Origin of the sequence: Paraburkholderia fungorum (genome assembly GCF_046026025.1) — a bacterium.
GTDB lineage: Bacteria > Pseudomonadota > Gammaproteobacteria > Burkholderiales > Burkholderiaceae > Paraburkholderia > Paraburkholderia fungorum_E.
On sequence record NZ_JAQQFL010000005.1, the window covers coordinates 1 to 57,671 of the forward strand.

Here is a 57,671-nt window from a genome sequence, read left to right on the forward strand (position 1 = left end):
GCTTTTTCCGGAACCCGACGCGCCGCTCAGATAGAGCAGCGGCGCAGGGTTGCCGACGAGCCACGCGTAGACCTTTTCATGAGCGTGGTCGGCGCGGCGGAAGTCCGACGCCGCGTCGTAGGGCGTAAGGCGGAAATACTCCGGGTCTCTGACCTGGCCGTGGATACCGAGGTCGATCGTACGGCGCCTGTTCAGTTGCTCACGCCACTTTGGAACGAGCCATCCCAAAATCAGCAGAGCCGGCACCAGACAGACGGCGTAGGAAATCCGGAGATCATGAATGTTCAGTCTCTCATCAAGTAGCCGGGCCGCGATAGGGACCGCAGCGAGCAACCCGAGGAGGGAGACGTAGAGCTTGGTAGCCTCGTGAGACGCTTTCAGGAGCGACAGGAACGACCAGCCCCCGGCGCCCCTAGATTCGTCGTCAGTAGAGGGTTTGGCGGGAGGAGCAGGTGATTCAGCCATGGTTGCCTCCAGTTGTCTCTTTATAGACGAGGCGCAGCGGGAATTCCGAAAAAACTGGGGTCATGGCCCGACCGCAGCGAGGCAAAGCCATGCGGGAGCTTCTGACCGAGATTTCAGACGCCGATGTGCTGCTCGCGCTCGAGCCGGAGGAGCTGGCGGCCAAGGTGCTGTTTCTGCTGCGCAGGCGTCAGGAGCACCAGTTTCATTTTGGCAATCTCCGGATGGAATTGGAGATTGCCGCCCGCGAATCCACCTATCCCCGCCACCGGCTGGGGGAGGTCGATCTCGCTGTAGCCGAGGCGTTCGCGTGGCTCGAGGCGCAGGGGCTGGTCGTGCCTGCCGAGGGCATGAACGGGAACAATGGTTTCCGGCATCTGAGCCGGCGCGCGCAGCGCTTCGAGAACGAAGCGGCGTTCACCGACTACCAGACCGCACGCCTGCTGCCAAAATCACTGCTGCATCCAGCGATTGCGAACGATGTATGCCTCTCGTTCATGCGCGGCGCCTATCCAACAGCGGTGTTTGAGGCGATGCGGGCTGTCGAGATCGCGGTGCGGGATGCCGCAGGTTATCCGCCCGCCGAGCATGGCGTGCCGATGATGCGGCAGGCCTTCAGGCCGAACACCGGGCCTCTGGCTGACCATACCAAGGATGCGGGCGAACAGGAGGCACTTGCCGCCCTTTTTGCGGGGGCGATCGGCTCGTACAAGAATCCGCATTCACATCGCAACGTGCCGATCGACACGCCGCGTGAAGCGGTCGAAATGATCGTGTTGGCCAGTCATTTGCTGGGCATCGTTGACGCGCGGGCTGCAGCGAGGCGGGCGACGCAATGAACCAGCTTGTCACGCTCGATGGCATCACGACGCCCGCACTGGTCATCGCAGCCGGCGAGCGCGCCGATGTGCGCTTCCTCGAGTTTTTTGCGTCGGCGATCCGCAACCCGCACACGCGCCGCGCGTATGCGCGCGCGGCCAGCGACTTCCTGACCTGGTGCGCCGGCGCCGATGTGCTGTCGATCACGGAAGTGCAGCCGCTGCATGTGGCTGCCTGGATCGAGCTGCAGACGCAGACCCACGCCGCGCCGACCGTCAAGCAGCGGCTCGCGGCGATCCGCCACCTGTTCGATTGGCTCGTGACCGGCCAGATCGTGCCGCACAACCCCGCCGCGTCGGTGCGCGGTCCCAGCCACACCACGAAAAAGGGCAAGACGCCGGTGCTCGATGCGACCGAGGCGCGGCAGCTGCTCGACCGCATCGATGTGACGACCACCATCGGCCTGCGCGACCGCGCGCTGATTGCGCTGATGGTGTTTTCGTTCGCGCGGGTGGGCGCGGCGCTCGCGATGCGGGTCGACGATGTCTATATGCAGCAGCGGCGCCTGTGGGTGCGCCTGCGCGAGAAAGGCGGCAAGGCGCATGCGATGCCGTGTCACCACACGCTGGAAGCGTACCTGCACGAGTATCTGGAGCAGACCGGCCTGCGTGATGAGCCGAAGGGCCCGCTGTTTCGCACGATTGCGCGTGGCACGGGCCAGCTGAGCGCGCGAGCGCTGCCGCAGGCAAACGCGTATGCGATGGTGCGGCGCCGGGCGCTCGCGGCGGGCATCGCCACGGCGATCGGAAATCACACGTTCCGCGCGACGGGCATCTCCGCGTATCTGAAAAACGGCGGCACGCTCGAGAACGCCGCGGCGATGGCAAACCACGCTTCGACGCGCACCACGCAGCTGTACGACCGGCGTCGCGACGAAATCAGCCTGGGCGAGGTGGAGCGGATCCGCGTCTAATGTTTAAAGACGAAAAATCAGGAAAGGAAAACTAAGGTTTCCTAGGCGCCTGATAGGCGCGCGGCTCGAATGTCGCTGATCTACTCCATAGCGGTCCTTCGAGGGAATCAAAGCGATGACGGTTAAGCAGCGACTGCTGTCCTTCGGCCGTCGTGGCCGAACTTGCTCTGTCCGCCACCTACCGGCACTGTGCAGCGGCTTCTCTCCCACTCCCCACAGACAGGTGAATCCGTCAGTCGCAGCCACACATAACGGCCCATCGGGCGCAAGTCAAGGGATTTCGATATGCTGTAGCCCCTGTCGCCCGAGGGCTGGCGTTCACGCTATGACGCAACAGGGCCTTCTCAGAGTCAAGAATTGAGCAAATCGCCCGTGGAAACTTCAGATGATTTAGGCGGAAACCCGTCGTTGGACGGCTGGCACTACCAATGTGACGTATCCGTGCTCGCGGCGCTGGATCTGCTGGTGGTCAATCGTGTCGCCAAGGTGCTCCAGCTCGAGCCTGCGACACAGGAAGACTTGGAGGCGGAACTTCAAGCGCCCCAGGTTTCGTCGTCGACTGTCGTGGACGGCGAACGCCTCATCGTCCAGGCCAAGTTGCGTCGTACCGGCCAATGGACGCCCGCCTCGCTGCGCGACTTGGTGGAGCACGGGGAGAAACGCCCGTCCGCGCTGAAGTTGTTGGAGGACGCGAAGGTCCGATACGTCCTGTTCACCAGTGCCGACGTGTCGGGAACGCTCGGTGCGCTGCAGGTCGACGCACTGCTCGAGCGCCCTGGGGACGACGATCTGCCGGCCGCTGTGTTCCCGGCCACGCACGTCAAATCCGCGGCAGGCCGGTTCGCCGTGCTGGCGCAGTACAACGAGGCACGCGTAGTCGAGAAGATCGACGCCTATCTACTCAGCCCCCTAGGCATCCCAAGAGAGCGTCACGAAGCCTGTCGCGAAGAGCTCCGCAAGGTCGCGATGTCCGGGATGCGAACAGGCTACGCCTGGCCCAGGATCGATGTGGAAGCCATTATCAAGAACCATGGCGGCTCCATTCCGTCTGAGCGCGACCGCAAGTTTGTCCCACCCACGAACTGGGACGACATTGTTGCCCAGATGGACAAGCGCAACGCCATCGTCATCACAGGGCCTTCGGGCACGGGCAAGACGACCGTGGCCAAGGCCCTCTACCAGCACTACCGTAGCGTCGTGCCCGGCATCAACTACGTGGAGCCTCAAGGTCCTGGCGAACTGAAGGCTCGGCCAGACGCCGGCCCTACCTTGTTCTATGTGGAGGATCCGTGGGGCAAGTACGAGATCGGCACCAACACGGCAGCATGGACAACTGAGTTGCAGGAGCGGCTGCTGAAGGCCAGTGCCCAGCAGAAGATCGTGGTCACCAGCCGCACCGATATCCTGGCCGCGACCGTCGGGAGCCAGAGCGACTTCCTCAAGCGGTGGGAAGTGCGGCTAGAGGCCAAGCACTACGGTGGCAAGGAGCTGGGCAGGATGTTCGAAGGGCTGGTCCGTCTCCTCGCCTCGCGCATCTTGCAGATGGCAGCCATCCGTGCCAAAGAACGCGTCCTGCAAACGTTGCGGACCCCCTTCGAGATTGACCGCTTCGTGGCACTGCTGCAAGCCGGGGCGATCCCTGCCGACGAGGACGAAGACCAGTTCGTGTCGCGGATCCTGCACGAAACTCAAACGTGCGCCATCGAAAACGAGGTCGAGTGGATGGTGAAGGCCCGCCACTACGAGAAGGCCGCAGTGGTGTTGTGGGGCCTGATGGCCGCCCGGCGTGGCGTGCGTCGCCAGGACTTGCCCACTATCCGCCGAGCCATCAGCAAGCTGGACCCCGCGTTCGGCCTTGGGCTGGAGAGGCTCGTGAACGATCTGGTGGCCAGCGGCAGTCTGCGTCAGCCCAACAGCGACGTCACGTATACCCACCCCCGTGTGGAGCAAGGTCTCGTCCGTGTGATGCGGGCCAACCCAGAAGTGACCGAGGTCGCCCTGGAACACCTGATGACGGCTCTCGTCCGCACGGGCAACACTGGCAACAACCAGGCCATCGAGACCGCGGTGCGACTGCACGCCTTCATCAAGGATTCCAACGAGTCCCTGTACGAAGCGCCTAATGAAGTCCAACTCGCCATCGACACTTGGTTGGAGGACGCGCTCAGCAAGGACCATGACGACTACGTCGGCCTGTTGCGTCTGGCCTGCATCGCCGGATCCAGCATCTGCATTCCCGCTGAAGTCGCCCGGTGGCTCCGCCCTGTGGCGACCGGCAAGCATTTCTTCATGCGCAGCTGGAAGCTCAGCAACCGCAGCGGCGACTGGTATGAAAAGGTCCGCAACCATCCCTTGACGCAAGATCTTTGCGAGCGCTTCATTCGACTCGTCCTCACCGTGGAGACCCGCAAATATCCCCACCTCATGGCCGAATACCTCGATGACATTGCGTCCGGGCTGGATACCGCGTGGGCAGACGCGGCGAAGGTGATCGTTCACCACGGCGAAGACACCAACGCGATCGCTGTCGGGTTCGGTGCCATGCGCGCCATTGTGAATCGCGAACCGCTGCTGCAACTCGCGCTTGCCAGACTCAACAAGGAGGCTGAGGCACAAGAGACGTATTCAAATCCCGAGTACTGGCCGTCCATTGACGGACACTTCAACGACGACTCGGAACCTTACGACGGCCACACCGACGACTACTACGGCGCACGCAAACTGGTCTCTGCATTCGCGGAGGCGACGCGTAACAACTCGGGGTGGCAAGCGCTCGCCGTACACAAGGATGTGCGGGCACTTGCCTGTGAGTGGTTTGATGCCATAGATGCGGCCGCGGGCGCAGATGCAGGCGATGATGAGTTGCGGTATCTGCTGGAACTGCGTGCCGGGGAGCACCTTGAGCAGCGAATCTGGCGACTTTTGACGCGGAGGTGGTGTCCGTCCTTCGTGATCGACCTCCGCGAGCGACTTCGTGCTGGCGACGAATCCGCGCATCTGCGCGAAGTCACCGCGGGATGTGCCTTGGACCACGTGCCAGACTTGCTGACCGAAGTGGCCAAAGATCTCTTTAATGAGGGCCAGACGGTGCGATTGCTGGAACTGGCGCACGACGCCAAGACCTACACCACGCGCTTTGGCGACACGGACAGCCAGCACGTGGCGTACGAGGCGTTCCAGCAGGCCCTGCCGGCGCCCTTCGACGAGCTTGCCGAGGCGCTTGCGCCCCTGGACGATGTCCAGGAGGTGCAACTCACTGACGCCTCACTGGATGCGCTGATTCCTCTGCTCGGAAAGCACCAGGGGCCTCTCCGTCCCCTGCTGATCTGGCTCGCCGCGACGAATGGGTGTGCCGCGGAAGCCGTGCTGGAAGACGCATTGGGTGAATCCGTGCAAGCTGAAGAGGCAGACTTGGCTGTTCGCGCCGCCGCTGCGGCCGGTTGCTGGCCGCTGGTGAGATCGGCCTTGACCCACCCGCGTGCGAAAGCTCGCCAGCGTGCACTGGAGCTCCTCACGGCGGCTCCTGAACCGGGGATCACAGACGACATCGTTGCCCTGACGAATGACCCCAGCGCGTTCGTCCGCCGTTCGCTACTCGATTTGTTGGCGAAGCAGCCCGAACGCCACGCCGCTGCTCTGGTGCAGTTGTGCGAGGACACGTGGTCTCGTCACTCAGTTCCACCGGGTGAAGATCAGAACTTCCCTCTCGCTCGAGTCGCAGCTCGGGCGCTAGCCACGCTGACGACCGTGCCACCTGAGCTGACCGGCGCCATCGTCGAAGCTGCGCTGGAGACGGATGACTTGACCGTCACCGAAGTGCTGCTGTATTTCCTGGCTGAACGCGGTGACGAAGATGCGTTGCGCGAAGTGATCAACCTCGTCTTCACATTCAACCCGACTTGGGCCAGTGTGCAGGCGGCCTCAGCCATCGCTCGGACCAAGCGCAAGGTACCCACTGACGCCCTGAAGCGGGCCGACCCGCGCTGGCTGGGCAAATCGCATTACTATCTGGCAGCCCAGACGGTCGAGGCTGTGGGCAGCGTCGCTGACAGCTCGCAGATCCTTGCTACGGCCGAGGCACTGGCGGTCAGCGAAGGTCGGCGGGTGCTCTTGATCCCCCTGGCCATCGGGGCTGAACGCCAGTCGGTTGATCTCGCCAACGAGGTGCTCAGCAAACTGCCGCCTGACCACCCGGCCATCCAGGTCCTCGACGCGTCGAAGCACCCGCTTCCTCATGACGCGCTGGATCAGTTCGGCAATGCGCGCACCGTGGAGGCCGTCCACTGGCTGCTCGGTGCGCGGATCGCCGAGCGTCCGTCAGTCTTGGTGCAGTAAAAGCAACGCCGGCATCGCAGCCGGCGCGCAGCTCAACGATGGAACTTGCTCAGGTGCTGCAGCCAAACCTGAGGCTTCTCCTCGGCCACCCAGTGGCCACAGCGAGGGATGGCACCGCCGATCAGGTCGTCGGCCATCAATACAGGCCATCGAATGTCAGGAATTGATCACAGCTGTCGGTCGATGCGGATGGCGCGAATGACTCAGTTCAGTCTCAAACAGCCGCTCAAGTTCTATCTTTCAACGACTCTTCCTGGCCGACCTCTGCCCAACGCGGTCGGCTCAGTACGGACCCAAAGCGTTCATTCCGGTACGTGCGCCGTTGATGGCTGCTTCCAATGGATACTGTTGAAAAAGTCGTAGCGCGTCGCCCGAACACCACGAGCGAAAAATTCGACCTCTCAGATCGCCCCACAAACCGCTCGCGAGCATCGGTTAAGGGTAAAGCGACCCATGAAAATCGGGTTAGAACGACCGTCACCGACTTTTTCAACAGTATCAATGTACAACAGTCGTTCGGACGGCAATATGATCAGCGCGTTATCCGCCAAAGCAATTGTTGGGTGACGACTTCACGAGCGTCCGCTTATGCGCCAGCAGCGTACAAGCGGAAGCGCGACGCACAAGCGTCCTGTGATTTTCATCCTCAACTTATCCGACGGCGACCTTTGGAATCACTGTACGTGGCGGGCGAAGCGTCCATTCGACCCCTTCTCGGCCAGTGCCGAGAAGGTTGAGCAGGGAGCAGGGGATCCGGCGTGAGTCGAACTTGCGCCTGAGGAACTCTGCCTGCGCGACATCATGCGTTGAGAGCAGCAGCTGATAGCGGCGATCCCGGACGATATTGCCCATCAAGTCAGCAAAGGCCGAGGCGTGAATGGCATCATTGTGTTGCAGGGGATCGTCGAGGATCAGCGCGCGCCAGCGTGACCAGGGATACGTGAGGCCCGCCGCTGCGAGCATGCTCACCCCAAGCGCAGCCATCTGCCCCTCGCTGTGGACGAGGGCGGGATCGATATCGCCCATCCCCGCAGGGACTTCGCCAGTTTTGTAGGCGACCTGCTCGATCTTCTTGTTCTTTACCTGCAGGTCGATGCCGATCCGTGGGTCGCACAAGATCGCGAGGTTGATCTGCTTCATCAGATCGTCGAGCGGCTCGATATAGGCCGCGTTGAAGTCCGCTACCTGATCCAGGATATCGAAACTGGCCGCGCGCGCGATGGCCTTGGTTTCCGTCGTCGCCTCCTTCAGCCGGCGCTGCGTGCCGGCGACAGTCTCAGCCGCCGTGCGGATCTGGTCGCGATTGCTATTGGGGGCACCGTCGATTGCTTCGCGCAAGCGTTCAAGGGCAGAGCGATGGCTTTCCTGCCGCGCCCACGCCGCCGCGCTATCGGCGAGCCGTCGCATCATATCCTGCGCGTGGTCCAGACGCTCGATCGCACGGACAAGAGCCGCCTTGCCGCCGTCCGCCTCGACCTGATTGGGCTGCGCGCCCGTAAAGCCGAGTTCGACCCACGCGCGCCGATCGTCGTCAAAAGCTCGGCGGTGGTCCGCTACGCGAAGGGTCAGGTCTGCGATACGGGCCGTGAGACTTGCATCCTGTGTCCTTGCTTCCGACAATGCAGCGTCGGTCTCAGCCAGCGCCTTCGTAGCCTGATCCGCACCCGCTTTGGCCTGCGCGAGCGCTGTCTCTCCGCCAATATAAGCGCCCTGATGACCGTGATCAGCCGCCCCGGCGTCCAGCCCCAGCATCCCTTCGTGCGCGATGACGTTGGCGAGTGCCGCCTCGGCGGCCTGACGCGCGAGGCCCTCACGGCGGCCGGAAGACTCCTTGACACGGGCAAGGTCATCCCGTCGTTTGACCGCCCCTGCTAATGCCTGGGCAAGCGGAGTGCCCGAAACATCGGTCAGGCGTTGCCGCCAATATTCCAGGCGTCGGAGGCGCCATGACAGACGATCGGCACCCTGCAAGGCATCGTCGCGCAGCCGCGTCACCATGGCGACGTCAAGCGTGCCGACTACTCCAAAGACGGCTCCAAGGTCAGCATTGGCAGCAGCCTCGGCGGCGATCTTCTCCTCGGCGCCGCAAATCCGGGCCAGTACCGCTCGCCGGTCGGCTAGTTTCGCCGTCAGTGCTTCGCGTTCTTCGATGGCACGGGCCACATGCTGCTCCTGCGCCACGAGGAGCGGCGCCAGGCGTTCCGCCGCACCCGACGCGCGTTCGCGCAGGCGCGATGGCTCATCGAAATGAGTCGCGCAGACCGGGCAATCGCACGCATCGTCCGGCAGCGTGGTCGCGATTGTCGTTACTGCCTGCGAGATCGCACCCGTAACCTCTTGCAGCTGACGAAGTGCCTCTCTCTGGCTGGCTTCGCGTGACCGTGCGCCTTTTTCGGAAATCTCCAGTTCGCGGACAGTCCGCTCGAGGTCGGGAGAGGCGGCACGATCGTCACTGAGAGCGCGGCGCAGCTGGTCCAGTCTTTCAGCGCGATCAAGCCACTGGTTGCATCGATCCCGCTGCCGATGCGCCTCGGCGAGCTCCTCGATGACGCGATCGGTATCCACTCGAAGCCTCGCGACGATCGCGCCGCGCCGGTCGAGGATCGACGCCTCCCGTTCCGCTGCCAGATGGGACGCCTCGGCCGCCTCCACGTTCGCGACAGCTTCCGCCACCGTATTGCGTTGCTCGCGATAGTGGTCGACAGCGGCGCGCAGCGTGTTGAGCAGATTGAAGCGAGCAACAGCGGCGGCCTGAACCTCAAGCGCCTGGGTCGAGGCCCACTGCTGCGGGATGCGGGCCGCCGCCAACTGCTGCGATCGGGCGGCCAATCGCATCTGCTCAGTTTGAGTTTCCGCGAGCGCTGCACCGGTCTCAGCCAGTAACGTCGTACGGCGTCCCCACCCCTCGATAAGCTGCTCGGCGCGGCGCAATTGTGCTTCCCGATCGCGAACCTGCGCCCGGGCATCATTCCATATTGCAGTAAGCTCGCTGAGATCGTTCGCGCCAGCTGCCTGTCGCGCGATCGGCCCCACCGCAAGTTCTGCGCGCGCAACTTCGATCTCGATGAGGATCGTCCGACCGAGGGTCGCCGCGCCTGCGGGATCGAGCGCACCTTCCGCCTGGGCACCCTCCCAAAGCTCAGCCTCCTGCGCGAGAAGCTCATCGAGCCGGCCAACCTCCTTTTCGAGCTGGTCGATGCGTCGGGTGAATGCCTTGGAAGCCGTCGTGTTGCCTTTACCGTGAAGGGCGATGGCAAGCTCCTCGATCTCCCGGCTTTGCGCGGCTTCCTTCAGCATTTCGAAGCGCTCGGCCGCGGTCCTATGGGTGAGCCGCGACAGGGTCGATTGGCCTAGGAAATGCGTGAGCAGAAGATAATGCTGCAGCGACTGGATCGTATGGGCCCAGGTCGGCGCCTTGAGGAACGCGCCGATATCCTCGATATTTCCGCCCCGCGTAGACTGCGCCGCATCGGCAGAAGACAGCATCCGCTCGATCGAGCTGCCATCGCAGAATGTCATGGCCGCGCTCGTCGGCCCATCATCCCCATCACGCCAGCGGCAGAGATATTTGCCGACCTTCTTCACGCCGTTGACGTCGCGAAAATGGTCGATCTTGTCGGTCAGCGTCCATTCGAGCGCGTCGAAGAGAGACGATTTCCCGAGGCCATTGCTGCCATGAACGATGAGAACGGACGGCTCGGCCGGCAAGTCAACGTCGAGCTTAGCAAAGCTTCGAAATTGCGTAAGACGGATGTTGGTGAGGTAGAGGCTGTCGTCCATTATGAGGGTTCCCGCGCGGTCGTCAGGGCTGCGACCAAATTATCGGGATCGTCGTGGATCTGGTTTGCGAGGCCGATCCACTGCACCGCCGCTTCCTGAGACAGGCCATGCCTCTCGAGCGTGCGCACGACCAGCCCCTGATTGCGGTCGAGAGGAGCACTCTGGACGCTCGGCGCGCTCTTCCAGGGCGTGGCAAGAAAAGTCCGGGCGGCGAATAACGCATAGCTCTGGTCGAGGTCGTCGGGGTTCGGGGTCCAGATCAGCTTTCGGCAAACTGTCTCATCGCGCTCGGCCAGGTCGAGCGCGCGGCGCCAATCCTGTATCGGATCGGGGGCCAGCGCAATTAGCATGATATGCGCGTTGATGACCTCCTCGGCCGCCATGTAGGAACGGGCGATCACCATTTGGGTGTGGAGGCTGCGCAGCGATGCCTGCATGTCGGCGAGGTCGCCGAGCTCGATCGAGGCGACCAAGACTGGATAATCGCCTAGGCGCAATCCGATGGCATCCTTGGGCAAACTTTTCTCGGTCACCTCGGCGCGCCCTCGAAACTGTCGCGTAGTGAAAGCGTCCACCACTGACGCCTCCCAGTCCAACGCGACTGCGGACGCACGGAGCCTCTCGCTGAACATTTCCGGGGTCATTTCGACACCTCGTCTTCCAGATCCTGGACGCGTTGACGCCATCCCTCGAATTCCTGCTGCACGGCCTGCTTCCAGGTTGCGAGCGGTCCATTGAGCTTCTGGCGCCAGGCGAGGTCGTTGCGGATGATCGCAGGCCGAACGCGCCGCGCATTGCGCATCCCTACTCCGATGGACCCTGCATTGAGCACGGTGTCATCGGGCGAATAGACTTCAACCTCGGCACTTCCCGAAAGGATAAGGGCATCGACATCCCATTGGTCCGGCCGGTCCCAGATCGTGAGCGGCCCGCCTTCAATCGTATCGCAGCCCGAGCCCAGTGCCTCGGCATTTCCCGAGAAGGTCAGATTGCCGCGCTTGATCGATGCCGGCGTGAGCGGCTCCTCCAGATGGGTGGCAAGCACCAGCAGCAGGGCGGCCGCCATGCGCGGCAGTTGCGCGTGATCGCCGCTCCAGGGCGTTCTGGTCCCTTGCTCGATATTGGACAGCCACCGCAGGAAGTCGAAGCGAAGCGCGGCCGTCCCCTGAAGAGTGGCCGTCCAGTTTCCCCAGGTGCCTGCCACCGCGTTGCGGATGGATCCGTCGATCTTATGCAACGGGGCGCAGGTGCCACTTGCGATGATCTCCATGAGTGAGCCGTCGAGGAGACGCAGAAAGCAGGCGTCAAGCTTGTCCTGAAGGAAGCTCAGATCGAGCATTCTTCCGCGATAGTGCGGGTCGCCGGTCGGTGCCACGGCGATCCCCGGTGCGATCGCCTTCCATGCGGAGGCATGGTCAGCCACCGTCGTAAGGTGAATGCAACCATTGCTGGCCCGGCTCAAGCGCAGGATTGCAGACGCATCGGGCACGGCGCTTGGTGGTAGGGCGAGATGGATCGTCACGGGAGCCGTCAATCGCTCGCACTGATCGGCAACATGAAGCAGGGAGACATGCCCTCGCTCCACCAGAAGATGGGCGGCCGCATCGATCTCAAGGACGACGCGCGCGCGGGCCTGGGTCTGCTGCTGGCGCAAGCCTTCCTGCGAGGCGACATCGACGAGTTGCCCGATCTTGAGATCCTCGAACCGGTCGTAAAGCTGAGGATCGAGCGTCGGCGGGCCGGCGAGCGACGGTGTGCATTCGAGCAGCGGCTTGACGTGAGCCTCGTATAGATCGAAGGAGGCCTCCGCAGAGGCGTAACGCGTCGCGCGATCAGGGCCATGCCGCAAAATCACATGATCGAAATCCGCCGGAAGAGGATGGCCTGCCATCAGAGGGCCGGTGACCAAGAAGCCTGCCACCGTCTTTTCGACATTGGTGACGCGGCCACTGCTATGGTTCACGACGACCGCCTCGAGTTTCGCCGCTTCGAGCGTCGCGAAGACCATGCACTGGTTGAGAAGCGACGCCTTGCCCGGGGCGAAGAGTGGCCCGTCGCTGTTGATGGTGAGCGTGCGGTCTTTGCGGAGCCGTCGCCTCAGCGCGTCGATCACGCCATATTCGTTGATGACGGGGCACAGGATGGTCTGGAACACGGGCTCGAGGTCGCCACTGGACGATGCGGCGTCCAGTGCGTCGAGCGCCGCCTCGCGCAGCTCCTTCGAAGAAATGTGCGACAGAAAATCGTGGGTGAACGACACATGCTCGAAATTCTGGATCAGGAGTGAGAGTATGTCAGTGAGACCACCATCGCCGTTCCCGCTGACAAGGTAGCTCACACCGCTTTGCGGCTCGATCGCGGCCGTCCCTATCCCACTCGGTTTCCAGTAAGCGACAGGCTCAGCGTCACCGCACGGGAACTCCTCGCCGAAACCCATCGCAAGGATCACCTTCTGGAACCGCCGCTTGCCCTGCGTGCCCTTGTGATCGATCGTAAGGCGCCAGTCTACGTCAACTTTCTCCATTGCAACGAGCTTGCACTCGTCCTGGAATTGAAGGTGCGTGAGCTTTGTCATCGCTGCCGCGAAATCGCTCTGGAGCTTGCCGCAGACCGATCCGCCCGTGTCGGACTTCCAGTCTAGCAATGGGAGGCCAGCCCTGTCGTCCAGCGACCCGATGTCTGGCCATTCATAGATATGCGGATGCAGCAAACGTGGAGATGCGCTCTGAAGCTGCAGCGCCGCGTTCGCCGGGTCGTACAATGTTACGTTGTACCCCAGCAGGGCCGCGCACAGCGCGAAGCTCAAGCCAGCCGCTCCGGCGCCGACGACGGCGATCTTGTCCGTCGTTCCTATAAGACCCTGCGCATCAAGCGCATGCGCGAGACGAAGCCCACGCACCTGTTGGGAGTAAAAGGTGATCCGCCGATCGAAAGCACCCAAGAAATACACACCATCGCCGCCGGGCGCAGTGGCAGCGTCGATCCAGTCCGAGAGGGGCAAAGAATTTATCACGTTATTGAAAGCACGGTCATCTCCTCGGTGTCGCACTAGTGCGGCGACATGCCGGTCCTGTTAGCGTCCATCCCCTTGACCCCTGCGAGGTTCCGGCTAACAGCCGCTAGGCATGAATTCATCGCTTCGCGCCGGTCGACATGGTTAGCCGGTACGCCGATTCATTGACACAAGCAGGACGTTGAAAACTGGCGGGAATATTAACCCCAGAAATGGGGTTCGGATAGTCCGCGAAAGGCATTTTCGACGTGTCTAGAAAAATACCAATAGCCGTCTTTCGATTGCCGGAAAGAGCACTCATGCCAGAAGCGTCGCAGATAACCGAACGCCCGCTTCCGGTCGCAATGCTGCAGCTTCAGTGACATGTTTCCGTGCTGGTTGAACGGCAGGTTGTGGCCGCTTGGTGCCTCGTGCGATCTCGTAAGCTGGATGGGTTCTTAAGGTGACGGCGATGTCTTCAGGCGTGCTGATCACAGGATGCGCAGGGTAGCGACGCGACTTTAGCGCGCTGCAGCGTTCGGTGATGTCGTATCTTGGGATATTCGTGCTATCTGGTTCGTCAAGTCCGCGAGGGGTGTTATGAACAAAGCGAAGCATCGAAACCCCCGGCGTGAGTTGCTGAGCCGCTATGGGCGCGTCACCAGTTGGCACTCGAGCCTGTCAATTCACGCGGACCGGCCTCGAGGTTATCCTCCGGAGCGAGAGAGTCGCGCATCGATTCAGTTAGAGGGGGAGTTCACTGAAGCGGTGGGCGGCGTAGTCAGGTTCTTGATCCAGGTTTCTCCGAAGGACAAGCCGGATTTGGGCAATGCCGCCGTGCCGAACATTGGCGCGTTCATTTCGGTCAAGCCGGAGTTACATGGAGTGGTAGATATGACGGAGGGCGAATTTCAACGGTTGTTAACGTTGGCCGCGTCAGACCACCTGGCGTGGTGCTTCGTCGCATTCACGGTGCCATTTCGCCGGTCCGCTCTGATCGTTAGCATCGACTTCAGCACCCGCGCCCCCGACGACGAGACGTAATACGTCGAGGTCGAATCTGATGTTGAGGTCGGTGTCGGCCTGTTCCCGGCCCCCCCGGTGTTGCCACGATGGGCCAGACACGCGGTTTCAGGTCGGGCAGAAAATTTTTGTTGGCGAGCGGCCGAGATAAGCGGTGGCGCTAATCCAGCTTTTTCGCAAGATCCTCCGCCCTCGGATGGTAGTACCGCATAAGCATCTTCGTGTCGCGATGGCCTGTAATCTTCGCCAGCTCATGGAGTGGAAATTTTTCGGCAAGGCGTGATGTTGCCTCGTGTCGCAAGTCGTGAAAGCATAGGTCGACTAGGAGATTAGGGTCTGCGTTCACGCCCTTGTTCGTACAATCCTCCTCGTAGGTTTTCCTGGCGCGTGCGACCGCTCTCTCGAACGCTCGAGTTACCGCGTCAGGACGGAGCGGGAAAAACAACTCGCGCCCATCTTTGATGAGTTCTTCAAAGATGGCGATCGCTTTGCTCGAAAGGGGAACGTCGCGCGAACTCCCATTCTTCGTCATGGCAAGACGCGCAACGCGTTTTGTAAGATCAACCTGGCCTGGGCCGAGCGAGATCAACTCACCTCTACGCATTGCGGTTTCGACTGCAATGTCGATGAGGGCTGGCAAGAAAGCAGACGCGGACGCTGCTTTGACGTATGCGAGTTCGTCGGTCGAGGCGCCTTTTACGGTATCTGGTTCGATGTTGGCAATGCGGCGGGTGCGCTCGTTTTTGACCGTAGGCTTGCGAACCAACTCGACAGGATTGGAGAGGCTTTCCAGCCCCCACTCTTTTCGCGCAATTGTGAAAAGGTGAGAGATGATAGCTAGGCGGCGAACAACCGTCGCCGGGCTATGAGTGACACACCATTCGTCGCGCAGCCTCGCAATGTCAGCCCGCCGGATTCCTGCGAGTGGCCGCTTTGCGAGCCATGAGTCGCGCAGTTGGCGAATGATCGACTTCTCCTGCGCTGCGCCTCGTTTGTTCGATGCGATCTCGCGCTCGTAGCGATCCAACGCTTCGGTGAAGGTTGTGTTCTCAGCTTCCGCGCTGCTAACGAAGCTTCCCCGGTCCATCTCGCGTTCGATGGACCTCGCCCATCTCTCAGCATCCGCCTTGCTATCGAAGGTCTTCGACTCTTGGGGGTAGCCCTTTCTGCGAATCTTGGCTTGCCACTGAAGGTCGCCACGTTTGGTAAAGGTCGCCATAGGCAAATTAGCCGCTAGATGTCGTTTTCAGGACAGGTGTGTCTCAAAATTGTCCCAAAAATGCCAAAATTGGTCAATAAGCCTTTATATTTAGGCATAGGCCTTCTGATTCGCAATGCGAAGGTCGGGAGTTCGATCCTCCTCCTCCCACCAAGATCACATCCAGAGTCGTCCGAGACTGTCCAAAAACCCCGCAGCCGAAAGGCTCGCGGGGTTTTTCATTTCCAGCGAAGTCCAATCTCCCCGAAGAGAGACGTCGCAAATCCGACTTACCTCTACTCCCGAAACTCAACCTCATCCAAACGCCGCAACTGCGCGATGTCGCGAAGCGGCGGCGCGCCGAAGTGCCGGCTATATTCGCGACTAAACTGCGAAGGGCTGTCGTACCCGACCCGGATCGCCACCGACCCGACATCTCCGCTATGCCGGAGCAGCAACCTGCGCGCCTCGTGCAGCCGCAGTTGCTTCTGATACTGCAGCGGAGTCAACGTCGTAACGTTCTTGAAGTGATGATGGAGCGACGACACGCTCATGTTCACCGCCTGGGCCAGCGTCTCCACCCGCAAAAGCTCGGTGTAGTGATTCTGGAGCCACTCGATTGCCCGTGCGATCCGGTACGTCTGACTCCCGTTCACCGCAACGTGCCGTAGCCGTTTCCCTTGCTCGCTCGTCATCAGCCGGTAGAGCAATTCCTTTTCGATAAGCGGTGCGAGTACGGGAATGTCACCCGGAGTATCGAGCAATCGCACGAGTCGCAGCGCCGCATCGAAAACCGGTGCCGACAACGGCGCCACCGCGATGCCTTCGCCTGCCGACGCGGCATCCGGTTCCGGCAGCCGTAACTGCGTCGCCAGTTCGACGATCCGCTGCGGATCGAGCGCGAACTTCACACACAGATAAGGCGCGTCGGGCGACGCCCGCGTCACCTGCGACATCACCGGCAGATCGACGGAGGTCACGAGGCAATGCAGATGATCGTAGACGTACGCCTGCCCCGCGACCATGACCCGCTTGGCGCCCTGCGCCGCGAACACGAATGCGGAGCTTGTCACGCCACAGCCGAGATCCACGGGTTGCGAGTAGCGGTAGAACGTCAGCGACGGGATCGCCGTCTGATGCGTGCCGTCGGTCGGCGCGAAGCGGCTGATGAGCGCAGCGAGTTCGCTGCGCGCCGTTTCGCGCGCCACCGAAGGATCGAGCCGGGAGGAGTGCTGTTTCATGCGCATGGAAATCCGTGGACGGAATCGAGCATACCCAACCGCTGCCGGACAAGCGCGGCTGGCCTGCTGGATTTGCAGCATTGTTCAATAAATTTGCAGGATTGTGTAAGCGCAACGGCAGGCAGTCGGGTCACACTGCCGCGTACACCCGGCGCCAAGTCCGGGATTTCCCCACGGAGAGGTTCCATGTCCACATCGTTTGTCCTCAACGGCAAGAACGTTACGCTCGATGCCGATCCCACCACGCCGCTCCTTTGGGCAATCCGCGAGGACGCGGGCCTGCACGGCACGAAGTTCGGCTGCGGCATGGCGCAATGCGGCGCCTGCACGGTTCATCTGGAAGGCGAAGCCACCCGCTCGTGCGTGCTGCCGCTTGCGGCGATCGCTGGCAAGCGCATTACGACCATCGAGGGTATCGAAAGCCGGCCCGCAAAGGCCATTCAGGCCGCATGGGTCAAGCTGCAGGTGCCGCAGTGCGGCTACTGTCAGTCCGGACAGATCATGTCCGCGACGGCCTTGCTCGAACACAACGCCACGCCCACCGACGCCGACATCGACGCCGCGATGAACGGCAACATCTGCCGCTGTGCGACCTATACCCGCATTCGCGCGGCCATCCACGAAGCCGCTGCCACCCTGAAGGCCTGACCATGACGACCGATCTCGATCTCACGGATGCGGTACGCCCGTCGCGCCGAACTTTTCTGAAAGCAGCCGGCGCCTTCGCGGCAGTCGGTCTCACTATAGGCTTCGAATGGGCGGGCACGGGCCGCCGGGCGCTCGCCGCCACGATGCCCGACGCGACGTTCGCACCCAATGCGTTCCTGCGCGTCGCGCCGGACAACAGCGTCACGGTCATCGCGAAGCACGTCGAGATGGGCCAGGGCGCGTACACCGGCATCGCGACGATCGTCGCGGAAGAGCTGGATGCGAACTGGCAGGACGTGCGGGTCGAAAGCGCGCCCGCCGATGCGAAGCGCTATGCGAATCTCGCGTTCGGCACGATCCAGGGCACGGGCGGCAGTTCGGCGATGGCCAACTCGTGGATGCAATTGCGCGACGCCGGCGCGAAAGCGCGCGCGATGCTGGTCTCCGCCGCTGCTGCGCAGTGGCGGGTGCCCGCATCCGAGCTGACGACGCTCGACGGTAGCGTTCATCACGCCGCCACGAACCGGAGCGCTACCTACGGATCGCTGGCGTCGGCCGCGGCTCGCTTGCCGGTGCCCGACACGGTCACGCTCAAGTCGCCAAAGGATTTTCGGTTGATCGGCCATCAACTGCCGCGTGTCGATGTGCCGTCGAAAACCAACGGCACCGCGCAGTTCACACTCGACGTGACGTTCCCCGGCATGCTGGTCGCGCTGCTGCAGCGTCCGCCGCTCTTCGGCGCGACGGTCAAGTCGTTCGACGCGTCGGGCGCGAAAGCGGTGCCCGGCGTCGTCTCGGTCGTGCAGGTGCCGGGTGGCGTCGCGGTGGTCGCAAAGGGCTTCTGGGCAGCGAAGCAGGGCCGCGATGCGCTGAAGGTCGAATGGGACGATTCGACCGCCGAAAAGCGCAGTTCGGACGCGATCATGGCCGAGTACCGGCAGCTCGCCGAGCAGCCCGGCGCATCCGCCCGCAAGGAAGGCGATGCGACGCAGGCGCTCGCGGGCGCGGCGAAGAAAATCTCGGCCACCTACACGTTTCCGTATCTCGCTCACGCGCCGATGGAGCCGCTTGACGCCGTCGTCAAGCTCACCGCCGATAGTTGCGAGATCTGGGCCGGCGACCAGTTTCAAACCGTCGACCAGGGCAACGCCGCGCGCACGGCCGGGCTCGATCCGCAGCAGGTGAAGATTCACACGTTGTATGCGGGTGGCAGCTTCGGGCGGCGCGCGAACACGCGCTCGGACTATATCGTCGAGGCCGTGTCGATCGCGAAGGCGCTGGGCGCGAACGGCACGCCGGTCAAGCTGCAGTGGACCCGCGAGGACGACATCCACGGTGGTCTCTACCGGCCGATGTACTTCCACAAGCTCGACGCGGGCCTGAGCGCCGACGGCAAACTCGTTGGCTGGCGGCATCGCATTGTCGGTCAGTCGATTCTCGCCGGCACGCCGTTCGCCAGCGTCATGGTCAAGAACGGGATCGACTCGACGTCCGTCGAGGGGGCCGCTAACGTGGCCTACGCGATTCCGAACATCTCGGTCGAACTGACGACCACGCAGACCGGCGTGCCGGTGTTGTGGTGGCGGGTGGTCGGCAGCTCGCACACGGCATTCGCGGTCGAGGCGTTCATCGACGAAGCCGCACACGCCGCGGGCAAGGACCCGTTCGTGTTCCGCCGCGATCTGCTCGCGCATGAACCGCGCATGCGGGGCGTGCTCGAACTCGCTGCGCAGAAGGCGGGCTGGGACCCGGCCAAACCGTTGCCGAAAGGCCGCGGACGCGGCATCGCGGTCGCCGAGGCGTTCCAGACGTTCGTCGCGCAAGTCGCGGAAGTCTCCGTCGACAAGGACGGCAACGTGAAGGTGGAACGCGTCGTCTGTGCGGTGGATTGCGGCACGCCGATCAATCCCGACGTCATCGCCGCACAGATGGAAGGCGGCATCGGCTTCGGTCTGGGTGCGGCGTTGCACAGCGCGATCACGCTGAAGGACGGCAAGGTCGAGCAGAACAACTTCGACGGCTACCAGGTGCTGCGAATCGCCGAAATGCCCAAGGTCGAGGTGCATATCGTGCAGTCGGGCGAAGCGCCGACAGGTGTCGGCGAGCCGGGTGTCGCGCCGGTCGGACCGGCCGTGGCGAACGCGATCTTCGCGGCTACCGGCAGGCGGATGCAGTCGCTGCCGTTCCCTGCGGCGTCGGACAAGACCGCCTGACCCGGGTGGTCGACGACGACACGTCAAATCGTGAAGAACTGCGCTCCCGCGTGCCTGGCACGCGGGAGCGCTGCACTTTCACAAATCAGAACGATCCGCTCAGAACTTGTCCCACCCGTCATTCGCAGTCGCGGTAGCAAGCGCTACAACCGGCGCAATCGGTGCAATGGGCGCAACCGCCGCACGCGCAACACGCCTCGGGGCAGCATCAGTAACCGCAACCTCACGCCGCGGCGTATCCCGCCGAACCGGAGCAGCCGCTGCCGCATGCGTAGCGTCCTTCACCTGAAAAAACGCCACGGCCTCATTCAACTGTTGCCCCTGGTCTTCCATCGACCGCGAAGCCGCCGCCGCTTCTTCCACGAGCGCCGCATTCTGCTGCGTAACGTTGTCCATCTGGGTAATCGCAAGATTGACCTGTTCGATCCCACGGCTCTGTTCAGCCGATGCCGCCGCGATCTCCGACATGATGTCGGTCACGCGCGCGACTGCCTGAGTCACTTCGGCCATCGTCTTGCCTGCCTCGCCGGCAAGCGCCGAGCCATCGCGGATTCTGTCCACCGAGGTGGCGATCAGATCCTTGATCTCCTTGGCCGCACTCGATGAACGTTGCGCGAGGCTTCTGACTTCGCTCGCGACCACCGCGAAACCCCGCCCTTGTTCGCCGGCCCGCGCGGCTTCGACGGCGGCGTTCAGTGCCAGAATGTTGGTCTGGAACGCAATGCCTTCGATGATGCCCGTGATGTCCGCGATCTTGGTCGAGCTATCGCTGATGTCGTGCATCGTGCTCACCACCTGACCAACCACTTCGCTACCCTTTTGCGCCACCGACGACGCATTTGCAGCCAGCGTGCTGCCTTGCTGCGCGTTGTCGGCGTTCTGCTTAACGGTGGAGGTGAGTTCCTCCATGCTGGAAGCGGTTTCCTGCAACGACGCCGCCTGCTGCTCGGTACGCTGGCTCAGATCCATGTTGCCCGTGGCGATCTGGCGTGCCGCCCCGGCAATGCTGGCGCTGCTGTCACGCACGCGACCGACGATCGCCGTCAGCCGTTCGTTCATCTCGCGAAGGGCGCTCAGCAACTTGCTGGTTTCGTCGCGGCCGTCGACGGTGATCTGCGTGCGCAGATCGCCTTGCGAGACGGTGCGCGCGACGTCGATCGCAAAACGCAGCGGTCCGGTCACCGCACGCGTGATCACCACGCACGCGGCGACGGCGAGCCCCAGCGCGATCAGGCAGATCGCGATCAGCAGATTGCGCTGATTCTCGTAATGCGCCGTGTACTCGTTGACCAGTTGCTCCTGACGTGAACGCGTGTAGTCGGCATACGCGTCGGTCGAGCGAATCAGCGCGGCGAGCAACGGCCGGCAATGATCGTCCATCTCGACGATCGCCTCGTCACGCTTGTTGGTGAGCGCGAGATTGACGATGTTGAGGGCAACCGGACCATACGCCGCTTCGATCCGATTGATCTCCGCAACGAGGCTGCGTGCTTTCTCCGACGTATCGGTCGAGTTCGCGGTCATGTCGTTGAGTTTTTTCAGATCGGCTTGCACGTCTTCGTGCGCGCGCGTCACGTCGGCTTTCTCTATTTCCAGGTCCTGCGGTTTGGTGACGAGTACAAGGTTGCGTGCCGCGATCGCCCTGCGGTCGACAGCGGTTCGAACCTGCACGACCATGTCGGCGCGTGCGTTGCTGCCATGTACGTAGTTGGAAAACCCATCGGTCGAATCGCTCAGCGCTTTCAGGGAAAGGCCGGAAACCGCGACGACGATGAGCGACAGCATGCCGAAACCGGCAATCAGTTTGGTCTTGATGGTGAGGTTTTTTAGTGACACGTTTTTTCTCCAATAACGAAACGTTGAAGTGTTCGTAATGGACTCTCAGGTCCGGACATGGGAACGTCTATCTGGCTGCCGTTTATCGCGGCAGCCCCGCGCGGTTACTCCTTTGTGCTCGCCATAAGACGCATCGCTACAGCGCGTCGAACGTTGGACACAAATGGGTATCCCATTTACCGGTTATCGGATCGGAACCTTATGGACTGAAGGAATTGCGGGTATTCCTCTACTAAGCTTGTACGCGATGCGCGAAGAACGCGACATTTCGCCTAACTTTTGAGCTTTTTAGGCACATAATGAAAACATCAATCTTTCATTTTCATTTCATTTTTCGTGCGTGCCTGAATCGCTGGCTATCCTGCGGGGGCGAACCATGCTGCAAAAATGGCTTGAACAAGCCGGTGTCCTTATATATGATTGAGCAATCACTCATTTATCGATGGTAGTCGAAGCGAACCGTATGGCCCGTCCGAAAAGCGAAGACAAACGCAACGCCATCCTTGCCGCCGCCACTGAGGTCATTGCCGGGCAAGGCCTGGGCGCGCCCACTGCACGTATCGCGAAACTCGCGGGCGTGGCTGAAGGAACGCTATTCACCTACTTCGACAATAAGGACGAGTTGCTGAACGAGCTGTACCTGAGCATCAAGGCAGACCTGCGCGAGGTAATGATGACGACTTACCCCAAGCAGGCCAGCGTGCGCGATCGCGCACAGCACGTGTGGGACAAATTCGTCGACTGGGGCGTGGCACAGCCGCAAAAACGCCGGGCAATGGCACAACTGACCGTGTCAGAGCGGCTCACCGATTGCGCGCGTGCAACCGGCATGGAGTCCTTCGCGGATATCAACACAATGATTCAGGCGAGCGTGGCGAGCGGCGCATTGCGCGATCAGCCGCCTGGGTTTGTGTCGGCGATCATGGCGGCGCTGGCCGAAACCACCATGGATTTCATCGCCCGTGAACCGGCCTCCGCCGACCGTTATCGTAAGGCCGGCTTTGAAGCGTTCTGGCACGCGATTGCCCAGAACTAATTTGGGTTCGTTTTTTGTCCAATTAATGAGTGATTGCTTGCTCATTTAAATGTAAGGAGCACATGATGTCGAAGGTCTGGCTGGTTACAGGAAGTGCCCGCGGGCTGGGGCGTGAAATTGTCGAAGCAGCGTTGCGCGCGGGTGAGCGCGTCGTGGCGACGGCGCGTGATCCGCGCCAGTTGGCAGAGCTGCTGACGCGCTACGGTGAGCAGGTTCGCGCAGTTGCGCTGGACGTCACGGACCCGGCGGCGGCCCGCCATGCGGTACAGGCCGCTGTCGATGCTTTCGGCCGGCTCGACGTGGTCGTGAACAACGCGGGTTTCGGTCACCTGGCGCCGTTCGAGCAAACGCCCGAGGACGATTTCCGGGCCCAGATCGACACCAACTTTTATGGTGTGGTCAACGTCACGCGTGCAGCGCTGCCAGTGCTTCGGGCGCAGCGAGCCGGCCACATCATCCAGATTTCGTCGGTGGGCGGCCGGGTGGGGATTGCGGGATTGAGTGCCTATCAAGCTGCGAAGTGGGCGGTCGGCGGATTCACCGAGGTGATCAGCCAGGAGCTCGCGCCGTTCGGCGTCCATGTGACGGCGCTCGAGCCAGGCGGCATGAAAACAGACTGGGGTACCGAGGCGAGTGGCGCGACGCCGACATTGCTGCCGGACTATGTGCCGTCCGTTGGCGCGGTGGTGGAGTTGCTGTCCCAGCACTTTGGCCATGAAACCAGCGATCCCGCAAAGGTCGCGCAAGTCGTCCTGAAGCTCGCGTATCACGATTCACTACCCGCGCATCTTCTGCTCGGCAGTGACGCCTTGCATTACGCCGGCGAAGGCGACAAGGCGCGCGCCGCGAGCGCCGAAGCCTGGCGAGCGGTCAGCAACGCGACCGACTTTGCCGCGCCGGAGCAACTGCCGGTGTTTCCCGCTGCACCGGCGAAAACCTGAACACTCGGCCGGCAACTCAACCCAAGGCCACCTGAGGACGAACGACATGGCAAACTGGACCACGGCGGACATGCCGCGTCAGACCGGCGGCTCGCGGTCATTACAGGCGCAGCCGGTGGCCTGGGTTTCGAGAGCGCGCTCACGCGGGCCGAACACGATCACGGAGCATGCATCATGAAGGTTCTGATATTCGGCGCGACCGGCATGGTCGGACAGGGGGTATTGCGCGAATGCCTGCGCGCTCCCGACATCGAGATGGTTCAAACGGTTGGCCGTACCGGTACCGGTCAGCTCGATCCGCGCCTCGTCGAGCTGATTCAGCCGGACCTGATGGACTATCGGGCAGTCGAGCCATCGTTGACGGGGTTCGACGCGTGCTTTTTCTGTTTGGGGGTGTCGTCGGCGGGCATGCAGGAGGCCGGGTATGCACGGCTTACGTATGACCTGACACTGGCTGCCGCGCAAACACTTGCCCGTCTCAATCCACAGATGACCTTTGTCTACGTGTCAGGCGCGGGGACTGACAGTACCGAAAGCGGCCGCATCATGTGGGCGCGGGTCAAGGGCAAGACCGAAAATGCGCTGCAGCGGCTGCCGTTCAAGGGCGTTTACCTGTTTCGCCCGGGTGTGATCGAACCGCTGAACGGCGCTCGTTCGAAGACCCGTTCGTACCGGTTGTTCTACGCGGCCACCAGGCTTCTCTTGCCGATGCTGCGCGCGGTTTTCCCCAACCACATTCTCAGCACCGAAGACATTGGCCAGGCGATGTTGGCGGTCGCACGCCATGGCGCTCCCAAGGCGGTGCTCGAGGTCGCCGATATCCGGGCGCTTAGCCGCGCGGCATCCCAGTCGGCGTTTGATTTGCACGCGGGTTAAGCGCCGATTGAGCCTCAGGCCGGCGGAACGTCCGCGCGCCGCACCGCCGGTTGCGGGGCCAACGTGAGTGTGGGCGCAAAACCTAACGCCCGTGCGGTTTCTGCGCCGTGGCGCCGGTGGCGCGTCAACGTGGCGGCTTGAGGCCCACCGTCGCCAGAAAATTTCGCCCAGTCCGCCAAAAACCTGCCTGTTCCCTCATTTGACGCGCCTCAGCCTCTGGTAGGCTACGGTTTCACGGGACGCGCCTTCCGGCCGCGACCATTTTCTTCACGCGCGTAGGCCAGCGCAGGCTCGAACGAAAAGCTCATGGTGACGCGCCGACCGAACATCGTGATTGCTATCAGTATCGTGCTGGCCAGCGCGATTCTTGCAATTGCCGTGTGGGTATTGGCACAGATGCGCGATGACGCGCTGCGCCGGGCGCAGGATTCCGTCTTCAACGTCTCGCTGCTGGTTGAACGCGACGTGTCGCGCAATCTCGAGATCTACGACCTGTCGCTGCGGGCCGTCATCGACGGTCTGAAACAGCCCGGTGTGCTGGACTTGCCACCCACGATTCGTCAGATGGTTTTGTTTGACGGCTCCGCCAGCGCAAAAGACCTGGGTTCGATGTTCGTTCTCGACCCCGCCGGCAACATCCTGTTCGATTCGCAAGCCACGCCGCCCCGGCGAATCAATCTTGCCGACCGGGACTACTTCCAGGTTCAGCGCGACTCGCCCAACGTCGGCCTGTATGTCAGTCATCCGTTCATACCCAAGATAAACAGCAATGACGTGAGCATTGCGCTGAGTCGCCGCATCTCGCGGCCGGACGGAAGCTTCGCCGGGGTGGTGGTCGGCACGATGCGACTCACCTACTTCAGACACCTGTTCGCCGGCATGAATCTCGGCCCGGGCGGTTCGATGGCGCTGATGCTGAGCGACGGCACGATGCTGATGCGGCGTCCATACGATCCCAATATCATCGGCCGCGGACTGGTCGGCACTTCGAACTATTCGCGCTTCCTTCAGGAACCGAGCGGCGACTTCTTCGGCACGGCGGCGATCGACGGTGTCGAGCGCTGGTACGCATTCCGCCATATCGATATGTACCCGCTGATTCTCGACGTCGCGCTCTCCACGCACGATATCTATGTGGAGTGGCGGCGGCGCGCGTGGATCATCGGCACGCTGATCGCGGCGCTCGACGTGGCGATCATTGCGCTCGCCTTCCTGTTTTCGCAGCAACTGCGGCAGCGCCGCGCAGCGGAGGAAGAGCTGCGCGAGCTGGCGCGCACCGACGGGCTCACCGGTCTGAATAATCGCCGCACTTTCGAGGAACATGCGGAGGAGGAGTGGCGTCGCGCGCAACGCAACGGCTGGCCGTTATCCATGCTGCTGATCGACGTCGACACGTTCAAGGGCTTCAACGATCTATACGGTCACTCGGCCGGCGACGATGCGCTTGTTGCCGTGGCGCGTTGCATCGCGCAAAACGTACGGCGCCCGGGCGACACCGCGGCGCGCTACGGCGGTGAAGAATTCGCGGTGCTGCTGCCGGATACCGACGAAGCTGGGGCGGCGGGTATCGCCGAGAAAATGCGCGCCGCAGTTCAGGCGCTCGAACTTCGCCATGTCGCGAGCTCGCACCATGTGCTGACCATCAGCATCGGCATTGCGTGCACCCGGAGTCAGGTCTTCGCAACGAGCCGCGCACTCGTCAACGCCGCGGATGAGGCGCTCTACGAGGCCAAGGACGCCGGTCGCAACCGCGTGCTGTGTTTTCCGGTGCCGGCGCGGGCGGATCGGCATAGTGATGCGATGTCGCCGGCGCGATGAGGCCGCGCCATTGCACCGGTGTACTGGCCGCCGGCGCACTGCGTCGAGTTCGGGCGGCAAGCGGACGCGATTAGCGCACGACATCTCGTCCGCCCGGCTGCTGAAATTTTATCCGGGTAAATTGTTGCATTTGATTTATACCCGGATATAATTAGACAAATTCACTTTTTTGGAGTTTGTCGTGACATCCCATCTTCCTACCTGCATCGCCTTCGAGGGGCATCGTCGTATCGCATCGGGCACGCTGTCCGAGGTGGCGCTTGCTGTCCGCGAGGTGCAGGCGCGCGGCGAGCAGGCGCCTGTACTGATTTTCGACACCATCACCAGTCGCCCGGTCGAGTTCGATTTGCGCGGCACACCTGACGAGATTCTTGCCCGGCTGGCAAGCCAGGCGCCCGCCGCGCAGTCGGCACCGGCCGCCGGCGCAGGAGAAGACGACACCCCGCGTGGCCGTGGGCGGCCCAAGCTCGGTGTAGTGGCAAGAGAGGTCACGTTGCTGCCGCGTCATTGGGATTGGCTCAACGGGCAATCGGGGGGCGCATCGGTTGCGCTGCGTAAACTGGTCGAAGCCGCGCGGCTTGCGGGCGACGACAAGGACCGCAAACGTGCGGCACAAGAAGCGGTGTATCGCTTCATGACCGCAATCGCCGGCAATCTACCGGCTTATGAAGACGCAACGCGCGCGCTCTATGCCGACGATCCTGCACGTTTTGACGACATCGTCGCGGCATGGCCAGAGGACGTGCGTGACCATACGCTCTGTCTCGCCTCTGATGCATTCGTCAAGCATCCGTAGAGTCGAACGCACACGGACGTGTGCGTGGCCAACGAAATCGACGAACAAAAAATACGGGCAAAAAAAAACCGCTCACGCGGGGAGCGTGAGCGGAAAGTCGGAGAGTTACAACAACATCGCGTGCGCTCGTGGGGGCGAACGCAGCAAACAAAGTCTAAGAGTTCGGCTCATCCCTATATATCAGACAAATCCCAATCGGCAGGCCGACGCAAGGCCCGCGTGGCCATAGCGATCCGGCCCCGCCCGTCAGGCATTGCTTACATCATCCTGTCCCGGTTATTCCCGCCATTTAGCGCGTCAAGTCTCTGTTCTGGCCGCCGTAAAAGAGGTGGGAGCGTCGCCACACATATCCAGAAAAACGCCCCATGTTTTGCCGCGGCGCAGCGACGCGAGCATCCCCTCAGGACTTGTGAAGGATAGTGAGATGAAGTGGTTCGACCGCATGACTGTATTCAGGAAGCTGCTGTTGGCATTTGCCGTTGTGATTGGATTCTGCGTCGTGATCGGCGGGATTTCGCTGAAGACGTTGTCGTCGATGCACGACATCACCAACGCGATCTGCGACCAGCACATGAATGGTCTCTACTGGATGGAAGAGGCGAACCGCCACAAGATCGATTCCGATCTTGCCGCCGCGAATCTCGGCTACGCAGCCGACGACGCCGGTCGTCAAAAGCTGAAGGACGGCATCGTCGCATCGCTCAAGGAGATGCACGCCGCCTACGACCAGTATCGCGCGACCATCGCGACCAGCAAGGGTCAGGACATGTTCGGCGACGTGATGCGCAAGTCGGCCGTGTGGGAAGGCATCGTGGATCAGCAGATCGGGCTCGAACCGATTCCGGCCGGCGTCGACAACAACGAACTCGTGCGTCGCGCGATCGCGTCGAGCGAGGCGCTGCGCGATCGAATCACGGCGCTAATCGACTATCGCCGTCAACAGGCCAATGACGCCCAGCAAGAGGCGAGTGCCGGCTATCGGCACATGCGCATCGTCATGCTCGCGCTGGTGCTGGGCGCGATCGCGGCAGGCACCTTGCTCGCGACGGTGATCGCGCGGCGTCTTGCGCGTCAACTCGGCGGCGAACCCGACTACGCGATGCACATCGCCAACCGTATTGCCGACGGCGACCTGAGCGTGCGCGTCGACACCCGCGCGGGCGACACCGGCAGCATGTTGTTCGCGCTGCGCAACATGCGCGAGCGGCTCGCGGGCATCGTATCGGGTATCAGCGAGTCGAGCGAATCGATCCTGATGGCTTCGGGCGAAATCGCGCAGGGCAACACCGACCTGTCGCAACGCACGGAAGAACAGGCGGCCGCCTTGCAGGAAACCGCGTCGAGCATGCAGGAATTGACGTCGACGGTGAAGATGAATGCCGAGAATGCCCAGCAGGCTGGGGGCGTCGCGCATGGCGCATCGGAAGTAGCTGCGCGCGGCAGCAGCCTGGTCGACGATGTGGTCGAGACGATGCGCGAACTGGCGGCGGGGTCGAAGCGTATGACCGACATCATCGCGGTGATCGAGGGGATCGCGTTCCAGACCAACATTCTCGCGTTGAACGCGGCAGTGGAAGCGGCGCGCGCCGGCGAGCAGGGGCGCGGCTTTGCGGTGGTGGCGGGGGAAGTGCGTTCATTGGCGCAGCGCAGCGCGGTGTCGGCCAAGGAGATCAAGGAACTGATCGAAAGCTCGACGGCGCGCGTGGGCAGCGGCGCTGAACTGGCCGAGCGGGCCGGGCAGACGATGGCGGAAGTCACGCATGCGGTGAAACGTGTAACCGACATCATGGGTGAGATTTCGTCGGCGTCGCAGGAGCAGAGCACCGGCATCGAGGAAGTGAACCGCGCCGTCGCACAGATGGACGACGTGACCCAGCAGAATGCGGCGCTGGTCGAACAGGCGGCGGCCGCGGCGGCGTCGATGGCGGGTCAGGCGAGGCAGTTGCAGGCCGCGGTCACGGTGTTTTCGCTGGACGCGCGGCACGCCTGAGTGAGGCGGCGGCCGGTGAGGGCGTAGCACGGCGGATTGAAAGGGCGGCTTGTTGGGGCGACGTCTTCATGCCATGCATAACGCCTGCGGTGGCATGCCATGCCAGTCAGACGTTCGGTCGCGGTGTTCGCCATGCCCTTGCGCACGCCTGGCCGGCCGTTTCGCCGCTCTTGCCAGGCCAGGTGGCTCTCCGTACACTCGCGCGTAATTCACCGGCGGCGCAGCTTCCCGCGCCGTCCACCATAACGCCGACAGAGGAGAACCCCCGCCATGGCCGATTCCTACTTCCCACGCTGGCGCGTCCAGCCGAACGCAGCCGAGGGCCGCATTGTCGGTACGGACGAGCGTCTCGCGTGGCCGCAGATGTTTGCAATGGGTATCCAGCACGTTGTCGCGATGTTCGGTTCCACCGTGCTTGCGCCGTTGCTGATGGGTTTCGATCCGAACCTGTGCATCTTCATGTCCGGGATCGGCACGCTGTTGTTCTTCGTACTGGTGGGTGGGCGCGTGCCGAGCTATCTCGGGTCGAGCTTCGCGTTCATTGGTCTGGTGATCGCGGTGACCGGGTATGGCGGGCACGGTCCGAACCTGAATATTCCGGTGGCGTTGGGTGGGATCATCGCGTGCGGGGTGGTGTACGCGATTATTGGCCTGATCGTGTCGGCGGTCGGCACGAAGTGGATTGAAACGCTGATGCCGCCGGTCGTGACCGGGGCGATCGTCTGCGTGATTGGGCTGAATCTCGCGCCGATCGCGGTGCATGGCGTGAGCGGCAGCAACTTCGATTCGTGGATGGCGCTGGTGACGGTGCTGTGCGTTGGCGCGGTCGCGGTGTTTGCGCGCGGCATGCTGCAGCGATTGCTGATTCTGGTGGGTTTGCTGATGGCGTACGTGATTTACGCGATCGTCACGAATGGTCTCGGCATGGGTAAGCCGATCGACTTTGCGGTTGTGGCGAATGCTGCGTGGTTTGGTATGCCGCATTTCACGGCGCCGGTTTTCAACATGCAGGCGATGACCCTGCTTGCACCGATTGCCGTGATTCTGGTTGCTGAAAATCTTGGGCACATCAAGGCCGTGAGCGCGATGACCGGGCAGAACCTGGACCGTTATGTCGGCCGCGCCTTTCTTGGCGATGGACTCGCGACGATGCTGTCGGGTTTTGCCGGGGGCACCGGGGTAACGACGTATGCCGAGAACATCGGTGTGATGGCGGTGACCAAGATTTACTCGACGCTGGTGTTTGTTATTGCTGCGGTGATTGCGCTTGTGCTTGGCTTTTCGCCGAAGTTTGGGGCGGTGATTCAGACCATTCCAGGGCCTGTGCTCGGCGGGGTGTCGATTGTTGTGTTTGGGTTGATTGCCGTGACCGGCGCGCGGATCTGGGTCGTTAATAAGGTGGATTTTTCCGATAATCGGAATCTGATTGTTGCGGCGGTGACGCTTGTGTTGGGGGCTGGGGATTTTTCTTTGAAGCTTGGCGGATTTGGGCTCGGTGGTATCGGGACTGCTACCTTTGGGGCGATTATTCTTTATGCTCTTTTGAGGAGGAAGGCGGCGGCATAAAGGTTTGGTTTTTTTGCCTGACCGGCGGTTGGTTGTTTGCTTGTGGCGTTGGCCTTTCCTTGCTTTGTTAGTGGTCTATTAGCGTTCCCCCTGTGCGGGGGGGCACCTACTTTTCTTTGCCTGCCGCAAAGAAAAGTAGGCAAAAGAAAGCGGCTCAAACCGCCAGCTCATAAGCGGGTCCCCCGCACAGCCACGGTAGTGGTGCATCTGGAATCGGTGCCCCCGCACACTCCGCGCTGGTGACAAGGCGCTCATCCGCTCCCACTCCGCACTGCGTGCGTCGCGGATGGGTCTGCCAGGGAAATCAGGCGCTACGCTTTGCATAACTGATGGTTTTTGGAAATGGGTTTCGGCGCGCGCAGCGCCGCCGGAAGAATGACTGCTGTGTCACTGACGCCGAATGTGCGAGAACACCGATTCCAGATGCACCACTACCGTGGCTGCGCGGGGGACCCGCTTAAGAATTAGCGGTGTGAGCCGCTTTCTTTTGCCTACTTTTCTTTGCGGCAGGCAAAGAAAAGTAGGTGCCCCCCCGCACAGGGGGAACGCTAATACACCACTAACAAAGCAAGGAAAGGCCAAAAAAGTTAGAACAACGAAAGACGAAAAAAACCACAACAACGAAACACCAACACCACAAGCCCCGCGCAGGCGTAAAACATCACTCCCCAAAGGGCAAAAACCCCCAAACCTTCATTTCCTCCGCGCGGTAAGCGCCGTCTCCGAAAGATCCACCTCCCGCATGAGCTTATTCAAAGTCTCATCATTGATCGCCTGAGCACTGCGCAGCGCAAGCAGCACCTTCCTCTCAGCCCGCATAGCCGCCAACTTCATCCGGAACTCCAGCGCGTCGGCACGGCGCGCCATCTCCCGTGGCGCCTGCTCCTCGTCGAGCGTGGCCAGCCGTCGTCGATAAATATCCATGACTCGCGCGGTGACATCCGCCGCATAAGCGGATGCCGACTCATCCAGATCCGCGCACTCGGTATCGTGCACCTCGTCGACAGCGCGAATCGCGGCTTGCGCCGCCTTCGTGCGCGCCATCGCCTCCTCCGCAGCATGCGGATCCTTGCCGCGCCGCCAACCCCGCAACAGCAGCGGCAACGCCACGACCGCCACCAGCAGCGATAAAAGAATCACCCCCGACGCAATGAAAATCGCCAGATCCCGTCCGGGTAGCGGCGTGCCGCCGGGCAGCACCTCGGGCAGCGACAGCACACCCGCCAGCGTCACCGCGCCACGCACGCCAGCCACCGTCGTGACCGTCACCGTACGCAAGCCAGGCACGGCGTTCGCCACGCCGTGCTTCGCCGCGCCGCGGCTCGCGAACCAGCGCAACAGCCACACCCATACGAAGCGCATCGCGTAGAGTGCCGCCGCCACCGCGGCGATGTAGCCGATCAGCAGCCCCACCTGCGCGTCGCTGGTCTCGTGCGCGTCGAGTAGCGCACGGCCAAGAATATGCGGGAACTGCAGCCCCAGCAGAATGAACACCATGCCGTTGAAGACGAACTCGATCATCGTCCACGTGCTGTTCGCGCGCACCCGCGATGACACCGGCCCGACGTTCACAATGCTCGCGTAGTTCATCATCATGCCGGCCGAGACCGCAGCCAGAATCCCCGACAACTCGAAGTGCTCGGCGACCAGATACGCGGCGAACGGAATCAGCAGCGTCATCACCACGCCAGGCGCCGGATCGCCTTCTTCGTTAAGACTCAGAAAGCGCGCCGCTACAAAGCTGAACGCCCAACTCACCGCCGCGCCCGTCGCGAGACCGCCCACCGCAATGATCACAAAGCTGATGGATGCGTCGCGCAGCGAGAACACGCCCGTCAGCGCCGCGGCAATCGCGAACTTCAACGCGACCAGACCCGACGCGTCGTTCATCAACGCTTCGCCTTCCAGGATATGCATCAGTCGCCCAGGAATCCTGCCTTTACCGACAATGCCGGCGAGCGCCACCGCATCGGTCGGCGACAACACCGCGGCAAGCGCGAAGGCGACCGGCAGCGAGATCGACGGCACCAGCGCATGCACGAAGTAGCCGACGGCCAGCACCGTCATGAAAACCAGGCCGAGGGCCAGCATCAGAATGGAGCGGCGCGCCATGAACAGTTCGCGCTTCGGGATTCGCCATCCATCCGCGAACAGCAGCGGCGGAATGAACAGCATCATGAAAATTTCCGGATCGAAGGTGACGTGCAGCCCGAGCCTCGGCCATGCGAGCAAAGCGCCGATCGCGATCTGAACCAGCGGTAATGGCAACGCAATCGGCAGCATCCGGATAACGATGCCGGAAGCAGAGACGGCGAGCAGAAGAATCAGTACGGTAAAGACGATATCCATCGGTCTATTTCTGGAGATATAGCGGTGCTTCCCCGGCGAATGTCGACGCAACCCGGCCACGAGGCGTGCGTGAAACGTAAGGCCGAAGTTTAGCCCGACGACGCGGCGCACCCTCATCAACCCGGCAAGACCCCCGCGCGTGCGGTCGGCAAGCGTCCCGGCAAGGCGATGCACCCTAATGGTGCGCACTACGCCCGTGAGCGGCGCATTGTCCCTTGCACCGGTGCACCCGGCCATGCAAATTTCATTCGAATGTGCGCCACCGTGCGCATGGAGCTTGCTTAAGGAATATCGATGACGCACATTTTGAGAAACGGTGTCGAGGTCGTTCGCTTCCGCGTTCGGACCGGCCCGGCTCTCGCATGAGAGGATTGCATGACGACTGCGCAACAGGAAAGGACGGCCGCCGCGCCGCATGGTTTCGATGTCGAGATGACGTCGGGGCTCGAACGTTTTTCGGCGCAGCATGGCGAGCTGACGTTGACCAGCGTGTTTCAACCGATTTTCAGCCTGTCGCATATGCGGGCGGTCGGCTACGAAGGGCTGCTGCGCGCGCACGACGCACTCGACCGGCCCGTGTCGCCGCTTGACGTGTTCGGCGAGGCGGCACGTTTGGGCGACGTGCTGCAAGTCGACCGGCTCGCGCAGACGCTGCATCTGGAGAACTTCAAGGTGCTCGGCGCCGAGCGCGAATGGCTGTTCCTGAACGTCCATCCCGGCGCGCTCACCGATCCGTATCTCGCCGCCGCGTTGCTGGCCAACCTGAAGCGGCTCGATCTGTCGCCGCGGCGGATCGTGCTCGAAGTGCTCGAACAACAGGCGGAAGATCTCGAACGTCTCGTCGACGCGGTGCGCCAGTTCCGTGAGCGCGGCTTCCTGATCGCACTCGACGATTTCGGTGCGGGCCACTCGAATGTCGAACGGATCTGGCAATTGAATCCCGATATTGTGAAGCTCGACCGCATCATGCTGTCGCACGCCGCGCATCGCGCGGATATGGCGACGATCCTGCCGGGGCTGGTGGCGCTGCTGCATGAAGCGGGCAAGCTGGTGCTGATCGAAGGCGTCGAAACGGAGCATGAAGCGCAGATGGCGCTCGCTTGCGACGCCGACTTCGTGCAGGGTTTTTTCTTCGGCCGGCCGAATCCTGGTGCAGCCGACGCGGCGCACGCCGCGGCTTGCATCAGCGAAGTCACCGACCGCTATCGCGATCAGGCCGAAGCACGCGAGCGCCGCGACGCAAGCCGTCTGACACCGTACCTGCGAGCGTTCGAGCGCGCCGCGGAACGGCTTGCCGCCGGCGAACCGCTCGAGGAAGTGTGCTGGAACTTCCTCGCGCTCGACCATGCCGCGCGCTGTTTTCTGCTCGACGCGAAGGGCCGTCAGGCGGGCCGCAACGTGGTGTTGCGCGCCGATCGCGCGGCCCATGAAACGCGCTTTTTGCCGCTGGCCGATGCGCAAGGCGCGAACTGGCTGCGTCGTCCGTACTTCCGCGCGGCAATCAATGCGCCGGAGCGCGTGCATGTGACGCGTCCGTATCTGTCGATCAACGAAGCGTTGCCGTGCGTGACGCTCTCGATGGCGACGCGTGTCGGCGAGCAGACGTGCGTGCTGTGCGGCGATATTGACTGGATCGAGGAATAGGGGTTCGGATGGCTCGATCCGATGGGTGAGCGGTAATTCTGGTGGTTCAGATCGGAAGGGTGAGTGGCGGCACCAATGGCCTACATTGGATGGGCGCGCGGCGGTTCTGAGATCATGTCGCTTTTAACGACACACAGCCGCCCTTATGTCCGTCCTACTCGAAGTCATCGCCACCACCGTCGCCGATGCCCGGCTTGCCGTGCAGGCGGGCGCAAACCGGCTTGAACTCGTCACCGCGATGGGCGAGGGCGGCTTGACGCCGAGCCTCGGTTTGATCGAAGCGGTGGTTGCCGCGACATCCGCACCGGTCAACGTGATCGTGCGTCCGCATAGCCGCTCGTTCGTGTACGACGCCGACGACTACGCGGTGATGCTGCGCGACGTGCGTGCGGTCAAAGCGGCCGGCGCGAACGGCGTGGTGATCGGCATGCTGACGGCGGACGGCGAGATCGATCGCGAAGGTCTCGCGCGTGCGATCGATGCGGCCGACGGTCTGGCCATCACGTTCCATCGCGCGTTCGACGAAACGCGTGACCTGCAAACAGCGCTCGATGTGCTGCTCGGTTTTAATGCCGTGACGAATGTGCTGACCTCAGGCGGCAAACCTTCGGTGCTGCAGGCGGAGTCGATTGTGGGTGAGTTGGTGCGGCAAGCGGCCGGTTCGCATTGCACGGTGCTGGCGGGCGCGGGTTTGACCGTCGATGCGGTTTCCGGCTTCGTGAGCAGGACGCAGGTCGAAGCCGTGCACTTCGGCTCGGGCATACGAGTGGGTGGCAATGGCCTCGCGCCAGTCGATGCGAGCAAGGTTGCGCAGGTTAGAGCGCTGCTTGACGCAACAGGTAGGTGAACCGTCAGGCAAAGATGTCGCTTCGTGAACTGCACCCCGAAGGGTTGGACGTCTATCCATGTTTTCAGGGTGCAGGTAGTTGCTCGCGCCTTTTTGTCAAACAGAATTTAGCGAGTCGGCCTAGTCGCCAATCATGGCAATGATGGACGCCTTGGATACTATCGGATCAGCTTCAACCCAATGCATCGGTTCGTCATCCAGATTTGTTACGTCGCGACGGGCTTGTGCGATATCACCAATTTTTGCGGCACAGTAGGCGCGAAGTAAGTACGCCGAGTCCAAGTACCATATCTCACCACTCGCGAGTTCAATCTCTATGCACCGATCCAGGAACGGCATGGCGCGTGCAAATTGGCGGAGTTCTAACAGATGCTGCCCTGCGAAATACTGGACGCTATTGCTATCAATATTCGTGTCTGCGCCTTTAACCATCAGACTTGCAGCCTCGCTTATTCTCCCATAGGCCCACAGAACACCCGCCATCTGAACTTCGATGTCAGCTTTGAACTCGGCGTTGACGGGAGCTTGGGCGGCCTCGTCCAGTATCCTGATTTGTTCATCCACGCTTAGACCTTCCGTCGCTCTTTCGAGACGGGTGAGCGTTGCTTTCAATTCGGGGTTCAGTTTCAAATCAAAATCCTCCACATCGTGCGGGCAAGCATGACAGCATGCATGTCCTGAATTTTCCGGTCCATACATGCACTTGATCATAGTCACCAGATGCACGGGCACAAGTTCTAACGCAACCAGCTCGCTCTTCGGCACAACCGTCGGCACACTTCGCCGCAGCTAGTACGGTCTTTGGCGCGTAGTTAGGATTGGACGTGTCGTTCCAGACCGTTATGTTCGATCCGCGATCCACTCCGCTGTAGTAAAGCCCGATGGGCACTGGTTCTGATGCCCACAAATAGCACGTTGAGCAAACGGGTTCGATAATATCAGCCGAACTCGATAAGTTGTGCCGCGCGGCACCGACGTGATTCGGCGGCGGCCCTACTGGCAAGATGCCTTTCTCGTACTTAGTGAGCCAGGTATCTATTTCATCGCTCGAGATAGGGACATCCGGTCCCAAATTAGTTGAAACCGTTGCAGTGCGAGAGGCGACCATTCCATCTGGCGTATAGCTGTAATACACCTTCAGTAGCCGACTCACATTTCCATTGGCAGAACTTGCAGACTCTTTATAGAAAAAGGTGCTAATTCTCCCGCGTGAGTCGTACGCCGGATTCGCGGAAAAACCCGGTCCATCGATCACGATAGCCCTATGCGCCTTGTCTCGAATCGTGACGCGTTGAACAGTAAAGTTGATGCGACTCATGATCTGACGCAGACTGCCGTACCCATCACCTAAATACGACCATTCGCCGGTTTTGACGCCGTTCTCATGCATCTGAGCAAATGTGAGGAGGTTCGTTGAGTCATAGGTCATTCCAAACGTGCGTTGCTGCGCTCCCGTCGTCGATGCGCTAAAACTATTTGCCCCGGTCGGATCATCCGTTGTCAGTTCGCTAATCCCCGTTACGTTGTCGCTAGAGTCGTAAACATACGAACGCATCCATCCAGGCGAAGCGATCAGCGAGGGAAGCAAACCTGTCGAATCTGTGTATCGAATCGATGTTACCGCTGTGCCTGACGCGGTCTTGACAACTGATTTTGTCGGCCGACCAATATCGTCATAAGTGTAAGTTGTGCTGTCGCCGTTGCCGTTCGTCTGAGTTAGCAAGCGCCCGGACGCATCCCACGCTACCGTTCCATTGCCCGACGCCGAATTGATAACAGTTGGCCGCTGCATATCAGCGATCAACGAAGAAGCAAGGAAAGTGGCTCCTTTGCTGTCGGTGAGGGTGGTCGAGCCACTGCCGTAGACCAACTGCACGTTTCGTGTCGTGTCTGGATGACTCACCGCTATGACACGTCCTTGAGTGTCGTAGGTCCAAGTCGCGACGCGGGACCCACTTTCGTCGATGATCCCCGTAAGCACAGTGAGAAAGCGCTTATCGTCATAGAGGTAACGCCGCACGTTTCCATCGGGAAAAGTAACGGCCACGAGATTATTGTGCGTGTCGTAGCCATACTGTGTAATGGCTCCGGTCGGATCGGTCATTTGTGTGACTCGCCAGTGCGAATCGTAGTTAAGACGTATGGTCAGATCGACGTTCGGGTTGGTGAGTGCCGCATGCTGCGTGATAGAGATCAATAGTCCCGGAGAAGGCGCAACGCTGGTCGGAGTGCTGGCGTCGCTATAGGCCAGAGTAGTCGTCATGTTGGTTCGTGTACTGACCGACAGCAAGATCCCCTGAGCCGAATACGTTTCGCTGGTATCCGTAAGCAGGTCTTTTAGCGTCCACGAAGACGACTGCTGCGTTAGACTCACCAGTGAGCCATCTATTGGGTTCCACACGCTCCCCGCCCTTGCGAAAGTGATCCGGTTGCCGTCTGAACGATAGGCGCTGACTTGCGGTGAGCTGGCATTAACATTGGCAAGTCCGAGTTGACGCTGCCAGTTATGGAGCCAATTCGCTCCAATGCCAGCATCAGTCCTGATGAACGGCGATGACCGATAAGAGCGGGTAAAGACCAAGGGGGTATCGTCGCCGCTGATGAAGTCCGTTTCCGATATTGTCGTCACGCCGTTGGCCGGAAGTACCGGATCGGCAGCAGCGCAGTTCTTATCTGGATCGACGGGCGCGGGAGTTCCACACCAACTTTCGATAAGGGGCTGATTGTTTCTGCAACCAAAGCTCCCCATTCCAGAAGGGGTATTGGACGTGACGGTCAAAACGCATGCTGCGGTTCCGGGTGTAGCCCCTGACTTGCCGTAGAGTCCGAGACAGGTGGAGTCGCCACTGTCTGCACTCACGGGGAAGCTAACTAACACGCAAGCGAGAGCGACTACAGCGCGGGCTAAATTGCCTAAAGAACCGTGCTGTGATTTCTTTGTCTCCATGAATCTCCCTTTGTAGATTGATCGTTAAAAATGCGTAATAAAACGACCCTGCATCGGGGAATCAGCAGAAAAAATAGGAGAACTCGGAAAAGGCCAGTCTTGCGACGGATTTTTGCAAACCAGCTGAAATCAGAAGCGGCGAAGCGGGACCGGCGCGAAGCCGCATGGCAATAACGCTCGCGACACGGGCATTTAACGATTCGCAGAATGACACGGACGCGACCTCAGAGTGCGACGCACCGGGCAGTGTCATTTAACTGCGCGCTGTACTTACTCGTAAATAAACACCCCAAATCGTTGGACAGGCGTTCAACGATTTGGGGTGCGGTTAATCGAGGTTCACCTCGAAGCACGATGTGATCCACAGCGCGAAAGAACTACTTCGCGACGACCACCGGAATCCCGCGCAACTGCCCGGCGCCCTTCACCTCTTCCAACGACTTCTTCACCGACGCGCCCGTTGCCGCGTCAATCTGCAAACGTGCCGCAAGATCGCGCTCGCCGCGCTTCACACCCGCCAGATTCGCCAGCTTCACATGACCATAACCGCGTACACGCGCATGCAGATCGGCGAGCTTCGCGACGTCTTCGAGATGGTTCGCGTTGAGCTTCGAGAACGCACGTTGCAACGTGGTTTCGTAGTCGTCGGCGAGTTCGCGTTCCATCTTGCGTTCCAGCGTACGGCCGAACGGATCGAGCATCGTGCCGCGCAAACTGCTGAATTTCGCCATCACGCCGAGCACCGGCCACATCCATTGACCGAAAGTCTTCTTGGTCGGATTCACGCCCGGCCGGGGACGGGTGAGCGTCGGCGGCGCGAGGTTGAACCTGATGCCGAAGTCCTTGCCCGCCACACCTTCGAATTGCGCTTCCAGTGCTTCACGGAAGGCCACATCGGTATGCAGGCGCGCGACTTCGTATTCGTCCTTCACGGCGAGCAGACGATAGAACGTTGTCGCCACGGCACGCGTGACGCGCTCGCTTTTTGCATCGACCGCGCTCTCCGCACGACGTGCCGCGTCGACCAGCGCGCGATACCGCTTCACATAGCTCGCGCCACCGTAGATCTGGAGACGACTCTCGCGATGCGCGATCAGTTCGTCGAGCGTATCGACGCGCACTACCTGTTTCGCCAGATGCCGCGCTTGCCACAGCGATTCCAGTGCGGCCGGATCTTCCGCCGCGACACGTCCAATCGAAAACGCCAACTGGTTCATCTGCACCGCGACGTTGTTCAATTCGATCGCACGCATCATCGCGGCGAACGACACCGGCACGAGACCGAGTTGCCAGGCATAACCGAGCATCAGAATGTTCGCGCCGATGGTGTCGCCAAGGAAACGCGTGGCGAGTGCCTGGGCGTCGCACGTCGACATGCGGTCTTCACCTGCGGCGTGGCGCATCTTGTCGATCAGCGCATCCGCATGCAGCGTCGCGTCCGGGTTCTGCACGAAAGTCGCGTTCGGAATCGCGTGCGTGTTGACGACGATGCGCGTGCGGCCATGACGCACCGTTTGCAAGGCGTCGGCGCTCGCGCCCACCACCATGTCGCAGGCAAGCAGCACGTCGGCCTGTTGCGTGTCGATGCGAACCTGATTGAGCCACTCATCGCGCGCGGCGAAACGCACGAACGACAGCACCGAGCCGCCCTTTTGCGCGAAGCCCATGAAGTCGAGTACCGACGCGCTCTTGCCTTCCAGATGCGCGGCCATGCTGATCAACGCGCCGACTGTCACGACGCCGGTGCCGCCCACGCCCGTCACCAGAATGTCGTATGGCGCGGCATCGAGATGCGTCGCGGGAATCGGCAGCGCGTCGACACGTGCGGCGAGCGCGGCCGGATCGAATGCGGCGCCCGCGGCCTTCTTCAGCTTGCCGCCTTCCACCGTGACGAAGCTCGGGCAGAAACCGTTCACGCAGGAATAGTCTTTGTTGCACGACGATTGATCGATGCGTCGCTTGCGCCCCAACGCGGTCTCAACCGGTTCGACCGACAGACAGTTCGATTGCACGCCGCAATCGCCGCAGCCTTCGCAAACTTCCTCGTTGATGAAGAGACGTTTGTCCGGATCGGGAAACTCGCCTTTTTTCCGGCGACGGCGTTTTTCCGCGGCACAGGTCTGGTCGTAGATCAGTACGGTTACGCCGTCGGTGTCGCGCAATTCGCGCTGCACGGTGTCCATTTCGCTGCGATGGTGGAACGTCGTGCCCTTCGGAAAGAGGTCGTGGTGACCGTCGTATTTCTCCGGCTCGTCGCTGACCACGACGAAACGCGACACGCCTTCTGCCTCCACCTGACGCGCGATCTGCGGCACCGAGATGCTGCCGTCGACCGGTTGGCCGCCGGTCATCGCGACGGCGTCGTTATAGAGAATCTTGTACGTGATGGTGGCTTTCGCGGCGACCGCCTGGCGGATCGCGAGAATGCCCGAGTGGAAGTACGTACCGTCGCCGAGATTCTGGAAGACGTGGCGCGTTTTCGTGAACATCGAATGGGAGGCCCAATCGACGCCTTCACCGCCCATCTGAATCAGGCCCGTGGTGTCGCGCTCCATCCATGACGCCATGAAGTGGCAGCCGATCCCCGCATGCGCGATCGACCCTTCAGGCACTTTGGTCGACGTGTTGTGCGGGCAGCCCGAGCAGAAATAGGGCGTACGTTTCACGCTATCCGCAGCATTCGAGAGAATTTGCGGGGCGACCAGATCGACCACGCGCTCGCGCCGGTCGAGCGCCGGTTTGTGCTTCGCGAGCCAGTTCGCGAACACCGGCAGAATGCGCGACGGCCGCAATTCACCCAGCGACGACAGCAGCAGCGTGCCGTCTTCGGCGTTCTTGCCGACCACGATCGGCCGCGTGCCTTGCGTGCGGTTGTACAGATAGTCTTTGATCTGTTGCTCGATGACGGGGCCCTTCTCCTCGATCACCAGCACTTCAGACAGACCGGAGACGAACGCGTCGATGCGCGTCATCTCCAACGGAAACGACAAACCGACCTTGTAGATCCGCACACCGGCCGCTTCCAGATCGGCGACGGTCAGATCGAGCCGGCGCAGCGTTTCCATCAAGTCCAGATGCGCCTTGCCGCACGTGACGATACCCACGTTCGCATGCGGACTCGGCGCAATCCATTTGTCGATGCTGTTGGTACGCGCGAAATGGCGCACCGCGTCGAGCTTCGCGTGCATGCGCGACTCGATGGTCAGGCTGGGCAGATCAGGCCAGCGATTGTGCAGACCGCCGGCAGGTGCTGCGAACTCCTGCGGAATGGCCCATTCGGTTGTCAGCGCATCGAGGTCCACCGTCGAGCCGGACTCGACCGTCTCCGAAATGGCCTTGTAGCCGACCCACGCCCCGGAGAAACGCGAGAGCGCCCAGCCATACAGGCCGAACTCCAGCATGTCGGCAATGTTCGAGGGATTCACCACCGGCATATGCCATGCCATCAACGCGAAGTCGCTCTGATGCGGCATCGACGACGACACGCAGCCGTGGTCGTCGCCCGCCACCACCAGCACGCCGCCGTGCGGCGACGAGCCGTACGCGTTGCCGTGCTTCAGCGCGTCGCCCGCGCGATCCACGCCGGGGCCCTTGCCGTACCACATTGCGAACACGCCTTCGACGGTGCGCTCCGGGTCCGATTCCACCCGCTGCGTGCCGAGCACGGCGGTGCCGCCGAGTTCTTCGTTGATTGCCGGCAAGAAGCGAATATCACTCGCCGTGAGCAGTTTCTTCGCTTTCCACAATTGCTGGTCGACCATGCCGAGCGGCGAGCCGCGATAGCCGCTGATGAAGCCGGCCGTGTTCATGCCGTGCGCGCGGTCGGCGGCGCGCTGCATCAGCGCAAGGCGCACCAGCGCCTGGGTACCGGTGAGGAAAATCCGGCCGCGCGTGGCGGTCAGGTTGTCGGACAGCTTGTAGTCAGCGAGAGCGGGCGTGCCGTCGATGGGCAGGCGAGCGGTCATGGGTGAGTCTCCGGTGTTTTGCATCCGCGCGCCGTGGGTGGGGACCACAAAAGGTGACGCGGCGAAAGAGACTCTATTTTTTAGCGCCAATTGGAGTGAATTTTTTCTACTTGTCCAGGCGATCGACGAAACAGCGCGACGGGTCACGCGTTTTAATGAAGTTTTGAGATGGATCTGCCACGCGATGGACGAATTCGGGTAAGCCCTGGTGCGTCGCGCGAGGGTGAAATCGGGCTCGGCGCGGGGCCGGCCGACCGTTTCGCCCCGTGCCGCCGCGTGTCCTTCACAGCTTGCGCGGCGCCGCTTGGCAAAAAGCGATTTGAGCGCGGGGCCGCATGACAGGCGGCCGCCGAATACCGTTCAACTCGCGGGCGTGGTGTTGTTCAATACCCCGTCCAAACGGCCAACGCGAGCGCGCCACCCGAGAGCAACAGCAGCAGCACGAACAAGGGCAGGATGAACCTGATCCACTGGCCGAAGCCGACCCGTGCGGTGGCGAGATACGCGAGCAACATCCCCGAGGTCGGCGTCACCATGTTCGTCAAGCCGCCGCCCAGGACGAAGGCGAGCACCGAGGTCTGCCCGCTGACGCCGGACAATTGCGCAATCGGTCCGATGATCGGCATGCTGACCGCGGCCTTGCCGGAGACGGACGGAATGAACACGTCGAGCACCATCTGCACGGCCATCAGGCCGTTGGCCACCCACACAGCCGATTGGCCGCGCGCAAGCCGTGTGAAATGGTCGATCAGCGTGTCGAGCACGAGGCTGTTCTGCAGAATCAGCTCGACAGATGCCGCGAGTCCGATCAACAAGCCAGCCAGAATCATCCCCTTCATACCGTCGACGAAAGCATCGGCCGCGCTGCGCGAATCGAGCCTGCCCACCACTGCCGTCACGATGCTGATGAACACGTAGAACGCGGACAACTCCACGTTGCCCCAACGCAATTCACGTGTGCCGATGACCAGCATCGCAGCGGCGACCGTGAGCACGATCAGTGTCGCTTTGTGGCGGCCCGACAGCTTCGCTTGCGGGTGTTCGTCGAGGCTTGCCTTTGCAGCAGCCAGCCGGTAGCCGCTCAACCGCACATGAGCCAGCAGATACAGAATGCCCAGCGTCAGGAATACGACGAACACGCCGATACGCATCGCAATCCCGCTGAATAGCGGCACGCCGACGATCGGCTGTGCGACGGCGAGCGACAGCGGATTGGTCACCGAGGCGATATAGCCGACCTTCGCGGCAATCGCGACCAGCCCTACCGCGAACAGGTTCGACAGTCCGAGCCGCCGCGCCAGCACCATGACCATTGGAATGATCACGAGGTATTCGGAAATGAACCCGAGCAAGGTGCTGCCGAGACCGATCAGCACCATCAGCAGGGGCGCCAGCACGTAGACATTCCCGGCAGTGAGTTGCAGGAGCCGGTCGATCCCCGCATCCACCACGCCGGTCTTGCGCATCACGCCGAACATGCCGCCGACGAACATCACCATGAAAATCAGCGGCGCGTTCTTGATGAGACCGTTCGGCACCGCGACGAACGCCGACACCAGGCTCGCCGGCATAGCCTGCTCGGGCGTGCTTTTGCTGACGCCTGGCGCGACCAGCGTCGCGAGACTGTGGCTCTTCGGCACGACCTGGTAGGTGCCCGGCACCACCAGCTTGTCGTGACGCTCGAAGCGGCCGGCGTCGATCAGATAGGTCATCGCCACGGCGGCGAGCACGACCCAGATCATCATCACCACCGGATGCAGCATTTTGCCGTGAGGCTTCTTTTCATCGCTGCCGCTGCCGGGAGGTTTGCCTCGCGGCTGGTCGTCATCGGCGGCGGGCGCCGCGGTGGGAGCAGGTGGTGTGAGTGTGGTCATGAGCGGGTTCCTGTCATGCCGGCAGCGGATTCATTTGCGGCGCGGTGTAGCCGAGTTCGGCGGAGATCGTGCGGCTGCACGCTTGCAGACGTTCGAGGTAATCGGGAATCTCGATCCGGCTAATGCGCATTTCCGGCCCGGACACACTGACCGCGGCCACCGTTTCTCCGGTGACGTCGCGCACCGGCACCGAGATCGCGACCGCGCCGGCTGTCACTTCGCCCACGCTGACCGCGTAGCCTTTGCGCCCGATCGCATCGAGTTCGTCGACGAGCTTCAGCAGGTCCGGCGGCTGCGGCAGTTTCTTCAGGCGAGCGAAGTATTCGGTCTTCACCGCGTCCGGTGCGAACGCGAGCAGGATCTTGCCGGACGCACCGCTGTTGAGCGCGCGCCGGTTGCCCACCGCGCCGATGGTGCGCATCTCGTGGGTGCTTTCGCAACGCGCGACGCACACCGTTTCGAGCCCTTCGCGCACGCGCAGCACGACGTTTTCGTTGATCGCCTGGTTGAGCGCGAGCATGTGCTTTTGCGCCGAGCGCACCAGCGTGTTCTGCTGCGCTGCCGCGACGCCGATCACGAAGGCCTGTGGGCCGAGCGCGTAGGTCGAGGCGCGCGTGTCCTGCACCACGAAACGATGCAATTCGAGCGTGCACAGCATGCGGTAAGCGCGCGACTTGTTGATGCCGAGCTGATTGGCGAGCTCGGTGACGCCGAGACCGGGATGTTCGGCGACGTGGCTCAGCAGCTTGAGCGCGCTGTCGACGGAATCGACGATGTAGTTCACGGTTGTTCCTTCTCTCGTTGCGTCATTGAGCCGGACGGGGCGCGGCAAGTTGCGCGCGGACGTAGTCGGCGAGCGTGGCGGCGAAGGCGTCGAGGTTGCGCTTGAGTGCGTCGAAGCCGGCGTGTTTGACGAAGGTGGCTTCGTCCATGTACAGAGCGCGATTCAGTTCGATCTGGATGCTGTGCCGGCGCCGCGCGGGATCGCTGACGGCCGTGAGCAGATCGCCGCCCTGATACGGCTCGTTGATCTGCACGCGATAGCCCGAGCTGCTGAAATAGTCCGCCACCCATTGCGTGAAGGCAGGGTCCGCGGTGGTGCCGCCGCGGTCGCTGATCACGAAGTCGGGCCGGGCCACGCCGGCATCGACGTTCATCTCGTTGCCACGCGATTTCATCGAATGACAATCGACGTGCCACAGCGCGCCGTGCCGCGCGTAAGCGCGCTCGGCGGCGGCGGCGAGCGCCGCGCGGTAGGGCTGGTAGTACGCGTCGATACGATGCCGCACTTCGGCGACCGACAGCTTGCGGTCGTACATCGGCACGTTCGGCAGCGCGTCGCGCCGGATCAGGCCCATGCCGCGCAGCGTGTATTTCTCCGGCGCGAGAGGTTCGGGCCACGGCTCGGCAAGCAATTGCACGTCGATGTCCGTGATGGCGCGGTTCGGGTCGATATAGGCGCGCGGAAAATGCGCGCCGATCAACACGCCGCCTTGCTCCGGCACGCCGGCCCACAGTTCGTCGACGAATGCATCCCACGAACTGCGAATCGCGGAGGCTGGCGCGGACGTGCCGAAATCGGCCGGCGGCGCGATGCCGCTGTGCGGTGAATCGAACAGGATCGGCAGCGCAGCCGCAGTGGGTTCCGCGACAAAGAACGGCGCGTCTGCGGGCGCGGCAAAAGTGTTGCTAACGGGCGTCAAAACAAATTCCTTTCGGGTGGCCGACGCGCTTTGCAGGTCGTCGTGACCGGAGTCAGTGGCTTGTGTGTTTTATTAAACAAAACAGCATATCAATATTTAACGACGAACCTGATGACGGGTCAAGTCACTCGTCGAAAGCCTTGCTATCCGGGTCACCTATTTTGAAATCCTTGCTGGTCAAGGATTTACGCCGTGTTATTCAGTAAAACCCCCAGCGGTGAGTGGTGCGGTCAATGCGGGCAAACCAGTATTTCTCTGATGCCTTGACCAATCAATTTTGCGTTTCGAATAATAAACGATACGTTGTTTTATTCAATAAAACACATGGCTTAAGGCGATCGGGCAATTGCTGGTCGGCTTTGGCGGGACAGGTTCACACACTCATAACAAGGAAACGCAGATGAACAGCAAAGGTTTGACGATGGCGCTTGCAGGCATGGGGATCGGTGCAGTGCTCGTGGTGTCGAGTGGCAACGCCGCGGCGCAGTCGAGCGTGACGCTGTACGGCATCGTCGATGCCGGCATGACCTACACGAGCAACCAGAAAGGCAGCACGACCTGGCAGGCGACCGGCGGCAACGAACAGGGCACGCGCTGGGGCATGGTGGGTACGGAGGATCTGGGCGGCGGCACCACGGCGATCTTCAAACTGGAGAACGGCTTCAACATCGAGACCGGCACGGCGAGCGCGAATGGACGCATGTTCGGCCGTCAGGCGTGGGTGGGGATGTCGAATCCGCGCTGGGGGACCTTCACGATGGGACGTCAGTACAACGCCGCGCAGGATTCGCTGGCGCCGTTGCAGATCGGCGCGAGCACGTCGCTGACGCAGTACGCGCTGCATCCGTTCGATACCGACGACCTGAACAACTCGTTTCGCACCGACAACTCGGTGAAGTATGTGACGCCGACTTTCGCCGGATTTCAGGGCAATGCGATGTACGGTTTCTCCAACGCGACCAACTTTGCGGCGAATCGCAGTTGGAGCGTCGGCGGTACCTATGCGCAGGGCCCGTTGCATCTCGGCATTGCCTACGTGGTGCTCGATAACCCGGCGCTCGACCCGACCGGCGCGATTCCGTCGGACAACTACTACACGTTCCTGAAGGGCATCACGAAGCAGCAGATCTGGGGCGCCGCCGGCACGTACGACTTCGGCAACGCGACGTTCGGCCTGCTGTACACGACCTCGCTGTTCAATCTGCAGACCGGTGCATCGCAGCGCTTCAACAACTACGAAGGCAGTTTCCGTTATCGCTTTACGCCGGCCGTGATGTTCGCGATCGGCGAAACGTACACGCAGGTGCATACGACGCAAAGCGCGAATCCGAGCGTGCACTACCTGCAAACCAGCGCGGGCGTGCAGTACTACCTGTCCAAGCGCACCGATCTGTATGTGAACGCGATCTATCAGCGTTCGTCGTCGAATACCGTGGCGGCGATTGAAGGGATCAGCAATCCGTCGAGCTCGAGCACGCAGGTGGTGGGCGTGGTGGGGATTCGCCACAAGTTCTGAACGGCGCGGTGCCGCTGCATGACTCATGCATCCGGGCCGAACGCTCCACATGCGTAGTGCGAGCCGCCCGGTCGGAGCGAAGCCGTTTCGCCCGAACCGTGCGGTTTATGGCGCGGGTGTTTTCGCCGCCGGCGTGGCAACCGGCGCCGGGTCGAGCGGCACGACCTCGTCGAAATGCGAGTAGTCGATGTGACTCACGCCATTTTCCTCATGCATGATGTCGACGTATTTGTGCTGCCAGCGGATCTGTTCGCAAGTCCACATGTGACGGGACTGCATGGTTTGCGCGGTCGATTCGTCGACGCCTTCGAGCGTGAGCCACAGCGACGCGTCCCGGCCTTTGAGTGTTTCGGCGGTTTCGCCGAATAGCGGACTGCCTTCGTCGATCACGTGCATCAGGCTCCAGCCGAGTTTGAACACCGGATGCTGATCGCGCAGCAGCGTCAGGTCGTAGAGCTTGCGCAGTGTAAAGCCCTCGACGGTGGTCTCCAGCCGCATGAGGCGCAGCTTCGCTCGCGCTTCGGCGATGACGTTCTGACGCGCGTTGGCGGCGCGTACCACGAGCGTCATGCGACCTTCGAGCGGCCGAACGATCGCGTAGCGGGCGAACATGATCTTGGCGTGTGGGCGCGAGAAGCGCGCGAAGATCAGCCCCGTCGCCAACGCGATGCTGGACATGCCGACAAAGATTTCCAGCGTCGCGATCCAATGCGCGTAGACGGTTTGCGGATGCATGTCGCCGTAGCCGACCGTCGCCAGTGTTTCCACACTGAAGAAAAATGCGCCGCCGAAACCCGCCGGAAACTGATTCGCAATCGACGCCTGGCCGAGCATGTAGAGCGACGCGAACACGGTGTTGAGCAGCAGGAACAAAACCGCGAGCGAGACGAAAAACGTCGGCCAGCGGACGACGAGTGCCCGGTGGTAGAGATCCTGCCAGAGCGGCGTCGGCATGCCGTGCGCGACCACGACGCGATCGTCCAGGCGCATTTCCCGGCTGCCGCGCGCACGACGTTTCTGCTTACGCGCTTCGTCGTCGCCGATGCTGGAAAGACGGTCGGGTGATTCAGTCGCCATCGCGTGCTCGTGAAGAGGGAAAACGCGCAAAGCGTAGCACGCCGGTTAGCGCGCGGAGGGTGATTTTCGGCGTGCTGCAGGGGCGTTGGAGGTAACGTTTTTATTGACGCCGTGCGGCCCGCAGGGATGTCATCGTGGTGCTTCCAGCGCGCGCGTGCGGTGTTTCAGGCGAACGCGGCCGATGCTGTGGCCCGGTTCGATGGTACACAAGTACGCAAACGCGCGCACAAGCGCGCGCACACGCGCGCCGCTCAACGCACGCGCGGCGAGCCTACGGAAAGGCCCGGGGCTTTGGAATGCCGGCGCCGTGTTCGATGTCGTCGACGCCTTGCTGGTGCGCTGCGGCGATGGCTTCGGCTTCATCCGCGTAGCCGTTGTCGCCGCCGACTGTGGTCCACGACTTGACGGCTTTCTCGCGATGCCGGATTTCGTATTCCGCGTCCCAGCGTGCGCCGCTGAGTTCGAGAGGGCGGACGTGGATCGAGTACACGCCGTAGAGGAAGAGCTGTTCAGCCATGATCGCCTCCAGCCGGTTGATTCGCAGGCGGCGCGACGCGACGGGCGCGGCGCCGGGTTGTGCCTAGAGTTCGATTTCCCCGAGGATGCGGTGGGCGAGAGCCTTGGCTTCCTCGAACGCTTCCTCCGGCGTGGACGACGTGGCGTCGACCTCGTAGACCGTGGTCTCCTGGTCGGCGTTGGCTTCACCTTCGTCGCGGGAAAGGGTGACGAGGCCCTGCCACGTGTCGCTTTGCACTTCCCTTATCGACGCGGTGGCCGTGTAGATGCCTTTGGTGTAGGTGATGTCCTCCATGGCAACGCTCCTTCTTCCAAAGGGAAGGGTCTTTTCATCCTAGCACGATGATCGGGGTTCCGTTTTCCGCCTGCGTGGCGCCCGGGTTCAACAATCGGGCTCAACAACCGGGTTCAACAACCATACGCGCCGCACAAGGCAAAAAAGCTACAGCAGCGCGACAACTTCATCCAGAGAAGGCGCATGCGCGCCTGCGTGGCGGCAAGCCGCGGCGCCGGCGGCGAGAGAAAAGGCAAGGTGCTCCGGCCACGCCCGCTGCGGCGCGGTCATCAGGCTGAACAGCAGGCCGCCAATCGAGGCATCCCCGGCACCCACCGTATCGACCACTTCAACCCGAGGCGGCCGCGCCTCCACCACCGTGGCGCCGTCGATCAGCATGGACGCTTCCGGTCCACGCGTCACCAGCACCGTGGCGGCAGGATTCATGGCTCGCAACTGCGCGAGCGCGCCGGCCTCGTCGTCGGTTTTGAACAGCATGCGCAAATCTTCGTCCGACACCTTGATCAGATCGGCCAGTGCGGCCATCTTCCGCAACGTGGGCGCGTATCCGTGCTCCATCAGGTTCCGGTAATTCGGATCGAAACTGATCTTCACGCCGCGTGAGCGCAAGTTGCCTGCCAATGCGGCCAGGGTGTCGCCGAGGGGCTGGCGCACCAGGCTGATGCAACCAAAATGTGCCCACTTCACCTGTTCGATCCAGCCAGCCGGCAAGCGCGCCGGATCGAACGCCAGATCGGCGCCGTTCTCACCCATGAAAAAGTACGCAGGCGGGTGCGTCTGGTGAACGATCGCCAGCAGCGGCGGACGCTCCACGCGCTGCATGAAGCGCATGTCGAGCCCCGCGGCGAGGCTGGCGTTCCACAGTTCGTCGGAGAAGTTGTCGACGCCCAGCGACCCGGCGCACGCCGTCGGCAAACCGAGTTGCGCGACGCAGCGCGCGACGTTCCAGCCGGCGCCGCCCGGGCGCGAGAGCCATTGCGAGGTGCCGGTGCGCACGAGATCGGTGAGGATGTCGCCGGCGGAGACGAAGAAGGGGAATTCAGTGTTCGCGCTCAGGTTGCTCATGATGCTTACTCCGCGGATTCGGACGCTGCAGCGACGCCGTCAGGCAAGGCATGCGCCAGCACCTCATAGCACGCGCCCATCGTGTGATAGTCGGTCTTGCCGGCGGGACTCTTTTCGTCGCTGTACTTACGGTTGTCGCAGGTCAGGATGCGATACCACGCGCCATACTTGTGATCGACGAAATGCGCCCAGCTATAGCGCCAGATCTCGTCGTACCAGTCCCAGAAACGCTCGTTGCCGGTGCGCTTGCCGAGCAGCGCCGCGGTCGCGAACGTCTCCGCCTGCACCCAGAAATACTTGTCGTGGTCGCATACGGTGCCGTCCGGGCCGAAGCCGTAATAGAGGCCGCCGTGATCTTCGTCCCACGCATGCGTCATGGCGGCGTCGAATAGCTCGATGGCGCGCGGCAGCAACCACGGCAACGGACGATAGCGTTCCAGAATCAGCAGCAGCTTGGCCCACTCGGTTTGATGCCCGGGCTGGAAACCCCACGGACGGAAAATGTTCGAGCTATCTTCCTCGTTGTAGTGCCAATCGACCGACCAGTCCGCGTGAAAGTGCTCCCATACGAGGCCCTGCGAGAGCTTCGCCTGGCGCAGCGTGATGTTCGACGCCACCCGTTCCGCGCGATCCAGATAGACCAGGTGGCCGGTGGCCTCGTGCGCGGCCAGCAGCGCTTCGGTGGTGTGCATGTTGGCGTTCTGGCCACGGTACGAACTGACACGCCAGTCGGGCGTCGCCTCGTCGGCATAGAGGCCGGCGGCGGCGTCCCAGAAGCGGTGTTCCATCAACTCGAAGGTCGCGCCGATCATCGGCCTGGCTTCTTCGATGCCGGCCATCGCCGCATGCGAATACGCGAGCAGCACGAATGCGAGGCCGTAGCAGTGGCGCGTCGCGTCGAGCGTGCGCTTCCTGCCGTCGCGCCATTCGAGTTCCCAATCGTAGCCTTCGTGCCCGGCGTCCCAATGTGCTTCGCGCAGGAAGCGCAATCCGTGCCGCGCGTACTCGAGATGCTGCGGGTCGCCGAACTGGCGATAGGCCATCGCGTAGTTGAAGACGTAACGGCAGGTGCTCACCAGGTGCCGCGTGGTCTGGTCGTAGATGGAGCCGTCGTCGCGGAAAAAATGGAAGAAGCCGCCGCTCGGATCGAGCACGTTCGGCGCGTAAAACTTCAGCGTGTCCTGCACATGCGAGAGCAGGAAATCGCTGCTGCGGAAGCTCTCGACGAGCGGCGCCGCAGCGGCGCCATTGGCGGGGTGAAGCAGTTCGGATTGCGTCATGGCGTTTTTACCAAAGTGCTGGCACGGGCAATGAGATGGACGGGCAAGTGGACTTCGAGTTCAGCGGGTGCGTCTTCAAGCAGCAACTCGACGCCGCGCCGGCCGAGCGCTTCCTTGTCGACCGAAATGGTCGATAGCGGCGGCGTGGCATGAGCGGCGGCGGGAATGTCGTCGAAGCCGATGATCGCGATGTCCTCGGGCACGCGGATGCCGCGCGCGAGGCACGCGCGCAGCGCGGCGAGCGCGGCGGCGTCGTTGTAGGCGAACACGGCGTCGGGCCGCGGGCCGGGTGCGTCGAGCAACTGGTGCATCGCGCGCGCGGCGCCGCTGTCGGGATCGAGGCCGGCGTCGATCGTGAGTTCCAGCGATGGATCGAACAGCAAGCCCGCTTCGAAAAACGCGCGCCGGTAACCGAGCGCGCGCTGGGCGATGCTGAAGTGCGCGAGCGAGCCGCCGATGAACGCGACGCGCTTGCGCTGCTGTTCGAACAGATGCCGCATGGCGAGCAGGGCGCCCGTGGCGTTGTCGAGATTCACGGAGCGCAGACCGGGCGCCCACAGGTCGATCAGCACGAGCGGGCGTTGCATCGCTACCAGCGTGGTCAGCGTTTCAGGCTCGACGAAACCGGCGACCGCCACCGCGTCCGGCGCATGCAGGCGCATCTGCTGGATCACGTCTTCAGTCGGACCGGCGGTCAGCACGGAAGGGACGATGCCGCGTTCGCGGCACGCGTCTTCTACGCCGTGCAGGACGTGCGAGAAGAACGGACTAACGGCGAAGTTATTGTGCTGACGGTGCAGCAGAAAGGTGAGGCGGCGGATGCGCGGACGCAACTGGGCGGCGTCGTAGCCGAGTTGCCGCGCCGCTTCGATCACGCGCTCGCGAGTCGCCTCGGAAAGGCCCGGCTGATTCTTCAAGGCGCGTGAAACGGTGCCGATCGACACGCTGGCCGCGCGGGCGACGTCGCGGATGGTTGTTGCCATCGAATGAAGCGGCCGCGGGAGGGGCGGCCGTACGGTGTTTGGGTTCGGGCGATTGTATAGTAAAACGTCGCTAAAACCGCCTCACCAACCCTTGAGCCGTACCCGTAAATACCCGTAGATGCCCGCAGATAGGGTGTCTGATCGGATCTATGTTGTTTAGTAAAAAAACTAAACAACGTGCCGGTATTGGTGTTGACGCGTCCGCGCACTCAGTCGAAAGGCATCTCCGCTACTTCGGCCTGCCCACGTAGCAGCGCCACGCTCTCATCTGCGTCGATCAGCACGAAGCCGCTCGTCTCGTGCTTCGCGCGCCGCTTCGCCAGCGCCGCGACGGACGCAATTTCCTCGCTGCTATAGAACGACGGCCCGCCGTCCGACTCGACGCGCACGCAGCCGATCGCCATCGTCACGAAGCCGAAGAAGGTCGGATTGCCGCGCCGGTCTTCACCGTGGATGCCGCCCGCCAGCCGGTCGGCGGGCGCGTAGAAGCGCTGCGCGCCTTCGTTGAACAGGTGGATCGCGCGCAGCACGCGGTCTTTCCAGTCCTCGCTCTGGAACAGGATCAGGAAATCGTCGCCGCCCACGTGGCCGAGGAAATCGCGGGTCGGGTCGCACACGTCGGCGAGCACGGCGGCCGCGAACTTGAGCACCTCGTCGCCTTGCCAGTAGCCGTACTGGTCGTTGAACGGCTTGAAATGGTTCAGATCGACGTAGCAGGCGTAGAAGCCGGCGTCGTTGCCGAGCAGGCGGGCGATGTGCGAACTGATCGGGATGTTGCCCGGCAGGAAGGTCAGCGGGTTCGCGTAGCGTGCGGCTTCGATGCGCACCTCGGTGACGGCGCGCACCAGATTCTCGCCGGTGCCGAGACCGGCGTATTTGCCGTGGTTGTCGGTGATGACGAAGCCGTCGGCGAGATAACGCTGGTCGTCGCTCGCAAGCAGTTTGGCCATTTGTTCGACGGTCATCGATTGTTCGATGATCACCGGCGATGCGTTCGCAAACTGCAGGCAGGGCCGCTTGCCGAACAGCTCGCGGTGATACGGCAGCGCATAGCGGTCCATGAAACTGCGGCGGTTGATGAGCGCAACCGGCTCGTTGTTCTCGACCACGGCTACCGCGTGCAGATCGGGCAGGCGGTTGAACAGTTCGAGCACGTCGTTGTTGGTGGCATGGCGCGGTAAGGCGGGCGCATGCACCATCATCTTGGCCGACGCCATGCCGCCCGACGGCGACGCGCTGCTCACTGTGCGCGTGGTCTCCGGGAACACGGCGATGTGGCCGGAGAGCAGCGCGTCGCGGGCGTCGTCGGTGACGCTGCGGGCCGGCTGGGCATGCGGGCGGCCGAAGAAATAGCCTTGCCCGCAGCCGATCCCCATGTCGCGCACCACGATCAGATCCGCTTCGTCCTCGATGCCTTCGGCCACCAGCCGCGCGCCGCTTGCGTTGGCGAAGTGCTGCATGGCGCGCACGGCTTCGAACTTGAGTGAATCGCTGGAGATGCCGTGAATGAAGAATCGATCGATCTTTACGACGTCCGGTTGCAGGCGGACCCAAAGATTCATGCTGGCGTTCGCGGTGCCGTAGTCGTCGAGCGCGAATTGCGCGCCCTCGGTACGCAGCGCCGAAATCACCGGCATAAAGCTGGCGACATCCAGAATCGTGCTTTGCTCGGTCAGTTCGATCACGATCCGTTGCGGATCGACGCCGCGACGCCGCAGCAGTGCGAGCGTGTCGTCGCGCGCTTCGGCCAGTTGACGGATCGCGCCCGCGCTGAAATTGAGAAACAGCTTGCCGTCGAAATCGAGCCTCGCGAACGCCTCGATGCAGGTGCGCGCGGCGGCCTGCTCCAGCTCGAGCGCATAGCCCTCGACGAGGGCTTGCGAGAACAGGGCGAACGGCGTTTCGAGGGAAGTGCCGGCCGGGCCACGGATCAGACCTTCGTAGCCGAGGATCGCGCCGTCGTCGAAATCGATGATCGGCTGGAATACAGCGGACAAGTCACGCCGGGCGATCAACTCCTCGATGCGCGGCGTAGCGGATCGGGAGGGCGAACGAGGTTGCATGGCAGTTAGGCGTAGCGATCGACCTACGACTTATCGACCCATCCTGCATAGAGTTAAGTGAATTTTTAGTGAAGCGTTGCACCGGAGTGGTGCGTTCCGGTTTTGATTTCAGTTTTGGTTTCGGCCTCGGGTTCGCTGCCGCCTGGTTTTGCCACGGCCAGGATTTTGCCTATCCCATCCGGCTGAGGCGACAGCGGCGGCGTTTGAGCGTGAAATAACAAAAAAGCCGCACAAGGCGGCTTTCTTCAAATGACGCTCAGGGAGGGCGCTTATGAATGTCCTGTTTGCATTGCGCGCGTATTCAACGGCGCGCGACAGCGGCGGCGGTCCGCTCGCGCGAGGCGGCGCGGGTTTCACCGCTCATGTCGCGAGCCCCCCAGCGCTGCGCGAGCGCGGCGCACACCATCAACTGGATCTGGTGGAACAGCATCAGCGGCAAGACCACGGCGCCTACCGCATGCGCGGCGAAAATCACCTTGGCCATCGGCACGCCGGCGGCGAGGCTCTTCTTCGAACCGCAGAAGATGATCGTGATCTGGTCGGCGCGGTTAAACCCGAGCCGCTTGCTGACCAGGATCGTCACGGCCAGCGCGAGTGCGAGCAGCACAACGCTGATCAACACCAGGCCGCCGAGCGCGGACAACGGAATCTGATGCCACAGGCCTTCGTTGACGGCCTCGCTGAACGCACCGTACACCACCAGCAGGATCGAGCCCTGGTCGACGAACTTCAGCACGCCACGGTTGCGCTCGATCCACTTGCCGATCAGCGGGCGCAGCAACTGCCCGGCCACGAACGGCACCAGCAATTGCAAAACGATGTTGCCCACCGTGTGCCACGGCGAGGCGCCGCCGCTCGCCGCCTGATTGGTGACAACGAGGCTGACGAGTGCGGGCGTGATGAAGATGCCCAGCAGGCTCGAGGCCGACGCGCTGCATACGGCGGCCGGCACGTTGCCTTTGGCAATCGAGGTGAACGCGATAGACGACTGAACCGTGGATGGCAGCGTGCAGAGGAAGAGGACCCCCGCATAGAGCGCCGGCGTGACAAGTGGCGAAAGGAGCGGCTTAAGCGCGAGACCGAGCAGCGGAAACAGCGCGAACGTGCTGAGCAGTACGACCAGATGCAGGCGCCAATGCGTCGCACCCGCAACGATCGCTTCGCGTGAAAGCTTGGCGCCGTGCAGGAAAAACAGCAGGCCGACTGCGACGTTCGTCACCCAGTTGAACCCGACGGCGGCCTGCCCATGAACCGGCAGGAAGCTGGCAAGAATCACGGTGCCCACGAGGCACAAGGTGAAGTTGTCGGGAAGCAGTTTCGGGCGAGCCATGGCGGAATCTCGATTCGGTGATGCGGAAAGCGGGGCGCGCATGAATGCGCCCGACTCAAGCTATGAAAAGCGCCTATTGTTGTTGAAAACCGATTGAATATGCAAATTCATTTACCGAATTGATTAATGAGTGCTGCGCATTAACTGTGCTGCGTTCGCGCACTTCAGTTGATGTCCACGGTCCGTTCAAGTATTGGCGAGTGCCTCTGTTTGGTCCACTGCCGTTTTAACAATCCAGCAAAAAATCCGCCTGCAATTCGTCATACCCAAAGCCGATCCGCGGATCGCGGTTTAGCCCGTCACACAAGCTGCTTCAAGGCTTTCGCGCAAGAGCTCTGTCGCGGAAAAACATCGCAGTAACAAGGTGTTACAACAGCCGCCGAGGCCTAACACTTTTTGGCTCGACACCTTTTGCCGACAACCATAAATTACTGATCAAAGGCCATCGGGATGCCCCGCGCCGCGGTAGATCCGCAGTGCTCGCGCCGGTCCCAGAACAAGTCCATCGCAGCTCGAACGGTGGACTTCAGGCAAGTCTTCGGGCATGTGAGTCACTTGGTGGACGGGTTGTCGAGAACGAAGCACTGGGCGTTGGGCGCGATTATTGCCGCGCTGTGCTCGTTCGCCTACGCAAAAGTGCCGGGCATGCCGCACGGCGGCGGTGGCTCGCACGCGGCGTTCGGCCACGCAATGCGGGGCGATGCGCACAGCGGCGGCGGCTACCGTGGCGTCGCCAACGTCAGGCAGCCTCGCAACAACATGGCCGACAACAACGCGCACTTGCCGCGCGGTGGAATGAATTTCGCCAACGGCCTGGGCGGTTACAACCCGGGCGTGCGTCGTGTTGCCGGCCCGGCTGGATACCCCAACGACGGCCGCGGCGGAATGCAGTACGCCGACGCTATGACACCGGTGAGCGCCGAATCGCGCGGGGTGCCACGTCCGCCGCCTAATGCGCCGATTCGCACCGGCTCGATTCGTGCCGATGTCGCCCGCTACAACGAAGAGCGCGGCGCCTCGCGTGCCATGCAGCGCCAAGGGGACGATCCCCGTCAGCAGGAAGGTCCTTACCGTAACTGATGGCGGCGTTGGCGTCCGGTTCGTCACCTGCGCTGGATTCACTCCCACACCGCTTTTCGTCTCACCGCATTTCCCGCGCTTCCTCCGCCAAATCCGCGTTTCCGGTTCTCAAACCGGTTTGCTGCCGGATTGTGCGTCACAGCTAGTCAAAACTCCCCTGTCAATGTGACGTTTCGACGCCACACTTTTTTGAAAACATCCGCCAGCAAAGCGCCTCCCGTTGTCAAATTTGGTCGATTTTGGCGCGGCGCGTCATCCGTATGTCATTTGAACCGTTATCACCCGGTCGGGCGCAATCTCAGTAACGCTTTGCGCCGAACTGCGCGGTCCGCGGCGATGCGGTGACGGCATGTGTGGCCACCGGTTTATCAGGCCGATAAATGACAAAACTAATCAGATCGCTATACCCGCAATAACCCACGATATTTTTGTCCATAAAAATGGTCCGCAAAGATGGTCCCGCCCAGATTGGCTCGATGATCGAACGGACAACAACAAAGGTTCGCGCGAGTTCCCCCTTTCGCACAGCCGCACCCTTTTTGACAAAGACAGGAGAACCCATGAAAACAAGCATCAGCAGTGCGCTGAAGACCA

Annotated in this window: 42 protein-coding genes (1 of these 42 running past the window's edge); 19 read left to right on the plus strand and 23 right to left on the minus strand. The window is 62.1% G+C overall.

Translation table 11 applies throughout. The annotated features are described in order from the left end of the window. On the minus strand, window positions 1–465 hold a 465-nt coding region (locus tag PQR67_RS07620), incomplete at its 3' end, for a hypothetical protein (RefSeq protein ID WP_408456571.1). Window positions 466–554: 89 nt separating this feature from the next. Here PQR67_RS07620 and PQR67_RS07625 point away from each other — a divergent pair. The 3 genes from PQR67_RS07625 to PQR67_RS07635 all read left to right on the plus strand — a co-directional run bounded on the left by PQR67_RS07625 (window position 555) and on the right by PQR67_RS07635 (window position 6,589). Beyond that, window positions 555–1,301 carry a TIGR02391 family protein gene (locus tag PQR67_RS07625; protein WP_408456573.1) on the plus strand — a complete coding sequence of 249 codons (747 nt, stop codon included), beginning with the start codon at window positions 555–557 and terminating at the stop codon, window positions 1,299–1,301. After that, window positions 1,298–2,254, plus strand: coding sequence for a tyrosine-type recombinase/integrase (locus tag PQR67_RS07630; protein WP_408456576.1), 957 nt, complete (start codon window positions 1,298–1,300; stop codon window positions 2,252–2,254). The genes PQR67_RS07625 and PQR67_RS07630 overlap by 4 nt, the downstream gene beginning before the upstream one ends. 372 nt (window positions 2,255–2,626) lie before the next feature. After that, window positions 2,627–6,589, plus strand: coding sequence for an nSTAND3 domain-containing NTPase (locus tag PQR67_RS07635; RefSeq protein WP_408456578.1), 3,963 nt, complete (start codon window positions 2,627–2,629; stop codon window positions 6,587–6,589). Window positions 6,590–7,240: 651 nt separating this feature from the next. On the opposite strand, the gene PQR67_RS07640 is transcribed toward PQR67_RS07635, so the two are convergent. From PQR67_RS07640 to PQR67_RS07650, 3 genes are read right to left on the minus strand one after another with little or no spacing between them, the layout of a single operon-like run. After that, on the minus strand, window positions 7,241–10,369 hold the full coding sequence (locus PQR67_RS07640) for an AAA family ATPase (protein ID WP_408456580.1): 3,129 nt from the start codon (window positions 10,367–10,369) through the stop codon (window positions 7,241–7,243). After that, entirely contained in the window at window positions 10,369–11,013 is a 645-nt protein-coding gene (locus PQR67_RS07645; RefSeq protein ID WP_408456582.1) for an ABC-three component system middle component 1, read from the minus strand. The genes PQR67_RS07640 and PQR67_RS07645 overlap by 1 nt, the downstream gene beginning before the upstream one ends. Next, a complete protein-coding gene (locus PQR67_RS07650; RefSeq protein WP_408456584.1) occupies window positions 11,010–13,370 on the minus strand; it encodes an ABC-three component system protein in 2,361 nt (786 codons plus the stop codon). The genes PQR67_RS07645 and PQR67_RS07650 overlap by 4 nt, the downstream gene beginning before the upstream one ends. A gap of 591 nt (window positions 13,371–13,961) precedes the next feature. Here PQR67_RS07650 and PQR67_RS07655 point away from each other — a divergent pair. Beyond that, a complete protein-coding gene (locus PQR67_RS07655; protein ID WP_408456586.1) occupies window positions 13,962–14,405 on the plus strand; it encodes a hypothetical protein in 444 nt (147 codons plus the stop codon). 139 nt (window positions 14,406–14,544) lie between these two features. Here the strand turns inward: PQR67_RS07655 and PQR67_RS07660 are convergent, their stop codons facing one another. Together PQR67_RS07660 and PQR67_RS07665 are read right to left on the minus strand one after the other, a co-directional pair. Beyond that, the gene (locus tag PQR67_RS07660; RefSeq protein ID WP_408456589.1) at window positions 14,545–15,603 is read right to left on the minus strand and encodes a tyrosine-type recombinase/integrase; all 1,059 of its coding nucleotides are present in this window, start codon (window positions 15,601–15,603) and stop codon (window positions 14,545–14,547) included. A 275-nt stretch (window positions 15,604–15,878) separates the two neighbouring features. Further along, window positions 15,879–16,823, minus strand: a complete 945-nt coding sequence (locus PQR67_RS07665) for an AraC family transcriptional regulator (RefSeq protein ID WP_408456592.1) — start codon at window positions 16,821–16,823, stop codon at window positions 15,879–15,881. A 186-nt stretch (window positions 16,824–17,009) separates the two neighbouring features. Between PQR67_RS07665 and PQR67_RS07670 the strand changes: the two genes are divergently transcribed. Both PQR67_RS07670 and PQR67_RS07675 read left to right on the plus strand, forming a co-directional pair. Beyond that, window positions 17,010–17,471 carry a (2Fe-2S)-binding protein gene (locus PQR67_RS07670; RefSeq protein ID WP_093644821.1) on the plus strand — a complete coding sequence of 154 codons (462 nt, stop codon included), beginning with the start codon at window positions 17,010–17,012 and terminating at the stop codon, window positions 17,469–17,471. Window positions 17,472–17,473: 2 nt separating this feature from the next. Then, a complete protein-coding gene (locus PQR67_RS07675) occupies window positions 17,474–19,684 on the plus strand; it encodes a xanthine dehydrogenase family protein molybdopterin-binding subunit (RefSeq protein WP_408456594.1) in 2,211 nt (736 codons plus the stop codon). A gap of 99 nt (window positions 19,685–19,783) precedes the next feature. On the opposite strand, the gene PQR67_RS07680 is transcribed toward PQR67_RS07675, so the two are convergent. Continuing rightward, window positions 19,784–21,520 carry a methyl-accepting chemotaxis protein gene (locus PQR67_RS07680; RefSeq protein ID WP_408456597.1) on the minus strand — a complete coding sequence of 579 codons (1,737 nt, stop codon included), beginning with the start codon at window positions 21,518–21,520 and terminating at the stop codon, window positions 19,784–19,786. A gap of 463 nt (window positions 21,521–21,983) precedes the next feature. Between PQR67_RS07680 and PQR67_RS07685 the strand changes: the two genes are divergently transcribed. The 7 genes from PQR67_RS07685 (at window position 21,984) to PQR67_RS07715 (ending at window position 30,543) form a co-directional block, all read left to right on the plus strand. After that, window positions 21,984–22,556, plus strand: a complete 573-nt coding sequence (locus PQR67_RS07685) for a TetR/AcrR family transcriptional regulator (RefSeq protein ID WP_408456600.1) — start codon at window positions 21,984–21,986, stop codon at window positions 22,554–22,556. 65 nt (window positions 22,557–22,621) lie between these two features. Beyond that, a complete protein-coding gene (locus PQR67_RS07690) occupies window positions 22,622–23,497 on the plus strand; it encodes an SDR family NAD(P)-dependent oxidoreductase (protein ID WP_408457185.1) in 876 nt (291 codons plus the stop codon). 174 nt (window positions 23,498–23,671) lie between these two features. Then, window positions 23,672–24,373, plus strand: a complete 702-nt coding sequence (locus tag PQR67_RS07695; RefSeq protein ID WP_408456603.1) for an NAD-dependent epimerase/dehydratase family protein — start codon at window positions 23,672–23,674, stop codon at window positions 24,371–24,373. 306 nt (window positions 24,374–24,679) lie between these two features. Further along, complete coding sequence (locus tag PQR67_RS07700; protein ID WP_408456606.1) at window positions 24,680–26,191, plus strand: sensor domain-containing diguanylate cyclase; 1,512 nt, start codon at window positions 24,680–24,682, stop codon at window positions 26,189–26,191. A gap of 181 nt (window positions 26,192–26,372) precedes the next feature. Continuing rightward, window positions 26,373–26,987, plus strand: a complete 615-nt coding sequence (locus tag PQR67_RS07705; protein WP_408456609.1) for a DUF2239 family protein — start codon at window positions 26,373–26,375, stop codon at window positions 26,985–26,987. A 424-nt stretch (window positions 26,988–27,411) separates the two neighbouring features. Further along, window positions 27,412–28,977 carry a methyl-accepting chemotaxis protein gene (locus PQR67_RS07710; protein WP_408456611.1) on the plus strand — a complete coding sequence of 522 codons (1,566 nt, stop codon included), beginning with the start codon at window positions 27,412–27,414 and terminating at the stop codon, window positions 28,975–28,977. 270 nt (window positions 28,978–29,247) lie between these two features. Further along, on the plus strand, window positions 29,248–30,543 hold the full coding sequence (locus PQR67_RS07715) for a solute carrier family 23 protein (RefSeq protein ID WP_408456614.1): 1,296 nt from the start codon (window positions 29,248–29,250) through the stop codon (window positions 30,541–30,543). 693 nt (window positions 30,544–31,236) lie between these two features. On the opposite strand, the gene PQR67_RS07720 is transcribed toward PQR67_RS07715, so the two are convergent. Next, window positions 31,237–32,892 (minus strand): Na+/H+ antiporter, encoded by a 1,656-nt coding sequence (locus tag PQR67_RS07720; protein WP_408456617.1) that lies wholly within the window; start codon window positions 32,890–32,892, stop codon window positions 31,237–31,239. A 375-nt stretch (window positions 32,893–33,267) separates the two neighbouring features. Between PQR67_RS07720 and PQR67_RS07725 the strand changes: the two genes are divergently transcribed. Together PQR67_RS07725 and PQR67_RS07730 are read left to right on the plus strand one after the other, a co-directional pair. Further along, on the plus strand, window positions 33,268–34,536 hold the full coding sequence (locus tag PQR67_RS07725) for a sensor domain-containing phosphodiesterase (protein ID WP_408456620.1): 1,269 nt from the start codon (window positions 33,268–33,270) through the stop codon (window positions 34,534–34,536). Window positions 34,537–34,681: 145 nt separating this feature from the next. Next, entirely contained in the window at window positions 34,682–35,383 is a 702-nt protein-coding gene (locus tag PQR67_RS07730; RefSeq protein ID WP_408456622.1) for a copper homeostasis protein CutC, read from the plus strand. Between the two features lie 120 nt (window positions 35,384–35,503). Here PQR67_RS07730 and PQR67_RS07735 read toward each other — a convergent pair whose 3' ends face one another. From PQR67_RS07735 to PQR67_RS07745, 3 genes are all read right to left on the minus strand, one after another. Then, entirely contained in the window at window positions 35,504–36,013 is a 510-nt protein-coding gene (locus PQR67_RS07735; RefSeq protein WP_408456625.1) for a hypothetical protein, read from the minus strand. Between the two features lies 1 nt (window position 36,014). Next, complete coding sequence (locus PQR67_RS07740; RefSeq protein WP_408456628.1) at window positions 36,015–38,330, minus strand: DUF6531 domain-containing protein; 2,316 nt, start codon at window positions 38,328–38,330, stop codon at window positions 36,015–36,017. A 377-nt stretch (window positions 38,331–38,707) separates the two neighbouring features. Further along, entirely contained in the window at window positions 38,708–42,295 is a 3,588-nt protein-coding gene (locus PQR67_RS07745; RefSeq protein WP_408456630.1) for an indolepyruvate ferredoxin oxidoreductase family protein, read from the minus strand. Between PQR67_RS07745 and PQR67_RS07750 the strand changes: the two genes are divergently transcribed. Then, complete coding sequence (locus PQR67_RS07750; protein ID WP_408456633.1) at window positions 42,294–42,497, plus strand: hypothetical protein; 204 nt, start codon at window positions 42,294–42,296, stop codon at window positions 42,495–42,497. The genes PQR67_RS07745 and PQR67_RS07750 overlap by 2 nt on opposite strands. 181 nt (window positions 42,498–42,678) lie before the next feature. On the opposite strand, the gene PQR67_RS07755 is transcribed toward PQR67_RS07750, so the two are convergent. Genes PQR67_RS07755 through PQR67_RS07765 form a run of 3 tightly spaced genes read right to left on the minus strand, consistent with a single transcriptional unit; the run spans window position 42,679 to window position 45,872 of the window. Continuing rightward, a complete protein-coding gene (locus tag PQR67_RS07755) occupies window positions 42,679–44,169 on the minus strand; it encodes a YfcC family protein (RefSeq protein ID WP_408456635.1) in 1,491 nt (496 codons plus the stop codon). A 13-nt stretch (window positions 44,170–44,182) separates the two neighbouring features. After that, window positions 44,183–44,953 carry an IclR family transcriptional regulator gene (locus PQR67_RS07760; RefSeq protein ID WP_408456638.1) on the minus strand — a complete coding sequence of 257 codons (771 nt, stop codon included), beginning with the start codon at window positions 44,951–44,953 and terminating at the stop codon, window positions 44,183–44,185. Window positions 44,954–44,975: 22 nt separating this feature from the next. Further along, on the minus strand, window positions 44,976–45,872 hold the full coding sequence (locus PQR67_RS07765; protein ID WP_408456641.1) for an N-formylglutamate amidohydrolase: 897 nt from the start codon (window positions 45,870–45,872) through the stop codon (window positions 44,976–44,978). 400 nt (window positions 45,873–46,272) lie between these two features. On the opposite strand from PQR67_RS07765, the gene PQR67_RS07770 reads away from it, so the two are divergent. Beyond that, a complete protein-coding gene (locus PQR67_RS07770; RefSeq protein WP_408456644.1) occupies window positions 46,273–47,388 on the plus strand; it encodes a porin in 1,116 nt (371 codons plus the stop codon). 105 nt (window positions 47,389–47,493) lie between these two features. On the opposite strand, the gene PQR67_RS07775 is transcribed toward PQR67_RS07770, so the two are convergent. The 8 genes from PQR67_RS07775 to PQR67_RS07810 all read right to left on the minus strand — a co-directional run bounded on the left by PQR67_RS07775 (window position 47,494) and on the right by PQR67_RS07810 (window position 55,997). Further along, window positions 47,494–48,465 (minus strand): ion channel, encoded by a 972-nt coding sequence (locus PQR67_RS07775; RefSeq protein WP_408456647.1) that lies wholly within the window; start codon window positions 48,463–48,465, stop codon window positions 47,494–47,496. Window positions 48,466–48,736: 271 nt separating this feature from the next. Next, a complete protein-coding gene (locus PQR67_RS07780; protein ID WP_408456649.1) occupies window positions 48,737–48,982 on the minus strand; it encodes a hypothetical protein in 246 nt (81 codons plus the stop codon). A 63-nt stretch (window positions 48,983–49,045) separates the two neighbouring features. After that, window positions 49,046–49,276, minus strand: a complete 231-nt coding sequence (locus PQR67_RS07785) for a hypothetical protein (protein WP_408456652.1) — start codon at window positions 49,274–49,276, stop codon at window positions 49,046–49,048. A 147-nt stretch (window positions 49,277–49,423) separates the two neighbouring features. Next, a complete protein-coding gene (locus PQR67_RS07790) occupies window positions 49,424–50,341 on the minus strand; it encodes a carbohydrate kinase family protein (RefSeq protein WP_408456655.1) in 918 nt (305 codons plus the stop codon). A 5-nt stretch (window positions 50,342–50,346) separates the two neighbouring features. Beyond that, window positions 50,347–51,621: an AGE family epimerase/isomerase gene (locus tag PQR67_RS07795; RefSeq protein WP_408456658.1), complete on the minus strand. Its 1,275-nt coding sequence runs from the start codon at window positions 51,619–51,621 to the stop codon at window positions 50,347–50,349. Next, entirely contained in the window at window positions 51,618–52,604 is a 987-nt protein-coding gene (locus PQR67_RS07800; protein ID WP_408456661.1) for a LacI family DNA-binding transcriptional regulator, read from the minus strand. Before PQR67_RS07800 ends, PQR67_RS07795 begins: the two co-directional genes overlap by 4 nt. A gap of 209 nt (window positions 52,605–52,813) precedes the next feature. Then, window positions 52,814–54,667 carry an EAL domain-containing protein gene (locus PQR67_RS07805; protein WP_408456664.1) on the minus strand — a complete coding sequence of 618 codons (1,854 nt, stop codon included), beginning with the start codon at window positions 54,665–54,667 and terminating at the stop codon, window positions 52,814–52,816. A 301-nt stretch (window positions 54,668–54,968) separates the two neighbouring features. Further along, on the minus strand, window positions 54,969–55,997 hold the full coding sequence (locus tag PQR67_RS07810; protein ID WP_408456667.1) for a bile acid:sodium symporter family protein: 1,029 nt from the start codon (window positions 55,995–55,997) through the stop codon (window positions 54,969–54,971). A 558-nt stretch (window positions 55,998–56,555) separates the two neighbouring features. Here PQR67_RS07810 and PQR67_RS07815 point away from each other — a divergent pair. Further along, window positions 56,556–57,077 (plus strand): hypothetical protein, encoded by a 522-nt coding sequence (locus PQR67_RS07815; RefSeq protein ID WP_408457188.1) that lies wholly within the window; start codon window positions 56,556–56,558, stop codon window positions 57,075–57,077. 298 nt (window positions 57,078–57,375) lie between these two features. Here PQR67_RS07815 and PQR67_RS07820 read toward each other — a convergent pair whose 3' ends face one another. Then, window positions 57,376–57,639 (minus strand): hypothetical protein, encoded by a 264-nt coding sequence (locus PQR67_RS07820; RefSeq protein ID WP_408456670.1) that lies wholly within the window; start codon window positions 57,637–57,639, stop codon window positions 57,376–57,378. On the opposite strand from PQR67_RS07820, the gene PQR67_RS07825 reads away from it, so the two are divergent. After that, on the plus strand, window positions 57,638–57,671 hold the beginning of the coding sequence (locus tag PQR67_RS07825) for a porin (RefSeq protein WP_408456673.1). 1,055 nt of this gene lie beyond the right edge of the window; the window shows 34 of its 1,089 coding nt (coding positions 1–34); its start codon is at window positions 57,638–57,640; its stop codon lies off the right edge, out of view. The genes PQR67_RS07820 and PQR67_RS07825 overlap by 2 nt on opposite strands.

Coding starts and splice junctions, on each gene's coding strand:
- PQR67_RS07625 (WP_408456573.1), top strand. CDS start 555: ATGCGGGAGCTTCTGACCGAGATTTCAGACGCCGATGTGCTGCTCGCG.
- PQR67_RS07630 (WP_408456576.1), top strand. CDS start 1,298: ATGAACCAGCTTGTCACGCTCGATGGCATCACGACGCCCGCACTGGTC.
- PQR67_RS07640 (WP_408456580.1), bottom strand. CDS start 10,369: ATGGACGACAGCCTCTACCTCACCAACATCCGTCTTACGCAATTTCGA.
- PQR67_RS07645 (WP_408456582.1), bottom strand. CDS start 11,013: ATGACCCCGGAAATGTTCAGCGAGAGGCTCCGTGCGTCCGCAGTCGCG.
- PQR67_RS07655 (WP_408456586.1), top strand. CDS start 13,962: ATGAACAAAGCGAAGCATCGAAACCCCCGGCGTGAGTTGCTGAGCCGC.
- PQR67_RS07660 (WP_408456589.1), bottom strand. CDS start 15,603: ATGGCGACCTTTACCAAACGTGGCGACCTTCAGTGGCAAGCCAAGATT.
- PQR67_RS07665 (WP_408456592.1), bottom strand. CDS start 16,823: ATGAAACAGCACTCCTCCCGGCTCGATCCTTCGGTGGCGCGCGAAACG.
- PQR67_RS07670 (WP_093644821.1), top strand. CDS start 17,010: ATGTCCACATCGTTTGTCCTCAACGGCAAGAACGTTACGCTCGATGCC.
- PQR67_RS07675 (WP_408456594.1), top strand. CDS start 17,474: ATGACGACCGATCTCGATCTCACGGATGCGGTACGCCCGTCGCGCCGA.
- PQR67_RS07685 (WP_408456600.1), top strand. CDS start 21,984: ATGGCCCGTCCGAAAAGCGAAGACAAACGCAACGCCATCCTTGCCGCC.
- PQR67_RS07690 (WP_408457185.1), top strand. CDS start 22,622: ATGTCGAAGGTCTGGCTGGTTACAGGAAGTGCCCGCGGGCTGGGGCGT.
- PQR67_RS07695 (WP_408456603.1), top strand. CDS start 23,672: ATGAAGGTTCTGATATTCGGCGCGACCGGCATGGTCGGACAGGGGGTA.
- PQR67_RS07700 (WP_408456606.1), top strand. CDS start 24,680: ATGGTGACGCGCCGACCGAACATCGTGATTGCTATCAGTATCGTGCTG.
- PQR67_RS07710 (WP_408456611.1), top strand. CDS start 27,412: ATGAAGTGGTTCGACCGCATGACTGTATTCAGGAAGCTGCTGTTGGCA.
- PQR67_RS07715 (WP_408456614.1), top strand. CDS start 29,248: ATGGCCGATTCCTACTTCCCACGCTGGCGCGTCCAGCCGAACGCAGCC.
- PQR67_RS07720 (WP_408456617.1), bottom strand. CDS start 32,892: ATGGATATCGTCTTTACCGTACTGATTCTTCTGCTCGCCGTCTCTGCT.
- PQR67_RS07725 (WP_408456620.1), top strand. CDS start 33,268: ATGACGACTGCGCAACAGGAAAGGACGGCCGCCGCGCCGCATGGTTTC.
- PQR67_RS07730 (WP_408456622.1), top strand. CDS start 34,682: ATGTCCGTCCTACTCGAAGTCATCGCCACCACCGTCGCCGATGCCCGG.
- PQR67_RS07740 (WP_408456628.1), bottom strand. CDS start 38,330: ATGGAGACAAAGAAATCACAGCACGGTTCTTTAGGCAATTTAGCCCGC.
- PQR67_RS07750 (WP_408456633.1), top strand. CDS start 42,294: ATGGGTGAGTCTCCGGTGTTTTGCATCCGCGCGCCGTGGGTGGGGACC.
- PQR67_RS07745 (WP_408456630.1), bottom strand. CDS start 42,295: ATGACCGCTCGCCTGCCCATCGACGGCACGCCCGCTCTCGCTGACTAC.
- PQR67_RS07755 (WP_408456635.1), bottom strand. CDS start 44,169: ATGACCACACTCACACCACCTGCTCCCACCGCGGCGCCCGCCGCCGAT.
- PQR67_RS07770 (WP_408456644.1), top strand. CDS start 46,273: ATGAACAGCAAAGGTTTGACGATGGCGCTTGCAGGCATGGGGATCGGT.
- PQR67_RS07775 (WP_408456647.1), bottom strand. CDS start 48,465: ATGGCGACTGAATCACCCGACCGTCTTTCCAGCATCGGCGACGACGAA.
- PQR67_RS07780 (WP_408456649.1), bottom strand. CDS start 48,982: ATGGCTGAACAGCTCTTCCTCTACGGCGTGTACTCGATCCACGTCCGC.
- PQR67_RS07785 (WP_408456652.1), bottom strand. CDS start 49,276: ATGGAGGACATCACCTACACCAAAGGCATCTACACGGCCACCGCGTCG.
- PQR67_RS07790 (WP_408456655.1), bottom strand. CDS start 50,341: ATGAGCAACCTGAGCGCGAACACTGAATTCCCCTTCTTCGTCTCCGCC.
- PQR67_RS07795 (WP_408456658.1), bottom strand. CDS start 51,621: ATGACGCAATCCGAACTGCTTCACCCCGCCAATGGCGCCGCTGCGGCG.
- PQR67_RS07800 (WP_408456661.1), bottom strand. CDS start 52,604: ATGGCAACAACCATCCGCGACGTCGCCCGCGCGGCCAGCGTGTCGATC.
- PQR67_RS07805 (WP_408456664.1), bottom strand. CDS start 54,667: ATGCAACCTCGTTCGCCCTCCCGATCCGCTACGCCGCGCATCGAGGAG.
- PQR67_RS07810 (WP_408456667.1), bottom strand. CDS start 55,997: ATGGCTCGCCCGAAACTGCTTCCCGACAACTTCACCTTGTGCCTCGTG.
- PQR67_RS07820 (WP_408456670.1), bottom strand. CDS start 57,639: ATGGGTTCTCCTGTCTTTGTCAAAAAGGGTGCGGCTGTGCGAAAGGGG.